We start from the raw sequence: 57,671 nt of genomic DNA on the forward strand, positions 1-57,671 counted from the left end.
CTTCAAGACCTTTATGGCTGTCTAATAAAATGGTGAAAGGATAGTTAGAGGACTGGGGATTCATTTCTTCATCAGCAAAGCTTTCTGATTCTTCACCCTCGCCTGCTCCCGCTGGAAGCTTGCCGATCGAGGTGACCTTTCCTTTCCACTCGCCCTCACCGCCTGTTTTCAGCGTGACCCTGACTTTGCTGCCTTTTTTGATCGTGTCCATTAACAGCTCATTGATTTGGCTTTTGACCAGATATTTGCCTGTCGAAACAATCTGGATATACGGGCCTGCTGCCTGGTCGCCTGTTGCACCGTCAGCGATATCCTGATTGACGCTTTGAACGATTCCGTCATGCTTGCTTGTAATGACATTGGAACCTTTGTTTTTCGTCAGGCCAGCCAGTTCTTTTTGATGCTGCTTCAGTTCAAGCTGGCTTGTTTTCAAATCGAAATTGGTTTGATCAAGTTCATCTTGAAGCTGGTTTTTCTCTTCTTTTCCTGCAACTTTCAGCTTTTTTTCCGTTTCCGTTATTGATTTTTGCAAACGGTTGATTTGCAGATTTGTCATTTCAATTTGCAAATTGGCTTGCTCCACTTCATCAGAATGATCCTCGCCCTCATACTCAAAAAGCTTATCGCCCTTTTTAACCTGATCGCCTTCTTTGACGTATGTTTTTTTAATGCTGCCTTTTTCTGAATCTATGTATACTTTCTGCTGTTTCTCAGGTTCAACCTTTCCAGAAAACGTTTGGCCTGATTCTGAATCTCCTCCCATGTATACCGCGACCGATTCAGCATAGGGCTCCGATGATACGGCAACTTGGTTCATGTGAGTAAAAAAGTAAAAACCGCCAGCGCCGATCCCAGCCAATACAAGCACACCGGCACATATCGCACCGCCAATAAGCCATTTTTTCTTCTTGGACACAACGATCTCCTCTTTCTGTAAACTATGTAATATTTTCGAAACATTCTAACCAATATTATCTATTAATTCAAAAAGACTTGCAATCCTTTTATTGAAATGACGGAATCAAATAGAAAAATTGTATTTTCAAAGCCGAATAAAAAAAATCCCGGCTTCAAACCGGGATTTTTTCATACAGTAACTAGCTCTTTTTCATTTTTAATCAAGTCATATGTCAAGCATACAGGTTTATTTGTACGGGGATCAGTCACGATTTCGGCATCAATCTGAAATACCTGCTTCAAAATGTCTGGTGTCATGACCTCCAGAGCAGTTCCTTCCTTGATGACCGTGCCTTTTTTGAGCGCGATCATATAATGAGAAAAACGAGCTGCATGGTTAAGATCATGAATGACCATTAAAATCGTCCGCCCTTGCTCTTTGTTGAGTCTGTCAAGCAGCTGCAGAATTTCAAGCTGATGTGCAAGATCAAGATACGTTGTAGGTTCATCCAGCAGAAGCAGTTCCGTCCCTTGCGCAAGCGCCATGGCAATCCACACACGTTGACGCTGTCCGCCTGACAATGCCTCAATCGGCCGTTCAGCATATTCAGCCATGCCTGTTTCTTCAAGCGCCCATTTGATAATCCGGCGGTCTTCGTCATTTAATCTGCCGAATCCTGATTGATGCGGAAACCTGCCGTACGACACCAATTCGTGCACTGTTAGGCCGCTCGGCGCTTCAGGTGTCTGTGGAAGAATCGCCATATCTTTTGCAATGTCCTTTGTAGACATTTTATGAATCGCTTTGCCGTTTAAATAGACGGCACCTGCATGTGAACGCATAATTCTGGACATTGTTTTTAAAATCGTTGATTTCCCGCAGCCGTTCGGGCCAATTAAGGTGGTAATTTTCCCTTTAGGAATCGATATATTTAAATCCTCTACAATCACCCTGTCGCCATAACCGATTCCAAGCTGTTCCGTTGATAATGAATTCATATTCGGCCCCCTCCTCTAATTCGCTTTCATCAATAAATAAATAAAGTAAGGCGCACCTAGCACGGAAATGACAAGTCCGACCGGAATTTCTGATGGTGCCAATACATTTCTCGCCAGCGTATCAGCAAGCAAAAACAGGAATGAGCCGATGAAGGCGGAGACCGGTATCAGCGTCTGGTGACGTGGACCGGTCAGCCTTCTAGCCACATGCGGCGCGATCAATCCGAGAAACGCAATGCCCCCCGCAGCTGCCACGCATGAAGCGGCAAGAGTGACCGCTGCCAGAAGAAGAATCCGTCTTTCCTTTTCAACAGCGGTGCCCAGCCCGGTCGCCAATTGGTCTCCGAGCTGCATAATGTTCAAATAGCGTGCCTTATATAAAGTAAACAGAAGCAAGATCACAATCCAAGGGAGAATCGCCCAGATCATATTCCAGTTCGCCCCCCATATTGAGCCGGATATCCAAACCGCGGCTTGCATAAAATCATGAGGGTCCATCTTGAGCTGAAAAATCAGCAACAGGGCGTTGAATCCGGCATTCACCCCTATGCCGACTAAAATCAGCCGAATCGGTGTCACGCCTTTTTTCCATGCCAGAATATAAATGAGAAACGCAGCGAGGATTGCTCCTGCCAAAGCACTGAACGGCAGCATAAATGTTCCGAAAAAGCTAAGATCTGAAGCTGACCCTTGAAAAAAGTATATAAAAAGCACTACAGCAAGTGAACCGCCGGCGTTAATTCCGAGAATACCAGGCTCGGCAAGTTCATTTTGAGACACGCTTTGCAAAATGGCTCCAGCTACGGAGATCCCTGCTCCAACAAGCAAAGAAAGGATGATCCGGGGCAGCCTGAACTCAAATAAGACAAGTTCATCACGCGCCGTTCCTTGGCCGAAAAAGACCTGAAGCGTTTTAAGCGGTGCAATTTTGATAACGCCCAAATTGAGACTGATAAAAAAGACCACCACGATAAGCAAAAAGGTCACAGCCATTACAATGAGCGGTTTGTTTGTTTTTGTTTTCATTACAGCCCTCTCCTTTCACGACGTGCCAAATAAAAGAAAAAGGGAACGCCGATAAGAGAAGTCAGCGCGCCGACAGGCGTTTCAAAGGGCGCATTTACGAGTCTGGCCGCTATGTCAGCAAAAACAAGCAAAACAGCACCGAGCACCGCCGAGCAAGGAATGATCCACCGATAATCCACACCGACCAAAAAACGGGTAATATGCGGAATGATCAGCCCGATAAATGCAATGGTGCCGGCAATGGAAACCGCAGCTCCGGTCAGAATTACTACAATAAGCATGCCAACCAGTTTCACCGCTGATGTATATTGTCCAAGCCCTTTTGCCAGATCGTCACCGAGACTTAACACTGTAACAGACCGGGCGATGAAAAACGCGAGCGTTAAACCGACAGCCCCTGCAATAAGCAAAAGCTGGACCCCCGACCATTTCACACCCGCTACCCCGCCTGCGTACCAAAAGCTGATATCCTGAGCGACATCAAAGCGGATTGCAATGGCAGTTGAAATGCCGGTAAAGAAATAAGTAACTGCCGTACCCGCCAGAGCAAGCTTTACAGGCGTAAGTCCGCCCCTTGAAAACATGCCTATGCCCATTACCGTCGATGCCCCCAGCCCCGCTCCCGCAAAGGACCATAGCACAAGCCCCATTGCAGAAAGTCCGGGAAAAAAGGCAAACGCAATCGAAACCGCAAACGCAGAGCCTGATGTCACACCCATAATCGAAGGCTCTGCCAAAGGGTTTCTCGTCATCCCCTGCATGATTGCTCCCGACACTGCCAACAATGCGCCTACAAGCGCGGCAGCCGCCGTTCTCGGAAGCCGAAGATCATGTATAATTTGGTGAGATGTCTTTGTCGGCTGATAATGAAAAATGGCCTCCCATACAGTGCGCAAATGAATATCCGCTGCACCTAGGGATATGGATAAAAATGCGCCAAGGCAAAGCAGGCATAGACCTGCGATAAGGACGATGACCGCGCCATATGTCCTTGACGTCCATTGGATTTCTTCTGATGCAGTCCGTATATTTTTATGTTGACTCAACTGCCGTACTTCCTTTCTGTTACTGATAATGATTATCAATTGCTGTTTCAGTATATCACTTTTTTCAGCTGATTTAATAGAGTGTTTTGAACAAAAATGAAAATGCATTTGCAAAAATATCGTGTCAACCGGCACTTGCAGTGGTATAATCACAGATGATAATGATTCTCTTTTTCATCTATCTTTTAGAAAGAAGGTATGAGATATGACCCATATATACAAGAAACTCGGAGCCGCGTTTTTTGCCCTGTTATTGATTGCAGCGCTGGCAGCCTGCGGGAATAACTCAGAAAGCAAAGGTTCTGCCTCTGATTCAAAAGGCGCAGAAACCTTTACATACAAGGCTGAAAACGGAAATGTAAAAATCCCGAAGCATCCTAAACGGGTGGTTGTCATGGCAGACGGCTATTACGGCTACTTCAAAACACTCGGCATCAACGTTGTAGGTGCGCCTGAGAATGTATTTAAAAACCCTTACTACAAAGGAAAAACCAACGGCGTCGAAAACATCGGAGACGGCACTTCGGTTGAAAAGGTCATTGATTTGAACCCTGACCTGATTATCGTCTGGACAACACAGGGCGCTGATATTAAAAAGCTTGAAAAAATTGCGCCGACTGTCGCAGTAAAATACGATAAGCTCGACAACATCGAACAGCTGAAAGAATTTGCAAAAATGACGGGAACTGAAGATAAAGCTGAAAAATGGCTGGCCAAGTGGGATAAAAAAGTTGCGGCCGCTAAAACAAAAATCAAAAAAGCGGTCGGTGACAAAACCATTTCCATTATGCAAACGAACGGAAAAGACATTTACGTATTTGGTAAAGACTTTGGAAGAGGCGGAAGCATCATTTACAAAGACCTCGGCCTGCAGGCTACAAAGCTGACAAAAGAAAAAGCCATTGACCAGGGGCCAGGTTATACAAGTATTTCATTAGAGAAGCTCCCTGACTTCGCCGGAGATTACATTTTCGCGGGCCCATGGCAATCAGGCGGTGATGATGGCGGCGTTTTTGAAAGCTCCATTTGGAAGAACCTGAATGCCGTTAAAAATGGCCATGTATACAAGATGGATCCGATCGGATTCTATTTCACAGACCCGATTTCATTAGAAGGACAACTGGAGTTTATTACGGAAAGCTTGACTAAATAAACAAAAGAGCCGCCTGCCCGCGGCTCTTTTGCTTATTTATAAGGAACGGCTCAATTTGAATCATATCGGATATTTTCTTTGAGCCATTCATATTAAGCTGCATCCTCATCACGATCAGTTTTTTTATGCTGGAGAGACTGAAAAACGTTTTTTGCATATTTAACGAACGGATTCCTAACAGGAGAAATTGTGATTTTATAAAAAAGACACCTGAGCAAATCAGGTGTCTTTTCATTATGCTTGTTTTTCTTTCTGGAACTTGTTACTCACAAATGGATAAACGATTAAGCCGACAAAGAATAAACCGATGCCGAGTATAAATGTCGTTAAATCTGCTGTGCCTGTTACGATAACAAACACGGAGTATGCACACGCCAGTATCGCGATCAATCCGTCTCTTACACGGGAGCCTTTCAGCTGGTCATACGTTTCACCTTTGATGACTACCTTCAAGCTGTAGATTGCAGATACCAGATACGGAATTAAATATGCGAGTGTAGCCGCTGTCGTTAAAAATGTAAATGCGTCACTTATTGTCCGGGAAATAACCGAGAAAATGAAGACCTGTGACATGACGTTTGTAATAATGAGTGCAATGACCGGACTTCCCTTTTTATTCGTTTTTGCAAAAAATGCCGGGAAATCTCCTGCTTTAGCGGCTTGGTATGGCACCTCAGAGCCAAGCAAAATCCAGCCGAGCATCGTTCCGAATAAACAAAGGATAGCCAAAAGCGCCATAATCACGCTTCCCGCGTTTCCAACAATCGCATAGAGTACATCAACAAATGGTTTTTCAGAGCCGACAAGCTTATCATGCGGCAGAACACCCATCGTAATTAAAGTCACAATAATATATATGCTCAAGGCAATCAGCAAGCCGGTAATTGTCGCACGTTTCACATCACGCTGAGAGCGCGCACGGCCGGACAGGATCACCGCGGATTCAATTCCGACAAACGCCCACAGTGTAGAAATCGCAGCGTTATGAACCTGGCCACCAATTCCAATGCTTGTGCCGTTTTCTCCTTGAACCGGGAAATAAAAATGACCGAATAATGACGTTTGAAACACAAACAAACCGGCAACGATAAAGAAGACAAAACCTAATACTTTAGAAAGCGTTGTGACAAAGTTTAATTTACTTGCGCCGTTAATGCTGGCAACAAGAATCGCGTGCGTTCCCCATAACAAGATCGTACATACGGCAAACGTCAGTAATTGGCCGAGTGTCACCTCTTGCCCGCCGATCGAAAACATCTCACGTTTATCAACCAAGATCGGGAAGAACGAAGTCAAGTAACCGGCGAGACTTGTGATGATCGCCACGTTACTGATCCAGCTCGCCACCCAGTAGCCCCACACCATTGTGAAACCGGCAGCGTTGCCTTTTTTCGGGTCAGAAAACAGCGCTCTTGCATAACTTTGCGGTCCCGCTGTCAGTTCAGGCTTGCGAATGGACAAGTGTCCGAACACAAGTGCAATCATCAGCACGCCGGCACCTGTCAAAAGCCAGGCGGACGTAGCTCCAAACGGACTCGCAATTGAAGCAAGCGAGCTCGGCAAGGAGAAAATTCCTGATCCAACCATATTTCCAACGACAAACGCCGTTAATAACCAAAAACCCCATTTTTTTGTCTGTTCCATTCCAGTACCTCCATGATTCTTTGTACGGACCAGACCCCGAGATCATATAAACGCAAAAAAAGCCTGAACAAAAGTCCATGCTTAAAGAAACACACACCCTTGATCTCCGGATAGCCCTCCGCGAAAAAGCACGCGGCAGTCCTGCACTTATTCAGATACAGTCCCAGCATAGAGAAGGATCGGCTTTCTCCACACTTCGGCGCTGATGCCTTTTACACATGTTTAACAGCCCCTGTCAGCCTAGCATGTGTGACTCATCATCCGCGCAACCTCTACCTCACTGAGAAAGAGTGAGGATTTAATTATTCAGTTACTCCCAGAAGGTTATCAAAGAAAGGATGATCTGTCAAAGGGAACAGATGGAAAATACGGATAGAGCCAAGCCCTATCCGCATGTGGTTATCGATTATTTTTCTTTTTTTGCACAGCTTCTTGAAGCGGATCATCTTTTAGAGCTGAACCAGCATCTTCAAGAGCTCCTTGGATTACGTTTTTTTCTTTTTCGGAACGTTTTCCTTTATCTTTATTAAAGAAACCCATTCGTATCACCTCTTTTAAAAAATAGGTACATGTTTAAGATGCCTTTTTCCTGAAAAATTATGCGGGATATTTTTTATCGTCCAAAGTCCTGTTGATCAAACATACATTCTCTTGATATATTTGTAATTCAGAGATTTTTTGCAAAAGATAAAAGGAGAAGCGGCAAATGACAGGAAAAACACACATCATGGGAGGCATCGCTTCTTGTACGGCAGCGGCTTATTATTATGGATTTGATCCAGTGCTTATGGCTGCGTCAGGCGCGGTTGGAGCATTAATACCCGATATCTGCCACACACAAAGCAAAATCGGGAGAAAATTTCCTATTTTATCGAAAGTGGTCAGCTCCGTTTTTGGCCATCGCACCTTTACACACAGCCTGCTGTTTATGCTCATCATGTTTTTTATCACTTCTACATACATTCCAGATAAAAACATATCAGCCGGCCTGATGATCGGAATGGCGAGCCACTTGATTCTTGACGCTTGGACGGTGAACGGAATCAAATTATTATTCCCTTCCACGATCCGCGTTCGGCTTCCATTATATATGAAGACAGGCAGTTTTTCTGAGCAGCTCGTGCTAGCCGGCCTGACCCTTGCTTCATGTTACTACTTTTATATGCTGTTTCATGGCCGCATGTTTTAAACATGAGTGCTGAGACTTGTCTGAACCGGCTGTTTTTAGTAGGTTTTACTTAAGAAGCATTTCATGCAGATGATCAAGAAAACGTGAGGAGTCATATTGATGAAAGGAACCTTTTTTCACAATCAGCGGTTTTTATGTTTTTCGATCTTATTTATGTGGATCAAAACGTATGTGATATATAAACTCGGCTTTGATTTGCAAATCGATACTCTGTTGGAGGAGCTAATGCTGCTGGTCAACCCGCTCAGCTTTATTCTTCCTTTATTCGGGATCGGCCTGTTTCTAAAAGAAAACAAGCAGCGGGCCTTTTTGCTGATTGCCAATTTGGTTCTGACTGTTATCTTGATCTCTAATACGATTTTTTACGGCTTTTATATCGATTTTATTACCATCCCGGTTTTATTTCAGGCCAGCAACATGAGCGATATGGGCAGCAGTGTAAAAGAACTGTTCCATCCTCTGTTTATCGCCCTGTTTGTGGATTTGGTTTTTCTGCTGTTGTTCGCCAGAAAAACCAAACACCCACAGACAAAAGCCGCTCCCCACACGATCAAACGGTACTATGCAGCTTCCTGCGGAATGCTTTTATGCACACTGGCACTTGCAGAAGTACAGCAGCCGAAGCTTTTGGCACATTCTTTTGACCGGGAAATGCTAGTCAAAAGCATCGGCCTGTTTCAGTTCCATATTTACGATACAATTTCTCAGACTGTTAATATCAGCGCGAAAGCTTTTGCCGATGAAGACAGTATAACTGCCATTAAAAACTACACAGAGGCTGATTACAGCAAGCCTGATCAAAGCAAATTCGGTCTTGCAAAGGGGCGCAATGTCATCTTTGTAACACTTGAGTCGACCCAAAGCTTTGTTCTGAATGAAAAAGTAAATGGAAAAGAAATTACCCCATTTATGAATGATCTCATAAAAAAAAGCTATTCCTTTGATCATTTCTATCAGCAAACAGAACAAGGCAAAACATCAGATTCAGAATTTATCGTCGCTAACTCACTGTATCCCTCCCTTAGCGGCGCCGTCTTTTTCACGAAAAGCGACCATCAATTTCATACGATGTATAAATCGCTGAAGCAGCACGATTATTATTCAGCCGTCTTTCACGCTAACCATAAAACATTTTGGAACAGAGATGTCATGTACGATACATTTGGCATTGACCGCTTTTTTGATGTTGATGATTTTCATGTCACTCCCGGGACATCGACAAGCTGGGGCTTAAAAGACAAAGAATTTTTAGAGCAGTCCGCCAAAAAGCTGAAAAGCCTACCGCAGCCGTTCTACAGCAGTTTTATCACGTTAACGAATCATTTTCCGTTTGAGATTGATGAAAAGGATCAGCTGATAGATGAATTCGATTCAAGCAGTGATCTGTTAAACCGCTATGTGACCACGGTTCGCTATGAGGATGAAGCATTGAAGCATTTTATCAAAAAACTGAAGGACGAAGGCTTATACGAAAATTCGATGATCGTATTTATGGGAGATCATTACGGCATTTCTGAAGCCCATAACGAGGCAATGGCTGAGTTTTTAGGGAAAGACGAAATCACACCGTATGACAACGTTCAGCTCCAGCGGGTGCCGTTTATCATACATATCCCGGGAATCACCGATCAACAGCCGGAAACCATCCCTGATGCCGGGGGACAGGTCGACGTCAGGCCGACGCTGATGCATTTGCTCGGCGTTGAGACAAAAGGCGATATCCAATTCGGCAATGATTTGCTGTCGGGCGACCGCACCCCATTCGCCGTTCTGCGAAACGGCAGCTTTATTACGAACGATTATGTATACACAAAGAACACGTGCTATAGCCAAAAAACAGGTGAAGTGCTGGAAGATCAGGATGCGTGCCTCCCTTACAAGGAGAAAGCAAACGAAGAACTGTCTCTCTCTGATAAAATTTTAAATGGTGACCTGCTCAGGTTTTCCGAATGAAAAAATCCCTCTATCAAGAGGGATTTTTTACGTTTCCAATATCACCTTGCCAGTCAGCTTCGTTTCATAGCCGTTTAAATGAGACAGATTCGCCTTGTAGTCCTCAGAATTCAAAATCTCCTTCACGGCTTTGAGCAACTGCTCATTTTTTTTCAAAACAACGATATCATATTGTTCGTCGATGAGCGGGATAAAATCAACACTGCCCATATGTGCCGCGTGCTGTGCCCCGATTCCCGCGTCAGCCTGTCCGCTTGAAACTTGTGAAGCGGCAGCGTAATGATCAGTCACGATATCGCCATATCCCACTACATCAGCCGGATTCACACCAAGCAAGCCAAGCTGTTCATCAAGGAGCACCCTTGCGCCAGAACCCTTTTCCCTGTTGATGATCCGGATATCGGCTCTTTTCAAGTCTTTCCAGCCTTGAATGTTTTTCGGATTCCCTTTTTGCACATACAGTCCTGCTTTGCGGAGAACGACATTGATGAGACAAAACGGTTCACCTGTCAAAATCCGTTTTACATAAGGCGCGTTATACTGGCCCGTTTCTGCATCGTACAAATGGAGGCTGACAATGTCACACTTGCCTTGATACATATCAATCAGGCTGTTTAAGCTTCCTTTGTATTTACGGAGCGGCGTCTCCTGAATGGCATTCTCCAAATGCTTGCTGAGGATATCCATCGAAATGTCCTGTCCGCTGATCATGACATTTGGTCTGCCGTCCGGCTCAGCCTCCTGCACCTGTTTCGGCGCTTCTTTTGCAGCGATGGGCTGAGACATTCTCATATTCGTTTTATATTGCTTTAAATCTTCTTCATCCACACGCATCTGCCTTCCGACACGGTAAGCAGGCAGCACGCCTTTTTTAATCAAGTCATAAACGGTCAGCTTTGATACCTTCAGCAGACCTGCAACTTCTTCTATCGTATAGGAAGAGGTTTCATTCATCATCATCACTCTCCTATTTTATTATACCTTTTCGCCGAATGTAAAAAAACCCACATAAACCAAACATAATCAGTTATAATTAGTTATATCTAATGATAAGGGGTGCAATCATGTTTAAGAAGTATTCTATTTTCATCGCAGCCTTAACTGCTTTTCTGCTTGTAGCAGGCTGTTCTTCAAACCAGTCTTCAACGGACAGCGAGAAAAAAGTAACGTTAACCATCTCAGCTGCCGCCAGCGCGCAGGATGCACTTGAGGAAATCCAAAAAAATTATGAAAAAGATCATCAACATATAACCATCCAAGATAACTATGGCTCATCCGGCGCCTTGCAAAAACAGATTTCTCAAGGAGCAGGAGCAGATCTGTTCTTCTCAGCTGCTGAGGATAAATTTAAAAAGCTGGTGGATGATGGAGATATCGCAAAAAAAGACAGCACTGAATTAGTCGGTAATGAAATTGTGCTGGTCGTACCGAAAAACGGAGATTCACCTGTGACAAGCTTCAGCAATCTGGCTGAATCAGAAAAAATCGCTCTTGGCACTCCGGAATCCGTACCGGCAGGAGCTTATGGGAAAGAATCACTGACAAAGCTGTCTTTATGGGACAAAGTGAAGGATAAAATTGTGTATGGAAAAGACGTTCGCCAAGTTCTTTCTTATGTTGAAACCGGCAATGTAGACGCAGGTGTTGTTTATAAAACAGATGCCCTAGTCTCGAAAAAGGTCAACATTGTTGACGAGGCAAAAGCAGATACACACAGCCCAATTGTCTATCCGTTAGGAATCGTAAAAGATACAAAACACCGTAAGGAAGCGAAGGAATTTTACGAATACCTGCAATCTGATGAAGCAATGAAAGTATTTGAGAAATATGGCTTTACTGCCGAGTAGCATAAGCGCTTCAGAATTTTTCACACCCGTTGTGCTTTCCTTTCAGGTGGCGGCAGTTGCCGGAATTGTTGTCATTATTCTCGGAACACTTGCTGGAGCATGGATGTCACGGGCATCATTTTTCGGAAAAACGGCACTCGAAACATGTTTTATGCTTCCGCTCGTTCTTCCGCCTACTGTTGTCGGTTTTATTCTGATCGTCATTTTCGGAAAGCACAGCTTCATCGGACAAGCCATCGAGTGGATTTTCCAGCAGCCTGTCATTTTCACCTGGTGGGCCGCTGTGATCGCCTCGGCTGTTGTAGCCTTTCCGCTTATGTATCAATCAGCCAAAACCGGATTTGCTGACATTGATCCCGATATACAAGGTGCGGCAATGGTAGACGGCGCTAGCAGATGGAAAGTGTTTATCCATATCTCCGTCCCGCTTGCCTATCCTTCGTTACTGACCGGAAGCATCCTTAGCCTTGCGCGGGCGCTCGGAGAATTTGGCGCAACACTCATGTTTGCAGGAAACATCCCCGGTGTTACGCAAACACTGCCGACGGCGATATATGTCGCATTGGATTCCGGCAACAATACCCTTGCTTGGGCGTGGGTCGTCTGTATTGTTGTCATTTCCTTTTTGATGCTGTTTTTCATTCAACAGAAAAAAACGCACTAAAAAAACTCCCCATAACGGGGAGTTTTTTGATTAAAACAGAAGCTCATCAGGATTTGGACCGACACGCTCATCTTTATTTAATGCGTCAATTTTGTCCATGTCTTCTTGAGACAATTCGAAATCAAAAATATCAGCGTTTTCGATGATACGGTGTTCTTTAATGGATTTTGGAATGGTTACAACTCCATGCTGCAGATCCCAGCGCAAAATCACTTGAGCCACAGATTTATTGTGTTTTTCAGCAATCTGTGTCAGTACTTCGTTATCCAAAAGCTGTCCCTGCATGAGCGGAGACCACGCTTCCAGCTGAATGCCTTGCCCTTTGCAGTAATCTCTTAATTCTTTTTGCGTCAAGCGAGGGTGAAATTCAACTTGGTTCACCATCGGTTTGATTTCAGCATCTTTCAACAGCTCTTCTAAATGATGAACTTGGAAATTGCTGACGCCGATCGCGCGAATTTTGCCGTCTTTGTACAGCTTTTCAAGCGCGCGCCATGTATCTTTATATTTATCTTTGCCAGGCCAATGGATCAAATATAAATCTAAGTAATCAAGCTGCAGTCTTTCTAGGCTTTTTTCAAAGGCAGCAAGCGTTGTTTCATAGCCTTGATCTTCATTCCACACTTTTGATGTGATGAAGAGCTCTTCTCTTGCCACACCGGATTCTTTAATCCCGATGCCAACGCCTTCTTCATTTTTGTAGATCGCTGCTGTATCAATACTGCGATAGCCATTTTTAATTGCCGCTTTCACTGATTCAGTCGCTTCATTACCATTTTCTACTTTAAAAACGCCCAGACCGAACCAAGGCATTTCAACTCCGTTATGTAACTTTACAGTATCTTTTAAACTTGTTGGCACTTGAACCTCCACCCTTTCACTGAAATGTAAGCGTCTATATTATCTCACATTCCTCTCAGCCGATACCAATAATACGCTTAAGACCCTCTTTTTGCTTCTTTTTTCACAGCACAGGCAAATCCAAACACTATTTTTTTCCTATTTTAACAATATTGAGATTACAAATACATTGAGCAGGGTATGCGTGTAGTGTAACCAAATGAAAACAAAGGAGGAAACAACTTGAAACGTATTCGTATCCCAATGACACTTGCTCTTGGTGCCGCTTTGACAATTGCCCCTTTGTCCTTTGCTTCCGCTGAAGAAAATCCTGCTCCGAAGATGTCGCAGACAACTACTGCTGGAACAACTGCCGCTGATGTAGGTTTAAACGTCAACCTGGATGTACTTGGAATTGCCAACCAGATCGCTGATGCCATCAAATCCGCACAGAATAGGGATGGCTTTGTGAAAAACCTCATGGAGTCTTCCTTCTACGCGTCCGGCCAAAAATATAACGTCATGGTCTTTAATTTAAGCCAGGAATATGAAGATCATTTGAACGGTGTGCAATTTTACGGCTCAGCCGTTTACGACGGCATTACGTATGGCATTTGGGTATTTGAAGATGGAACCTTTACAAACAAAGGCGATGGCGGCTGGATCAACTGGGCCTTCAGAGGCTGGTTCGACCGGGATGGCAGCACTGTCGCATTTCATCGCCCTTAATATAAAAAAAGCTGGCGCTCTAACGCCAGCTTTTTTTCTGCATTTATTCGCCGCCTTCAAGCATGGCGGCTTCGACATCATTAATGTATTGGCGAAGCTCATGGGAGATGTCCCGGGAAATTTCCCTCTCTTCGAAGAGCGTTTGAATTTCATTTCTGATCGCCTGCACAGCCTTCAGCTTCACTTCCAGCTTCTGATTTTCAAAATGGGCACTTGATTTTAACTCATGATGGCTGTGCTCCAGCCTGAAAATTAACTGCTTATAGAATGTAATGACAGATAAAAACACTTCTTTATGCTCATCCGTCTTATGTTTTTCCAGATATTCTATCGCTGCTTTTGCCGTTTTCACTCTTGTTGCCCGTATCAATCCCGCTTCATTTAAAATCGACATCTCCGGCTTTTTATGTTCACCGAAGAAAATCCAATACATCAGCCTCTTGAGCCTTGTTTTTGATAACCCGACTTTAAACGGGTTGGCATACAAAATTTCCAACTCGTTAAATCGTTCTTGCAGCACATTTGCTGTTTCTTCCGGGATGTCTCCCCGCTCCAGCATTTTCATCAGCGCCTCTTGCTCAGCCTTAACCCCCTGCGCACGGACTTTTCGCTCGTGCTTCTTAATGCGATTAGATGATGTATACTGCTGAAAACGAAGATTTTTCATTTTCTCATTGTATTCAGCTATCACCGCAAGAGAGGCCGTTTTGTTTGTCTCATTCATGTCCTCTTTAATCGTTTGAAGGGCTGTTTTGATCAACTTGCGTCTCGCCGTCAGCAGCTTCTTATTTCGTTCCTCGTCCTCTTCTTCTTTTTCAGTCAGAATTGGCAGCACAACGGTGGCAATGACAAGCGTGCATAAAATGACGCCGGCTGCTAAAAAGAGAATCAGATTTCTTTCCGGAAACGGCGTACCGTCCTCCAGGAAATACGGAATGGAAAAAGAACCTGCAAGCGTTACTGCTCCACGCACACCGGAAATCGAAATTAACAGCGTCGAACGAAGACCCGGTTTATAGATGTTCTGATCTTTATTAAAGAACCATTTGCCGTTCCAGAAGAACAGCACCCACAGGAATCTAAGGAGCATTAATGTAAATGTGATGACTAGGATATAGCCGATCACCTTCATGTTGCTGATGGCAGTGTCGTTAAAGATAACAGAAATAACATCAGGGATTTGCGTGCCGAGAATAACGAAGACCAGGCCGTTCAAAATAAATAAAATAATGTTCCACGTACTTGAGGAGACGATTTGCAGCTTGATCATCGTTGATTCCAGACGATCCTGTTCAACCGCATGGGTAATACCGCCAGCTACAACAGCTAAAATGCCCGAAACGCCGATTTCTTCAGCTGCCAAATAAATCACAAACGGCGTCAGAATTTGAATCAGCATATGCATCGTGACATCCTGCATGCCAAGGCGGCGCAGAAATAGGCGAAAACGAATAATCAAAAATGAAATGACAACCCCGCACAGCAAGCCTCCGAGAGAAATAAAGACAAAGCTGACAGCCGCTTGTGCTAATGAAAATGCACCAGTCACTGCCGCTGCAATCGCAAACTTAAAGGCCACCAGACCTGATGCATCATTCATCAGCCCCTCACCTTCCAGCAGGCGAAGAATCCCTTTTGGCATTTTCACTCTTCCTGATAATGCGCTGACAGCGACGACATCAGTCGGTGAAAGAATGGCCGCAAGTCCAAAGGCCGCTGCCAGCGGAATAGCAGGAATCATCCAGTGAATCGTGTAGCCGCCTACAATCACAGTCGCAAATACAAGGCCGAGTGCAAGCAATAAAATCGGAGCCCTTAAATTCCAAAGCTCTGCCCGCGGTGTCCTCTTTCCATCATTAAATAGCAGAGGCGCGATAAAAAGAACAAAAAACAATTCGGTGTTTAATTCAAAATGAAGTCCCTGTGGAAATGAGGCGGCAAGAATCCCAAGAGCCACTTGAATCAGCGGCACCGGAATAAACGGAATAAACCGGTTCACGATATTAGAAATCGCAATAATCGTTAATAATACGAGCACAACTAAAAATATGTCCAAATGCATGACCTCCTTCGTCTGTTGTGTGTCGGCATGATGAGCCAAAAAATCTGTTTGTCTAAAAGCCCTTGAGCTAGGGTGGCCTTGCATCCGCTATGTGGTTTCGCAGGAGTTCTCTCCACACTTGTCTTCTTTTATAGTACCCTTTTTAGGGTATTTTTTCTCATGATATGCTCACAGTGAACTTTTTTGCAGAAGAGCAAATTATAGAAAAAAGAGACAGGAAGCTACTCCCTGTCTCTCGTCTTTCTTTCTCAATCATGAAAATTCGTACCGTCAGTTGTTGCTTTAATAATGCCCGCGCGAATGACAAAGTCACCGAAATGCTCGCCTTCCTCGCGTTCTTTCGCATAGCGGGAAAGAAGGATGCGCAGCTCGCTTAAAATGTCTGCTTCACCGATGTTTTCACGGTACATTTTGCTTAAACGGCTTCCGTCAAACGCAGCGCCAAGATACATATTATATTTGCCCGGCGCCTTTCCGATAAATCCGATCTCACCGAGTGCATGACGTGCACAGCCGTTCGGGCATCCTGTCATGCGAATGGTGATTTCCTGATCACGAAGGCCGTTTTCGTCAATAATCTCTTCAATCTTATCTAACAGGGTCGGCAAATAACGTTCTGCTTCAGCCATTGCCAATCCGCAGGTCGGAAGAGCGACGCACGCCATCGAGCTGCGGCGAAGCGCTGAATAGTGCTTGCCGTCAGTTAGTCCGTACTGTTCAATTAAAGCACTGATTTCTTCTTTTTTATCGCTTGAAACGTTCGCAATCATTAAGTTCTGATTGGCTGTCAGCCGGAACTCACCTGTATGAACTTTGGCGATTTCCCGCAAGCCAGTCATCAGCTTATAATCATCGTAATCCGTTATACGGCCGCCTTCGACAAACAGCGTGAAATGCCATTTATCCTCGATGCCTTCCACCCAGCCATAGCGGTCGCCGTTATGATCGAAATGATACGGCTTCGCTTCTTCCAGGCTCCAGCCGAGACGGTTTTCCAATTCTTCTTTTACGTTTTCTAAACCGAGGCGGTCAACTGTGTATTTGAACCGCGCATTTTTACGGACAGAACGGTTGCCGTAATCACGCTGAATCGTAATCGTTTTTTCAGCAACGTCATACATTTGCTCAGGCCGGCAGAAACCGATCACCTTGGCTAATTGCGGATATGTCGCAGTATCGCCATGCGTCATTCCCATACCGCCGCCGATTGCCACGTTAAAACCGATCAGCTTGCCATCCTCGACAATCGCAATGAATCCGAGATCTTGTGAAAAGACGTCAATATCATTAGACGGCGGAACGGCAATACCGATTTTAAACTTCCGCGGCAGATAGAGCGGTCCGTACATTGGCTCGACTTCTTCCTCCGGCGTGCCGGCAACTCTTTCCTCATCAAGCCAAATTTCATGATATGCTCTCGTCCGCGGCAGCAGATCATCACTTAATTTTTTAGACCACTCGTATACCTCTGAGTGGATTTCAGATTGATAAGGGTTTGATGCACACATGACGTTACGGTTTACGTCTCCGCAGGCTGCGATCGTATCCAAAAGTGCTGAGTGGATCGTCTGAATGGTTTTCTTCATGTTCCATTTCAGAATTCCGTGCATTTGGAATGTTTCACGTGTCGTCAATTTTAATGTGCCGTTCCCGTATTTCTGGGACAGGTCATCCATGACAAGCCATTGTTCAGGCGTCGAGACGCCCCCTGGCATACGCACGCGCAGCATGAACTGATATGCGGGCTCAAGCTTCTGCTTTTGGCGTTCATTTCGGAGGTCGCGGTCATCCTGCAAATAACTGCCGTGGTGTTTCATCAGGCGGTTATCATCATCCGGAATTCCCGCACTGATTCGATCGAGCATCACTTCTTTCAGCGTGCCGCGCAAATAATCACTTTCTTTTTTAATGCGTTCAACATCACTTGGAGAGCCGTCCGGTGCTTTTAGAATTTTGGTCACCATGTTGAAAAACTCCTTTCAAGTCAAATCAATATACATCACGCTGATAGCGTTTTTGCTGCTGCATATCGGCAAGATAAGCCTCCGCCTCTTCGCGGCTCATATTGCCTTCTTTTTCGATAATTTCAAGCAATGTGTTATGGACGTCATGCGCCATGTGCTTTTCATCTCCGCAAATGTAAACAGCCGCTCCTTCTTGAAGCCATTCAAACAATTCTGCGCTATGTTCAAGCATGCGGTGCTGCACATATACTTTTTCTTCCGTATCACGTGAGAACGCCACATCCATTTTTGTCAGCACACCGTCTTTGAGCCAATTCTGCCACTCTGTCTGGTAAAGGAAATCCGTGACAAAGTGCTGATCGCCAAAGAACATCCATGCCTTTCCTTCCGCTCCCGTCTCCTCACGCTCCTGCATAAACGAACGGAAAGGTGCGACGCCTGTCCCAGGGCCCACCATGATAATCGGTGTTTCAGGGTCTTTCGGAAGCTTAAAGTTTTGATTGTGCTGTACATAAACCGGCAGTGTGTCTCCCGGCTGCAGTCGTTCCGCGCACAAAATCGAGCAGACGCCTTTTCGTTCACGGCCGTGCGCATCGTAGCGGACTGCGCCGATTGTTAAGTGCACTTCATCCGGATTTGCGGATAAACTGCTTGCAATCGAATAAAGGCGGGCAGGCATTTTTCGCAAAATCGAGACAAACTCCTGCGCAGATACACTAAATGGGCCATAGTCACGGACGAGATCAAGCAAATCGCGCCCTTCAATATAGGCTTTTACATTCTCCTCATTTCCCGGGGCTAAAAGCTCTCTAAGCTCATCGTTCCCTGTCAGCTGGGCTGCCTGTTCAAGAAGCGGTTTTGTGAGAACGGTAATCTCATAGTGAGAAATCAGCGCTTCTTTCAGCGGTCGGACATCACCTTGCTTATTAAGCGTCACAATTTCTTCCGGGTCCCAATTCATTTCCTTAAGGAGCAGCTCGACAAGTTCCGGATCGTTTTCCGGATAGACGCCGAGGCTGTCACCAGGCTCGTAAGTCAGGCCAGATCCTTCAAGAGACAGCTCCACATGGCGTGTTTCTTTATTTGATCCTCTGCCGTTTAAATTTAAATTTTCTAACACTTCAGCCCGAAACGGGTTTGTTCTGGAATACGAAGACTCACCGGTTTGTGACGCAGCCGCCGGCGCAGGCGCGGCGCTTCCGCCCCCAGCTTCATTTAATCCTTTCAATACACCCTCAAGCCATTCGGCTGCCGGTTCATCATAGTCAAGATCGCAATCAACGCGCGGAGAAATCCGTTTTCCGCCGAGTTCTTCTAAGCGTTGATCAAATTCTTTCCCTGTCTGGCAGAAAAATTCGTACGAACTGTCACCAAGCGCCAAAACGGAAAAGCGCAGGTCTTCAAGCTTAGGCGCCCGTCTTCCGTGCAGAAATTCATGAAACGACAGCGCGTTATCAGGCGGCTCGCCTTCTCCATGCGTACTGACGACGATTAAAAGATTGGTTACCTTCTTCAGCTGATTCGGCTTAAAATCGCTCATGGATGAGACGGTCACTTGAAAACCGCTCTGTTCAAGCTGCTTGCCGGCATTTTCTGCAAGCCCCTGTGCGTTTCCCGTCTGTGAACCATAAAGAACGGTCACTTCTTTTGAAACGGCCGGTGCCGGTGCTTCCGCTGACACAGCTGCCGCCGGCGTACCCGCAGCTTCTTGGGCGGAAACAGATTGAGCGGATAAATATCCGCTCAGCCAGATTTTCTGGGATTCGGTCAAGGTCGGCAGAAGGCGGTTAAGGAGCTCTGCCTGCTCCTGATTAAACGGACTGTTCATTACCTGAAGTTGCAACGTATCCACCTCACAAAGTTATAAACTGATCGAAAATTGCATCTAATTGAACTTTACCGGAATACTAGGCTTAAGTAAAATATATTTACATGATGATAACTATTAAGAATCCTAATGATAAAACGGCTATGCTTCATGTAAATAGAAAAAAGAGAAGGACTCCCTTCTCTTCATTCAGCAATCTGATATAAGTGAGGCGGCACAGCGGTTACAAACGGACTGGCTTCACCTGTATAAAATACCGCCAGCATGTGCATCGCACGGGTGCACGCAGTATATAAAAGCCTGCGGTCGTGCTCTGTATGATAGTGTTCTTCAGATGCATCATAGACAAGCACTGCGTCAAATTCAATTCCCTTCGCTAAATACACCGGAATCACGCAAACACCCTTTTGAAATGGTTGATTTTCTTTATGAATCAGGCGAACATCTGTATATTCACTCATGTGGGCGTGCGCCTGTATGCATTGATGCGCAGTCTTGCAGATGACGGCTATTGTTTCGTGCCCTTTTTTCTTGAGCCGGCCAATTTCTTGCGCGAGCTTTTGGCAAAGGCTCTCATGTCCTTCAGTTTTGACAACGAGCGGCATTTCCCCGCTTCTATTAAACGGCTCAATATCCGCTCCATCTTGAAGCATCGCTTTGGTAAACTCGACAATCTGCCTTGTTGATCTGTATGTTCTCTTTAAACGAACATACTCAGCAGGCTCATCCTCAAAGCACGCATCCATACGCTGATCCCCGTTTATGGTATGCGCGTAGATGGACTGATTGATATCACCGAGCACTGTCATGCTGGCAGCCGGAAAAATGCTTCTCATGTAAGCCATCTGAAACGGTGAATAGTCCTGGGCTTCGTCAATAAATAGATGTTTGATTTTCGTATTTTTCTTTCTGCCCTCAATCAGATCCTGCATATAAAGAAACGGTGCCGCGTCCTCATAGAGCAATTTATTATCCGTAAATGCCGAACGGGTCAGCTCACCTATCGCATCCATCTTCTCATGTTGAAATTTTCCTCCCCAGCCAGAAAACAATTGCAAATAAAGTTGTGTAACATCAAGAAATGCAAGGAGCCTGACTGCCTGTTTGAGCGGTTTGAAAGCTTTTTTCACAATGATGGCGGCAAGCAGCTGCTGCTCTCTTTGATAATCGTTAAACGTACTCTCGCTGAACCGTTTCCTTTCCTGCAGTTTTTTGTACACGTCCAAGTAGTCCTCTTTGTCAAGCAGCTCAGCTTCATGAACAACCCAATCCTTTCGCCGTTCCTTTTTCTCAAGCTTGTTAAGCTCACTCAGCAGCCACTTCGCGGTTTGCTCCATCCGATTCGGAATGGAGTGATTTTGATCCAATGAGTAAAAATAGGATTGAATTTGCTCCTTTGTGATCAGCTTTTGTCCGCGGAATATAATATTTTTAAAAATCATCCCTTCAGAGGAAAGCCGTGTGACGTATTCATTAATGAATTGCTGAAAGGATAAACCCGCCTTCCATGTGATTCCTGCAAGCCTTGTTGGAAAATCGCCTCCCTTTGTTTCGGTCAGGCAATATTCGAGCTGATCAAAGGGGCTTTCACATTTGAACTTGCGGCCAAGACGATGCTCGATATATTCCTGAAACGTCGCCTGCTCCATATTCTCTTCTCCTAACTCCGGCAAAACAGAGGAGACATAGCTGTTAAATAAGAAGTTGGGTGAAAACAAAACGATTTGTCCGGCATCAATGACACCGCGGTGCCTGTATAACAAATAAGCGACACGCTGAAGCGCAGCCGATGTTTTCCCGCTGCCAGCCGCTCCCTGCACGATCAGGATCTTGCTTTTTTCATTACGGATAATCTGATTTTGTTCTTTCTGAATCGTAGACACGATGTTTTTCATTTGGGTATCAGAGTGATGGCTTAATACCTCTTGCAGCATTTCATCGCCAATCGTCATATCGGTATTAAACATCGCCTTGAGAGTGCCGTTTTTGATCATAAACTGGCGTTTCAGCACCATTTCCCCTTCTATCGTTTCACCGGGCACCTCGTACTCCGCTTTTCCTGGGGAATAATTGTAGTACAAACTTGATATCGGCGCCCTCCAGTCATAGATCAGAAAGTGTTCCTCCTTCTCATCCAAACAGGAAGCTAAACCGATATAAATTCGCTCTGCCTGCTCCTCGCCGTTTTCAATAAAATCAATCCGGCCGAAATAAGGCGATTTTTTCAATTGATGAATTCGTTTGAGCTGCTGATCCATGCGCCGATGATTGTGTTCCCGATCAGACAGCAGCTCTGCCTGCTGCTTAATGCTAGCCATCGTTTCAATCGCTTCATGGGCATCATCAAAATTAACCTTAACATCCTCCCAAAAGCTTTTTCTTAATCCGATGATATCATGCTTCAACCCGCCCGCAGACGTTTCCAGAAACCGCTCTTTTTTTTCGAGCTCCTTCAGCACCTCATCTATTCTCGACTGCTCTTCCTTCCATTCCTTATCCTGCTGATTCATGAACGGCACCTCCAGAAAATAGTTGACAAACATAGATGAAATACTGTAAAATATAATTGGATACATATATTAAATATATGATGCAAACTGGCAAATACAATTTATAATAGCACATTCACCCAATACCAATCAAGGTTTGGGTTATTTATATTATGCAGAAAAAAACCGATTTCACTTCGAAATCGGTTTTTTTGCTATTAATTATCTAAGCGAAAAGAACGGTTTGGCAGCTTCCAATTAAACATATAGGAACAAACCCGGCAAACAACGAGCACGAAAAACAGAACGTATAAGCCGAACGAGTTCCCCAGCCAGCCCAAGCCGACGATTAAACCGCCGAGCGCCGCCCATACCGCATAGATTTCCGCTTTCAGCACAAGCGGTTTGCGCCCGGCAAGAAGGTCGCGGATGATCCCGCCCCCGCTTCCCGTCAGCACCGCAGCCACGATCACGGCACTAAGCGGATGGCCCATTTTGACGGCATACAGTGCGCCTTGGATAGCAAAGGCAGCGAGGCCGATCGCATCTGATAAATTGCCCCACTTATTCCAATGCTTCAGCAGCAGCTTCGGAAACAGAAACACAATTGTAATAGATAAAAGCGCGATTTGAAAGTACGCTCCCTGCTCCCATAGCGCTGACACCGGAACACCGATCAGCAAATTGCGGATCGCTCCTCCTCCAAAAGCTGTGACAATCCCTAATATATAAACTCCTAAAATATCATATTCCTCTTCCATCGCAACAATTGCGCCGCTGACTGCAAACGCAATGATGCCAATCACACTAAGCAGCTCCCAAGCCATTCTGATGACTCCCTTTTATGTTTGTTAAATTTTCTGACGACCTCTAGATTTTATAATCGCTCCAGCGTAAAATCAATAACATTTTCATGAGAAAAAAAGATAAATTTAGAGGGAATACGGCTATTGCTGATGGACATGAGTTTGCGAAATTAAAAAAGCGCCCGGCATACGCGGGCGCTTTTTTTGTTATTCAGATTTTTCGCCTTTCAGCAGGCACATAAAAATGATAATCAGGATAAAAGCAATCAGGGCCAGGAATGGAATCGTAATAAAACCAAACCAGTTAATATATTGGCCCGAGCACGGCACGCCGCTGACACATGGCTTAATGCCGCTAAAGCCGGGCACTTTTTGCTCTAAGTAATGCATGATCGAAATGAATGCCCCAATAATCGCCATCGGGAGCACATATTTTTTCACTCGTGTGTCCCCTTGAAAGGTGGCGATGCCTAAAATCAGGACGAGCGGATACATGAGGATACGCTGGTACCAGCACAGTTCACATGGAATAAACTTTCTGATTTCACTGAAATACAGGCTGCCCAGCATAGCGATAAGAGCCACAACCCAGGAAGCATATAAAAATACGATTCTATTTTTCATATTGTTACTTCCCTTTCAGCTCTTTTTCTATTGTCTCTTTGATTTCATCATAATCCGCAAAATTTTTGATCACTTTATCATTGACGTAAATCGTCGGTGTTGCCTGTATGTTCATTTTTTGATTAAGGTCAGAATCCTTTTCCACTTGAGAAGCGAATGTTTCCTTATCAAGATTTTCCTTGAGCGTCTCAGGTTTTATCTTTGTGGTGCTTTTTGCAAGATCACCAAGGAGGCCTGGGGTTACCCATTCCTGTTCCGTATCCGGCTGTTTTTCGAACAGCTTTTCATGGAAATCCCAGAAAGAGTCAGGGTCTTCCTTCCATACTTCTTCAGATGCAAGAGCCGCTAACCTTGAACCTTTTCCATGGAACATGACGTTCACGAAAGAAAATTTCACATCGCCCTTATCAATAAAGTCTTTTTGTATTTTTGGAAAGATGTCACTGTTAAACACCTTGCAAGACGGACATTTGTAATCTCCGAATTCTACTACAGTTACCGGTGCATCGTCCTTGCCAAGCACAGGCTGCCCTTTGATAGACGGCTGTCCGGACACCGCATCATTGCCTTGTTCCGTTTTGTTATTAATGATGACAATGGCTGCTAGCAATACAACAACCACAACCGTAAGGATGACCGCGAATTTCGCAGAAGACTGCTGTTTCTTTTTCACTCCGACACCTCATCGTTTTAAAATTAAAAAAGAAGCGGATCGCAATTGACCCACTTCTTTATTTTAACAAGACAAGCGCTGATAAGAAAACCCCGAAAAAATGAATTCTCTCCGACAATTTATTTGTTTTTGAGACGCATGACGCGCATGGCGTTCGCCACAGCAAGCAGTGTAACGCCGACATCTGAGAAAACCGCTTCCCACATGGTCGCAATTCCAAATGCACCAAGAATGAGAAAGATCGCTTTCACACCTAAAGCAAAGCCGATGTTTTGCCACACGATTCGCCGTGTCCGTTTCGCAATCCGAATCGCTTCTGCTATTTTTGACGGCTGATCTGTCATCAGCACGATGTCTGCGGCTTCTACCGCGGCGTCTGAGCCAAGGCCTCCCATCGCAACCCCTATATCTGCGCGTGCAAGCACCGGCGTATCATTGATGCCGTCACCGACAAAAATGAGTTTTTCACTAGGCAAAAGCTTAGCTTCTAATGCTTCGACCTGCGCGACTTTATCTTGCGGCAGCAGCTCTGCATATACCTCACCAATCCCAAGCTGTTTTCCGACGGCTTCTCCCGTTTGTTTCGAATCACCCGTCAGCATAGCTGTCTGTTTGATCCCAAGCGACTTCAGATCAGCAACCGCCTGTGCTGCGTCTTCCTTTATCTCATCCGCTATGATGATTGCTCCGGCATAGCGTTGATCTACAGCAACGTGTACGATTGTTCCAGCATTTTCATCCGGGACATCCTCAATTTGTTCTCTTTCCATGAGCTTTTTATTCCCAGCAAGGATCTCAGTTCCATTTACCTTTGCAAAAATGCCGTGACCGGAGATTTCTTCGTATGACTCAATCTCATCGGAGGAAAGCATTTTCCCGTAAGCTTTACGCACAGATTCAGCAATCGGATGCTGTGAATGAAGCTCAGCGTATGCCGCCGCTTCAAGTAATCTATCCTTTGTAAAACCTTCCGCGGGTTTGATTTCTGTCACTTCAAAGCTGCCTTTTGTTAGTGTTCCCGTTTTATCAAACACCGCGTATTTGACTTGATTCAAAGCTTCTAAATAATTGCTTCCCTTTACAAGCACTCCGGCCTTTGAGGCCGCTCCGATTCCACCGAAGAAACCGAGCGGAATAGAGACAACAAGCGCACAAGGACAAGAAATCACTAAAAAGATAAGCGCGCGGTACACCCAATCGGAAAGCGCGGCGCCAGAAAGAACAAGCGGCGGAACAAAGGCCAGCAATACCGCAATGATCACCACAGCAGGTGTATAATACTTGGCAAACTTCGTGATAAAGTTTTCTGTCCGGGCTTTACGGCTGCTCGCATTCTGAACCAAGTCTAATATTTTTGATACTGCTGATTCCTGATAGCCCTTTGTGACTTCAATATGCAGAACGCCGTTTTGATTGATAAAGCCTGACATTACATCTTGTCCTTCCGCAGCTTTTCTCGGAACGGACTCACCTGTTAAAGCAGATGTATCAACCATCGCTGACCCTTGCACGACCTTACCGTCCAGGGGTATGCTTTCTCCCGGATTAACCACAATGATGTCTCCTGTCTGAACGTCCTCCGACGAAACCTGTTCGATGCCGTTCTTTGTTTTGAGATTGGCGTAATCAGGCCGTATGTCCATTAACGCACTAATTGATTTTCTGGAACGGCTGACCGCGGCTCCTTGAAAAAGCTCACCGATTTGATAAAACAGCATAACGGCGACCCCCTCAGGGTATTGCTGAATCAGAAAAGCGCCGATTGTGGCAAGAGCCATTAAGAAATGCTCATCAAACACCTGACCGCGGATGATGTTTTTGACTGCGCGGATTATAATGTCACCGCCGATAATCAAATAAGCACCGAGGAAAAGGAAAAATTCAATGGTTCCCGACTGAACCAAATATGCCGCTGCGCCGAGAATGACAGCCGCCGCCATTCTGATCAGCATATTGACCATTCGATTACGATAGCCATCATCAGCTGATTTCTTTATATGCTTTTGGCGAACCGTTACATGCGGATCAATTGATTTCACTTTTTTCTCTACTTTATTCGTGACCCATTGCTCTTCTTTCCCATCGGCTGAGACAGTTAAGGTGCTTGCCGCAAAATTTACCGCGCATCCGTTAATGCCTTTTATGCCTTTGACTCCATTTTCGATTTTTCGGGCACAATTGCTGCAATCCAAACCGTCCAGAACATATTCCTGTTTCACTAGTCTCACCTTACCTTCCGATTTAGGGTTCCCTCTTCAAAGCGTATCAATGAGTATTGTATTTATTTTATATATATGAGCATATACTCATATATAAGTTACACCTATTATATGTTGTTTTCCAAGAAAGTGTCAATGAAAAACAAAAACCGGCATATAGCCGGTTTTTCATTTTACTTTTTGCAGACGAAGAGCATTCAGAACAACGGAAACGGAGCTGAATGCCATTGCTGCTCCTGCTATCCACGGTGCTAAAAATCCAAGTGCTGCGATTGGGATGCCGAGGCTGTTATAGCCAAGCGCCCAGAATAAGTTTTGTTTAATGTTTTTCATTGTCAATCTGCTCATGCGGATTGCGTCGGCAATGCTGTTCAGATCGCCGCGAATAAGTGTAATGTCTGCTGTTTCCATGGCAATGTCCGTGCCAGTTCCAATCGCCATGCCGATGTCAGCTGTGGCAAGCGCCGGCGCATCGTTAATTCCGTCGCCTACCATTGCTGTCTGGCGGCCTTCTTTTTGCAAGCGGGCGATTTCCGCCGCCTTTTGTTCAGGAAGAACTTCCGCAATGATATTCGCAATTCCCGCTTCCTTCGCGATGGCTTCTGCGGTTCTGCGATTGTCTCCTGTCATCATGATGACATCAAGACCCAACTCTTTCAGACGGGCAACAGCCTTCCGCGACGTATCCTTAATCGTATCTGCAACTGCTACTAGCCCCGCTGCTTCTCCATCAATGGATACAAGCATAACTGTTTTCCCTTCGGCCTCTAGCTCTTCCATTTGGGCGAGAAGAGCCCCATGCTCAACCTGTTCGCTCTCCATTAATTTTCTTGTGCCGACGAGAATGCTTTTTCCTCCGGCTTCAGCCAAAATGCCTGCGCCGACTTTTGCTTCAAAGCGGGTAAGTTTCGGTATCTCAAGCCCTTTATCTTTCACGCCAGCAATAATCGCTTCGCCAAGCGGATGCTCTGATCCCGTTTCCGCTGCCGCTGCAAATTGAAGCAAATCTTTTTCTTCAAAACGGCCGAATGGAATGGCATCCGTCAGACGCGGCTTCCCGTTTGTCACGGTTCCGGTTTTATCAAGAACAATTGTATCGAGACGATGTGTTTTTTCTAAATGCTCGCCGCCTTTAAATAAAATCCCGAATTCAGCAGCGCGTCCAGATCCAGCCATTATGCTCGTCGGAGTGGCAAGACCGAGGGCGCAAGGACAGGCAATGACAAGAACCGCAATGAACTTGCTGATCGCTTCGGCAAAATCGCCAGGAGCCGCCCAAAGATACCAAATGAGAAAAGTGAGAACCGCAATCCCCAATACAATGGGTACAAAAATGCCTGAAATCTGGTCAGCGAGACGCTGGATCGGCGCTTTTGACCCTTGTGCTTCCTCAACAATTTTGATGATATGAGAAAGCGCAGTATCCTTTCCGACGTTGACAGCTTTAATTTTCAGAAAGCCGTTTGCGTTAACGGTTGAACCTGTCACGCTGTCACCAGGATTTTTGTCAACAGGAAGACTTTCTCCTGTAATCATCGATTCGTCAACCGCTGAACGGCCTTCAACCACTTCTCCGTCGACAGGAATTCGTTCGCCAGGTTTGACGTAAACAATGTCATTAACAAGCACTTCGTCGATCGGGATGATTTGCTCCTGTCCGTCTCTTACAACAGTAGCTGTTTTCGCTTGAAGCTTCATCAGCTTTTTAATCGCATCCGAGGAACGGCCTTTTGCTTTTGTTTCAAACAACTTGCCTAATAAAATCAGCGTCAGCAAAATCGCGCTTGTTTCATAATAAAGGCCGTCTGTATGCCCGTGAGAGCCAATGCTTTGAAAAGTTAGATAAAGACTATAAGCGTAAGCAGCCGTCGTACCGAGGGCGACCAATACATCCATATTGGCGCTTTTATTTCTAAGCGCCTTATACGCACCCACATAAAACGGCCAGCCGATCAGAAACTGGACTGGTGTCGCCAGCGCAAACTGCATCCACGGATTGAGAAATATATCCGGTACCCAAATGAATGATGTAAATGTAAAATGGCTCACCATCGCCCAAAGCAATGGAAATGACAGGACAGCTGAAAAAATCAGTCTCGCCGTTTGCTTCCGTTCTTCTTTCTTTTTAGCAGCAGCCTCACTGTCCTGTTCACCCTTCAACTTTAGCTTATATCCAAGCTTATCTACCGCTTCTTTCAAATCGCTGACAGACGCTTCTTTTGGATTGTATTCGACCGTAACTGTTTCTAAAGCGAAGTTTACTGGTGCATTTGCGACGCCTTCTATTTTGTTAAGCCGTTTTTCAATCCGATTGGCGCAAGCCGCACAGGTCATGCCCTCAATATCGAATTCAGCTTTTTCTGTAACGACGTGATAGCCCAGCTTCTCTATTTTTTCCTGAATCGCTGCAGTCCCTGTTTCAGCAGGATCGTAGATTACATTTGATGTTTCCGTTGCCAGATTAACATTTGCATCCGTGACACCGGGCATCCGCTTCAGGCCTTTTTCAATTCTGGCAGCACATGCCGCACAGGTCATACCAGAGACCTGCATCGCGATTTCCTTTTGTTCACTCAACATACTCACTCCTTTATATACACCTGGGGGGTATATAAAAATGAAAGAAATATCGCGCCTCCCTAAAGGCGCGATACCTTGAATCACTTGGCTACGTCATAGCCCTGATCTTCTATCGCATCCGCAATATCTTTGACTGATACTTTGTCAGCATCAAACGAAACATCGACTTTACCCGCTTCCAGATTGACATGAACGGCACTGACGCCGTCCAGTTCTCCTACGCTTGTTTCTACTGCTTTGACGCAGTGCTGACAAGACATTCCTTCAACTTGCAATGTTTTTTGTTCCATATCAATTCCTCCTGTTTATTCTTTCTATTTTCATCCTACCATACCCCCGTAGGGTATTACAATAAAAAACGCTTTATGATTTTGTGAACTTTTTAAATACGTCCAAAAGCTCAGAAATGGCCTGTTCCCCGTCTCCGCTTTTGATGGCATCTGCTACACAATGATGGGCATGATCCTCAAGCAAATGAAGCGCCACATTTTTCATTGCCGCCTGAACAGCTGAAATTTGCACAAGAATATCTACACAATATCTGTCGTTTTCCACCATGTTTTGAATGCCTCTGACCTGGCCCTCAATCCGCTTAAGCCGGTTTGTAATCTGATCCTTTTCTTTCGAGCTTTTATGGTTTAATGTTTTATGTTCGTTATGCTTTTCCATGCGTACACCTCTGTTTAATGATATTAATTCCCATTATACTGATTGTCCAAACGGTTGTCTAAGCATGCCGACGCAAAAAATGAATCAGTTAGGTTTTACCATTTGATCAGGAGGGTATATACTTCTGTTGATAACGCTTTTAAAGGGGAGAAGAAAAGTGGATACGATCAAGGTTGGAATATTAGGATACGGATTGTCCGGTTCTGTTTTTCACGGGCCGCTGCTGGATGTTCTGGATGAATATCAAATCAGCAAAATCATGACATCACGGACAGAAGAAGTGAAACGGGATTTTCCAGATGCTGAGGTTGTACATGAGCTTGAAGAAATCACAAATGACCCTGCCATTGAGCTTGTCATTGTCACCACCCCGAGCGGCCTTCATTACGAGCATACTATGGCATGCATACAGGCCGGAAAACATGTTGTGATGGAAAAACCAATGACAGCAACGGCCGAAGAGGGGGAAACATTAAAAAGGGCTGCCGATGAAAAAGGCGTATTATTAAGCGTATATCATAACCGACGCTGGGATAACGATTTTTTAACGATTAAAAAGCTGATCTCTGAGGGATCCCTTGAAGATATCAATACATATCAAGTTTCCTATAACCGCTACAGACCTGAAGTTCAAGCGCGGTGGCGGGAAAAAGAAGGCACTGCCACTGGTACGCTGTATGATCTCGGCTCCCACATCATAGACCAAACCCTGCATTTGTTTGGGATGCCTAAAGCCGTGACTGCAAACGTGATGGCCCAGCGGGAAAATGCCGAAACGGTTGACTATTTTCATTTAACCCTGGATTATGGCAAGCTTCAAGCCATTCTATACGGAGGATCAATCGTTCCGGCAAACGGACCTCGTTATCAAATCCATGGAAAAGATTCTAGCTTTATCAAATATGGAATTGACGGACAGGAAGACGCACTCAGAGCGGGAAGAAAACCAGAGGATGACAGCTGGGGTGCGGATGTTCCGGAGTTTTACGGAAAGCTTACAACCATTCGTGGCTCCGACAAAAAAACAGAAACGATTCCATCAGTAAATGGCTCCTACCTTACTTATTACCGTAAAATAGCGGAAAGCATACGAGAAGGTGCTGCGCTGCCAGTCACTGCTGAGGAAGGTATTAATGTCATCCGCATCATTGAAGCCGCGATGGAAAGCAGTAAAGAGAAACGAACCATTATGCTGGAGCACTAAAACAAAAGCCTCCCCAAATAAGGGGAGGCTTTTTCATTAGAATGTTTTTCCTGCTTCTTTCGCACGCGCAATCGCGTCTTCTTTGATTTGCTGTGCTTTATCAGGCTCCGCATTATGTCCCTCTACGAAAATGCCATCGAATGATGGTACGCCGAAGAAGTTCATCATGATGCCGATGTAGCGGTGCCCCATTTCCATCTCAGCCGCAGGGCCTTCTGAATAGTAGCCGCCGCGCGCTTGGATATGAATTGCTTTTTTATCAGTTAACAAGCCGACAGGACCTTGTTCTGTGTATTTGAATGATTTTCCTGCAACAGCAACAGAATCGAGATACGCTTTCATCACTGGCGGGAATGAGAAGTTCCATAAAGGAGTAACAAATACGTACTTATCAGCTGATGCAAATTGATCGCTAAGCTCTCCCAAACGGCCTACTTTCGCTTTTTCGCTTTCAGAAAGCTCTTCAAAGCCTGTACCTGACTGAAGCTTTCCCCATCCGCTAAATACATCTGCGTCAATGTGCGGAATGTTTTCTTTGTACAAATCGATATGTACAACTTCATCATTTGGATTCGCTTCTTTGTAAGATTCGATAAATGCTTTACCTGTTGCCATACTGTACGAAGTTGCTTCGTCATGTGGATGAGCAGTGATATATAATACTTTTGCCATTTTTACCAGCCCTTTCGTTTTTAAAAATCACACATCAATTATTATCATACAGATGCATAATGATTATTCTGTCTCTCTTAGACTTTATTATAGAGACAAAGAAATTTACTTTCAAGTAAAACATCTCGAATTAAAGATTATTTAACTTTCCCAAACAGCTTACTTTTCAAAAGCTGTTCTCAAGCCGGAATACAGCGCGGACAATTCTTTACTGATCCGAGGATAATGAGGGACATGCGGCACTTGAATATCCGCAGGCATCCTTTTCATGATAAAGGATTGCTCAGCCTGTTCAAAAAACGCCCGCAGCTGGTTGATCTCTTCATCAGAAAACGGAGCAGACGGACGGCGGTGAGCTTGCGCCGAGAGCAAATAGTACCCTAAGTGCTGAGCACCGGAAATGGCAGGCCAGAGCGCATCCGCATTCGCGTGAGGAAACTCGCCAAGCGCCTTGTCATACGCATCCCGAAGCCTGACAAGACTCACCCTTAACTTGTGTTCGTCGGCAATTTGCCCGGTTAACAGTTTCTCCATAAACTGCCCTTCCAGCCGGATGACATTCCGCACAAGTTCTGGCAGCCGCTTGGTTGAAAACCGCCGCCACAAAAGCATTGTTCCCAACAGCCCGATCACGCTGCCGACAGCTACATCAGTCAGCCTCGCTATCATAAAATAACCGGCGCCCGCCCCGCCATGCATACTTTCTGTGATAACAAGCGCATTTGCGGTTAAAAAGGGAACAGCCAGCGCATAATTGCGGACGATCAGCATCTCAAGAAGACATTGCAGCGCTGCAATACAAAACGCAATATAAACACCGCCCGGCTTAAAAAACAGGATTGCGCCTGCCAGTATAACACCGATCACCGTTCCGGCCGAACGCTGAATAGCCCTGTGAAGCGTAAAAACAACAGTAGTGCCAAGCATGACCGCTGCTGCCGAAAGCGGAATCCAATAGGAGCGTGCAAAGCCGAATGCGAGGGCAAACATATCGGCGGCAAACAGAACAATTCCGTACTTTAACGCTCTAATCAAAACTGGAGACTTCCAGTCAAAGGCATTTCTCAAAAAGTAAAAAGAGGATGGCAGGCGGCTTGGTTCCCCGTCAAGCTGCTTATCAAAACGTCCTGAAGCGATATACAAAACCTCATTGATTTCTTCAAACAGCTTCCGCCTAGGCTCAGATTCATTTTCATTAATCTGAAACGTATTGAAAACCCGTGCATTCGCAAGCATATCTCCGGTTTGGCGAAGTGCCTTTTCAATCTGCGCGGTCTCTCTGTCCGGCGTTTCAGCTGAAAAATGAATAATGGCAATAAATATGTCGTCAGCTTTCTCAAGGAGGCGAAAAAATCGTTCATCATGCCGCGATTTTTTCCGTCTGTTCCCTTTCCCAAGAACCGTTTGGCGGGCTGTTCTAAGCATGAGCACCGTCTGATGCTGTGCGTTATGAAAACCTGGCGTTCCGACGGCTGAAAGACATGCAGCCAGCTGATGATATGTTTTTTGCAGCACCGCTCCCTCCGGTCCATGTTTGTTCCATAACCAGCCGATTAAAGCGATACCCATGGCGAAAATGCCGCCGAGAAACGTCAGTCCCGCTCTGAACAGCGCTTGTGAAGGATCGGCCGGCAGCCCGGAACTGACTAAAAAGGCAAGGACAAAAAACATCGGCGCAGGGCCTTGAATGCCGAGCGCGCTAAAAATAAACATCGCCGCTGCACCGATCAGCCCCAAAACAGCCGCCATCATCCAAAGCATCCCGGACAAAAGCGTCCCTAAACCAAATGAGAGGGCGATCCCAATAGAAACCAAGAGCAGCTTCAAGGCGCGCTTTTTGTACGATTCACCGCCCGCATATAAATAAACAAAGCCTCCGATACTTGCAATTAATCCGTAATCCGTGTGACCTGCCAATGCACCGACCAGCACAGGAAACCCTGAAGCGAAACCTGATCCGATAGCCTTTTTCCAAGGAAATGGATTTGCATGAATGCGAAAGGCATCCTTCACGATAGGCATGATTCTTTGATTGTTCGCAGCAGTTTTGTTCATTTGACAAAATCCTTTTCAATGAATGTGTAGAACTTTTCCAGTTTCTTCGCTTTAGTATGCCCAAAAACGCGGTTAGCTTCTCAATTGGTGCGCACGATAAAAAAACAGAGACTTATACCGTCTCTGCTTCATTACATCAGTTTATTATAAAAGCGGCACCTGTCAGGACTGTTTTGTCCTTCTGCCTTCCTTCAAGAGCAGGTGAATAAAAAATAAAGGATAAATCAATAGATACCCATTAAACAGCCACCACACAAGATCAAAGTCACTGCTGAATGTCCAGAATGATAGCGCCTGCAGACCTGAACAACAGGTCAGCACAAGAGAAATCAGCGCCATCAGCTTCCAGTCAGCACGATTCACCCGCTGTAGGTACAAGCTGTACAACCCTGTGACAGAAATCAGGATATCCAGCGGAAAAAAAGACCAGTTCCAAGCGATCATAAACGGATGGTCATGATGTTTAAAAGCCCAGCTTTCCGGTATGAGCGAAAATCCGGCTGACAGCCAGTACAAGATAAAACCGATATCAGTCACGAGAAAAAACAGCTTCATATATCTCATTTGTACTGCCCGCTTTTATGTACCGGCTCAGACACCGCAACATGCTCGATCAGGTTTAAAGACACAACACCGGCAATAATCAATCCAATTGAAATGACTTTCATGACACTCACATGTTCTTGAAAAAACAAAAAACCAACGACTGTAATCAAGACAATTCCCATCCCTGACCATACAGCATAAGCAACTGATACATCAATGGATTTAAGCGTAAGCGTCAGAAAGAAAAGACTCCCTCCATAAAAGAAAATCAACAGCAAACTGGGAATAAGCTTTGTAAAACCAGACGATAGCTTCATGCTGACAGTTCCCGCAACCTCAAACAAAATCGCCAAGCATAGAAACACCCAATTCATGTGGCATCAGCCTCCTCATCAGCTGTTATACCGTTAAACAAAACATCTACAATTGATTCAAGTACCTCTCCTGTCGTGAACTGATGTTTCAGCGGATATTCAGGGTCATACACTTGATTGATGCTCCCTATATACATGTGAACAAACAGGTCCGGATTGATGTTTCTGATTCTCTTTTGCTGTTTGCACTCATTTAATAATGCTAGGACAATCGCCCATTCTTCCTTAATAAACGCGTCTAATGTAAGCCACGCATCGTAATGGTATTTCTTTAGTTCATTTAATAATCCCATGTTCAGCAGTTCCATCCCCTGCGGAAGGCTGATCAGCATTTGTTTCACCTTTTCGAGCACATTTAAACTTTCATTTTCATAGATGTCTCTTTCTATTTGCTTCATTTCAGCTATAAATTGTTCGACAACCGCCTCAACAAGCTGATCTTTAGATGAATAATATGCATAGAGCGTCCGCTTGCTCGTTCCCAGCGCTGCCGCCAAATCATTCATCGTAAATGAAAATCCTTTCTGCTTGATCAGCCGGAAGGTTTCCGCCAGAATTCTTTTATCCATATTAATCCCCCGCTTTCGGTACCAAGAAAACTATTTCGGTACCAATATTATACGGCAGAAATTTATGGAAATCAACAATATATAAAAAAACCTCTCCTATTGGGAGAGGTTTAAAAGACACTGCGGACCAAACCGCCGTCCGCCCGAAGTGCCGCGCCATTGATCGCAGAGGAAAGCGGACTGCTTAAAAATGTAACGAAGTGGGCGATTTCTTCCGGACGGATCAGTCTTTGAATAATAGATGTCGGCCGGTTTTCTTTCATAAAACGTGCCTCAGCTTCTTGAACAGTCAGGTTTTCACCAGGATACAGCGAGTTCAGCATGGTTTCCACACCCTCTGTTAAGGTAGAGCCCGGCATGACGGTGTTGACTGTGACATTCGTGCCGGTTGCCAGCTCCGCCAAACTGCGGGAAATGGACAGCTGCATCGTTTTTGTCGCACTGTAATGGGCCATTTCCTGTGACGGCATAATCGCCGCTTCACTGGCAATGAAAATCACACGCCCTTCTTTTTTCTCTATCATGTTATGCAAATACCTGCGTGTCAGCCTTACACCGCTCATAATATTCACTTCAAAAAAACGAAACCATTCATCGTCGGGAATATCAAAGTACTCCGCCGGTTCAAAAATCCCTAAATTGTTGACCAAAATATCAACCTCTGGATATGCCTGAAACAGCTCATTGCAGCCTTCTTCTGTTCCCAAATCAAATGCAGCCGGATAAAGAACCGCTTCAGCATGTTGTGTTTTCAGTTCATCTATCGTTTGATTCACTTTCTCTTCCCGGCGTCCGTTAATGATCACTGCCGCACCTTCTTCAGCTAACGAAGAGGCAATAGCTTTTCCGATCCCTGATGTCGAACCGGTCACCAGTGCGGTTTTTCCTTGTAAATTCAGCTTCATTATTCATCCCTCCGTTTTTGATTCCTCTTATTTATTGACAGAAATCTGATTGGTGAAACATCTGCTCTGCAATCAGTATGAAACAGCTGGGATTGAAATGGAAGTACGCACTTTTTGGTGCCTGTGGTTTGGAGAAAAAATAAAGCAGAACCTCTTAAGAGGTTCTGCTTTATTGTCAGTATGTATGGAGACGGTGGGAGTCGAACCCACGTCCAGAAACATCGATTACTTAAGCGTCTACGAGCGTAGCCTGCATATTTATGGTTTCACTCATCTTCTTGCCTGCGGGCGGGCCTTCCGAGAGCTAGTCTGTTCATCTCTTCTTACGTTCTCAGACGGGAACGCAAGCGTAGCCTACTTGGATGTGCTCTTCACAGACACATAGGCAATGTCAGGAAGAGCTCGCTGCGCTTATTAGGCAGCTAATGCTACGTTTTGGTTAAAACTGTTAGTTTTGCCAGTTATATTTAAGTGCGTGTTTACGAGATCGCCTCTCGGCTCGCAGCTCAAGCTCGATCCATCCCTGTCGAATCCGTAACGTCCCCTTGGTATAAGGGAAATACGGGAGAAAATATCAAGCTCTCACTCAAACTGGCTATAGTCTTATTATAACATGATCACGGCTCTTTTCAATTGTCAAATCCTTCAAATGAATGGCGTCGTGATCTGATCGTGAACACAGTATAGCACAGGCCTGATTTTCGAATCAAGCACTATGCCTTTAGAAGCCTTTTTGACTGTCTCTGAACGCTCTTTCGATTTCCCGCTTCGCGTCCTTGCGCTTCAGATCTTCCCGTTTGTCATAGTTCTTCTTCCCTTTTCCAAGGCCGAGAAGCACTTTGGCAAAGCCGTTTTTTAAATACAGCTTCAGCGGAACGAGAGAATAGCCTTTTTCCTTTGTTAACCCGATCAGCTTATTAATCTCCTTGCGGTGCATTAACAGCTTTCTTGTCCGGAGCGGATCGTGGTTATAGCGGTTTCCCTGCTCATATGGGCTGACGTGCATATTGTGGAGAAACACTTCTCCCCGTTCGATTTTGGCGAAGGAATCCTTAAGGTTTACGCGGCCGGCGCGAATCGATTTGATTTCGGTTCCTTGCAGAACGATGCCTGTTTCATAGGTTTCTTCTATAAAATAATCGTGGTTGGCTTTCTTATTTTGAGATAATACTTTTCCTGACCCTTTTGGCATGCCAGAACCTCCTCTCTCTAAGGAAAAACTGTCCACCTTTTGCGATACGCTCTATTTTACCAAATGTCACGTACCGCTACAATGAAAAGCTGTTTCCGAAAGAAAGCAAATAGAGCGCTGCGGCCCTATTTGCTGGTTGAGCTGCTATTTCTTCTTTTTCCGTTTCTGTTTCGGAGCATTCTGGAAGCCGCGTTTTTTCTTTTTCTTCTTCGGCTTAGTGAACCACTCCCCTTTTTCCTCAGACGGAGCTGGAGAAACAGGTGTATTGGTGCTTTGAACACGTTTTCTGGCAGGCTTTCCGCGTTTTCTGCTCCGGCTGCTGTCCAATTCTCTCGGACGCCGCGGAGTGCCTTTCATGCCGACAATTTCAAAGTCGATATTGCGCTCATCTTTATTGACATCGACAACCTTGACTGTGATTTCATCCCCGATGCGGAAGACGTTGCCTGTCCGCTCGCCAATCATTGCGAAATGCTGTTCGTCAAAGCGGTAGTAGTCATCTGTCATAAAGCTGACATGGACGAGTCCTTCAATTGTATTCGGCAGCTCGACGAACATTCCGAAGTTTGTCACAGAGCTGATCATGCCGTCAAACTCTTCACCGATTTTATCAAGCATGTATTCCGCTTTTTTCAGATCATCCGTCTCACGCTCGGCGTCAACTGCACGGCGCTCCATAGATGATGTATGTTCGGCGATATCCGGCAGGCGTTCAGCCCACTTTTCCTGTGTCGCTTCATCGACCTTGCCGTTGATCAAATACGTTCGGATCAGACGGTGAACGATTAAGTCCGGGTAACGGCGGATCGGTGATGTGAAATGCGTATAGAATTCCGTTGACAGACCGAAGTGCCCCAAGCTTTGCGGGTCGTATTTCGCCTGTTTCATCGAACGGAGCATAACAGTAGATATAACCGTTTCCTCTGGTCTGTCACGCACAGCGTCCAGAATGCTTTGCAGCGCGCGCGGATGAATATTCCCCGCCGTTCCTTTCACCACATAGCCAAATGTCGTCACAAATTCTAAAAACTTTTGCAGCTTTTCAGCATTCGGCTCTTCGTGAATCCGGTATATAAACGGGACATTCATCCAATGGAAATGCTCCGCAACTGTTTCGTTTGCTACAAGCATAAATTCTTCAATCAGCTTCTCGGCGACAGAGCGTTCTCTGATCACAACGTCTTTAACCGCTCCTTCGTCATCAACAAGCACCTTTGCTTCTTTGAAATCAAAGTCAACGGCGCCGCGGTCCATCCGCTTATCGCGCAGAATTTGAGCCAGACGCTCCATGTCTTTGAACATCGGAACAAGAGGCTCGTATTTTTGTTTCAGCTCTTCATCATCATCAACAAGAATTTTATTCACATCTGAATATGTCATTCTTTCCGTTGTTTTGATGACACTTTGGAAGATCTCGTGCTCTGTCACCTGTCCCTGACTGTTAATTGTCATTTCACAAGAAAGCGTCAGGCGGTCAACCTTTGGATTTAAGGAGCAGATGCCGTTTGACAATCTGTGCGGAATCATCGGGATGACACGGTCAACCAGATACACACTTGTCCCTCTTTCAAGCGCTTCTTTGTCAATCGGCGAGTTTTCGGTTACGTAATGGCTGACATCAGCTATGTGAACGCCAAGCTTGTAGCTTCCATCATCAAGCTTCGTCACGGTAACTGCATCATCCAAATCCTTCGCATCCGCACCATCAATGGTGACAATCACCTGGTCACGGAGATCACGGCGGTCTTTCAGATCTTTTTCATCAATCGTGTCAGGCGTACTTGATGCCTGTTCCATCGCGTCAGCTGGAAATTCTCCCGGCAGGCCGTGCTTATGAATGACCGATAAAATATCAATGCCCGGGTCGTTTTTGTGGCCGAGAATGGTTTCAACCTCACCCTCTGCGTTCATGCGGCCTTCAGGATAGCTCGTCAGCTTGACAACAACCTTATGCCCTTCCGCAGCTCCATTTTTCCCATTTTTCGGAATGAAGATGTCACTCGTGATTTTTTTGTCGTCCGGAATGACAAAGCCGAAGTTTCTCGTTTCTGTATACGTGCCGACAACCCGCTGAATCGCTCTTTCTAAAATCCGTATGACGGTTCCTTCCTGCCTGGAGCCGCTTGATTGTGAGTTCAGACGCACCATGACGATATCGCCGTTCATTGCCGTATTTAGCTCATTAGGCGGAATAAACACATCACTTAACGACGTATCCTCAGGCAGCAAAAAGGCGAATCCTTTCGCATGGGCTGAAATCTTTCCTTTTATTAAATTCATCTTCTCCGGAATGCCGTAGCGGTCGCTTCTCGTCCGTACGATAAGCCCTTTTTCTTCCAAGGCGACTAACGCTTTGACGAGCTCTTTAAACTCCTCGGCTTCCGTAATATTTAACATCTCCTCAAGTTCCTGAACGGTCAGAGGTTTGTACGCCTCTTCCTTCATAAACGAGAGAAGCTTTTCCATAAATGCTTCTTTTTCCATTATCCGACCTCCTGTTGATTACCAATCGAGCTTCTCTAAAAATTCATACACATCCTGATGGACGAGGTCACGTTCTTTGTCGAGTGTAATGACATGCCCTGATTCCTCGTACCATTTCAGCTGTTTATCATCAGTTTCCACTTCGTTGTAAATAATATTGGCGCTTTCGGTATTAATCATGTGGTCATGACGGGCCTGCACCACAAATGTCGGTGAATAAATCATATCGACATTATTCCGCACATCAGCAATTAAGTCTTGCAGCGCCTTGAGGGTATTCATCGGCGTTTTTTCGAATTCTTTCATTTCCTCTTCAATTTGCTCCGGGCTTTTCCCCTCAAACTTTTTGTAATTGCGAGCGTATGAAAGAACGCCTTGATACATGACCTCTTCACTCTTAATATGCATCGGTGCGCACATTGGGACAATTCCCTTTATGGGTACAGTGTAACCCAATTTCAGCGAAAAAACCCCGCCAAGCGACAGTCCGCAGGCAGCAATGCTCTCATAACCTTCAGATTTTAAATATTCATAGCCATCCATTACGTTTTTCCACCAGTCTTCGGGCCCCGTATGTACAAGTTCTTCAGGCGGGACGCCATGTCCTTCATATTGAGGCGCGTGGCACGTATAGCCGCGTTCATTCAAATATCGTCCCAGCATCCTTACATCCGCTGTATTTCCTGTAAAGCCATGCAGCAAAAGCACCGCTTTGTCTCCGCCTTTAAATGTAAATGGTTTTGGTGTCACAACTTTCATGCTCATGTCTCCCTTTCTATCTGCACGATCATTTTAGTTTTCCACAGTTTAATCAGAAAAAAACGTTTTGAATATCATCCAGAAACGTGAAAAAGGCCTGACTTCACATCAGACCTTATACAAACATTGCCCTATAGGATATAAGCAAGCGCAATCGTTAACACGAAAAACAAGACTGCCAGCACTACCGTAATGCGGTGCAAAATTAAATCAAGACCTCTTGCTTTTTGTTTCCCGAAGAGCTGCTCCGCTCCGCCTGAAATCGCACCAGATAATCCGGCACTTTTACTGGATTGAAGCAAAACGACAATAATAAGTGCAATGCTGACGATAACCAATAAGGTAATCAAAACTGCGTGCATCCCATACACCTCCAGACTCACTGGCTACATTACTTCTATTTTACATGAAAAGGGTTGGCATGTCACGCTGTATCAGACGCCAAAAGGCCGGATAAGACGTTTTATCTTGGTTACCCTATTCATATGAAAAGGTCAAAGGAGAAAAGCGATGCCGCTTATCAGCATAGACAGCAGGAAACATCTTTTTTATGAAGAATATGGACAGGGAATCCCTATCATTTTTATCCACCCGCCGGGCATGGGACGAAAGGTTTTTTATTATCAGCGCCTTCTATCCAAGCATTTCAGGGTGATTTTTCCGGATTTAAGTGGCCACGGTGATAGTGATCACATCGATCAGCCAGCGTCTATTTCCTATTACGCAAACGAGATCGCGCAATTCATGGACGCTTTGCACATTGATAAAGCTGTGTTATTCGGGTATTCTGCCGGAGGCTTAATCGCGCAGCATATCGGCTTCACCCGCCCGGACAAAGTGTCACACCTTATTCTGTCCGGCGCCTACCCCGCTGTTCATAACGTAATCGGCCAGAAGCTGCACAAACTGGGAATGTATCTGCTTGAAAAAAACCCCGGTTTGCTCATGAAAATCCTCGCTGGCAGCCACACAAAAGACAGACAGCTTCGCAGCATATTAACAGACCATATGAAAAAAGCAGACCAGGCCCATTGGCATCAGTATTATCTGGATTCGCTTGGCTACAACTGCATTGAACAGCTGCCCCGCCTAGAAATGCCAATGCTGTTTATGTATGGCGGCCTGCGGGACTGGACCTTTACAAACGCAGGCTATTACCGAAGATCGTGCAGACATGCCGAATTTTTCAGATTGGAATATCAGGGACATCAATTGCCGACAAAACAATGGAAAACGTGCAATGAGCTGGTGACAGGGTTTGTGCTGACACATCATTCATAGGAATAGAAAACGCTTGGCTTCCTTGCGTTTTTTGTTACTTTATTGACTTTTGTCAACGAAATCATAGTAAAAAAGATCCTCAAATTTCAAATTAAAATAGTGAAGCATTTTACCAATCACAAGCTGCCCCGGCCTTCTTTCTCCATTCAGCACGCGGCTCAGTGTGGCGGGTGAGACTCCGATTTCCAGCGCAAGCTGATTAAGGGAATAATCGTTATTAACCATATACTGCAAGACATAATCACGTCTAATCTGTATCTTTTCTACTGGCACTTTCCTCACCTTCCATTCCTGAAAAACTTTTTTCTATACTTTTACATTACGGCTTATGTTAACTTTTGTCAATACATTTCCAGTCTACCTATTCCCTTTAGTCAATAAACATACTAAAATATGAGTAACAGTGAGGGACGGGGTGAGATATATGGAAAGCTTTGGCGAACAATTACGGGCATTGCGTGAAGAGAGAAAGTTAACAGTCAACCAGCTGGCGACTTATTCAGGCGTAAGCGCGGCCGGCATCTCCAGAATCGAAAACGGAAAACGGGGCGTTCCCAAACCTGCCACCATCAAAAAACTGGCAGAGGCCTTAAAAATTCCTTATGAGGGGCTTATGTACAAGGCTGGTTACATCGAAGAAGTGCATGAAGCCAGGGCCCCTTATGAAACGAAGTGCAAGCTGCTTGAAAAAGCGGAGGCCTATGACCTGAAAAACCTTGCGCTTCTTGAGAACGAAAAGTGGCAATATCTCAATAAAGAAGATTTGCTCATGCTGGATCATTATTTTTCGTTTATTTCAGATGAAGCGAAAAAACGGTCTGCTGATGACTGACTCTTGATAGAAATGTGAGGCGATAGACCATGTCACCGTTCGGACAGCAATTACGGGAGCTGCGCCGCGCCCGCAAACTGACAGTGAATCAGCTTGCGGTGTACTCAGGCATCAGCTCGGCCACCATTTCAAAAATTGAAAACGGCAAACGCGGGACGCCAAAACCCGCCACGATTAAAAAACTGGCAGCCGTCCTGAAAGTGCCGTACGAAAACCTAATGGCCGCCGCAGGCCATATTCAGGCCTTTCCTGAAGAAATCCGCGAAGCATCTGAAGGCTATCAATCCGTTTATGAAATTTACCAGACGGCTGTCACACGCGGAGCGGAGCACCTCCCGATTTTCAATAGTCAAAAATGGGAACATCTCTCAAAGCAGGATATTGAAAATCTCAGCAAATACTTCGATTTTTTGTCTTCAGAAGCAAAAAAACGCGCCTCTTCCTCATAATCCCCTGTTTCTCTTTCTATATTTTATCAATCACGCTTGCATGCCCTCCCTCGTTATTTGCGTTATAATAGTGACAGACGAGGTGAAAAGTATGAACCAATCAGAAATGTGTCCTAGATTTGAAAAAGCAGTCGACATCTTAAGTAAACGCTGGGTCGCTTTAATCGTATTTCAGCTCTTGAACGGGTCGCAGCGATTTAGCGAAATTGAAGCAGCACTTCCAAATCTAAGCGGCAGAGTTCTGTCAGAACGGCTGAAAGAACTTGAGCTTGAAGGAGTAGTGAAGCGGGATGTCATCCCTGAAACTCCGGTTCGCATCGAATATTCATTGACTGATAAAGGAAAGGCACTAGCACCCATATTAGGTGAGATTTCTAAATGGGCGACTGAATGGATTGACCCTTCCTTTCTTGACTAATTGCTAAAATGGTTCTGATCTCAAAGACGAGAAAAGAACCGTTTTTTATTTTCCAGGTGAAAAAAAGATATCTCAGCCGATATATAGTACATCCACACATTACGTTTTTAAAGGAGACCACTATATGCGACTGACGATTTCCCGCAAATTCAGCCTGGTATTTTTGACACTGATCCTGATCAATTTACTTGTAGGCGGAATAGGCGTTCTTAATATGCAGCATATCATTCAAAAAACAGATGAAATCAACACAAAATGGATTGACGGCATCAAAGGAATCACTTCAATTAATTATGTAACCGAGCACCTGTCTTCTAAAGAAAAGGACTTTCTGATTTATACAGACAAAAGTAAAATGGATACACTTGATCAAGAAATGAATCAAATCATGGAAGACATTAACCAAAAGCTCGATAACTACGAAAAAACGATCTCCACTGATAAAGAGCAGAAACTGTTCGAGCAGCTTCAAACTAAAGTGAATACCTATATGGATATTCATGCGCAAATTATCGAAAGCGGCCGCACGAATGACATGGACAAAGCAAGAGGTTTATTGGTTCAGACTGAGGCCAGCTTTGAGGATATGAAAAAAACAATCACTCAGCTTGTTGACTTAAATCAAGAAGGCAGCAACACAGCGGTAAAAGAAACGAAGGCCGTCTATCATAAAGGGCTCATTTACACTGCTTTGCTTGTGGCAGCATCAATCCTCATCAGCATTTTCATCTGGCTTTATATCACGCGAAACATTGTAAAGCCTATCATTCGCATGAAGGAATCTGCCAATCATATTGCCGAAGGCGATTTGTCGAACGATATGGAGGCCCTCAACTCAAAAGACGAGCTGGGTGATCTGAATGAAGCGCTGCAAAAAATGGTAGGGAATCTGAGAGATATTGTCGGATATTCTAAAGACATATCAAGCCGGGTTCTTTCTTCTTCACAGGTGCTTGCAACCGCAACGAATGAAACAAGATCCGGCAGCAAACATATTACCGAGACGATGAACGAAATGGCTGAGGGCTCTGAACAGCAGGCCCAAGACGCGGTGACGATTGCCGAATCGATGAATGAGTTTACCGAAAGCATTGATAAAGCCTATAATCACGGCATCACAATCAGCGATACGTCTCAAAACGTTCTCGAACTCGCGGTAAGCGGGAACGAAAATATGGCTACGTCATTACAGCAAATGAAAACCATCCATCATATTGTTGAAGAAGCCGTGCATAAAGTGAGATCACTGGAACAGCATTCTCAGGATATTAACAAGCTCGTTCAGGTCATCAACGGGATTGCCGAGCAGACGAATTTGCTGTCCCTTAACGCCGCGATTGAAGCTGCCCGCGCTGGAGAAAGCGGCAAAGGCTTCGCCGTTGTGGCAGAGGAGGTCAGAAAGCTGGCTGACGGCGTTTCTGATTCCGTGCAGGACATTACCCGGATTGTAAACGGGACACAGCAGGAGATCCACACTGTCATTACGTACTTGGAAAGCAGCTTTACAGAAGTCGAAAAAGGAACGGAAAACCTGACAGACACCGGACAGGCTATGCAGCATATCAAACAATCCGTCACCCATGTTGCAGACAGCATTAAGGAAGTAACGGATGGCTTGAAGCAGTTAACAAACCAATCGATTACCATCAATCAATCGATTGAAAATATCGCTTCTGTATCCGAAGAGTCTGCCGCCGGCATTGAAGAAACATTTTCAATTACCGAGCAATCCGCCCATTCGATGGATCAAGTGCTTCTAAATGCTGAAGAGCTTGAGCAGCTGGCCAATGAGCTTAATGAGAAGATGGGTCAGTTTACGATTTAAAGAGAAAAAAGAGGCTGGACTCCAGCCTCTTTTTCTATTCTATGCAGCTGATTGAACATGTTTCGCCCCGGTTCTTTTTTTCTTCACCGGACTTAATGCCCGCTCCAGCCAAGCCATGAGCAAATCCGCCCCTACCGCCATCACCGCAGTTGGTATCGCTCCGGCTAGAATAATCGCAGTTCCGTTTGTTGCGTTTGAGCCGCGTACGATCATGTCCCCAAGGCCTCCGGCACCGACAAATGTGCCGATCGCTGTAATTCCGATGGCAATGACGAGAGCCGTGCGAAGGCCCGCCATAATGACAGAAAGTGCGAGCGGGAGCTCAACCATTCTGAGCACTTGGAATTTCGTCATGCCCATTGCTTTTCCAGATTCTAAGTAGGCATGTTCAATACTGATAATGCCTGTGTACGTGTTTCGAATAATCGGCAGCAGGGAATACAGAAATAATGATAGAATCACGGTATTTGCGCCGAGCCCCATAACAAGCATTAAGACGGCCAGCATAGCGAGCGCCGGGATTGTTTGAATAACGTTTGTTACGGCAAACACCCAGGCTGACAAACGGCGAAAATGCGCGATGAGGATTCCGGCCGGAACCCCGACGACAGCGGCAAATAAAACGCCGTAAGCCGACATGAGAAAGTGGCGGCCGAATTCATCCATGACGTAACTGCCATTCTGCGCGTAATACGTCATTAACTGTTCAAGCACGTTCATTGACCTCTTCCCCCTTTCACGATTCGAAATAGCGATGTTTTTCTAAATATTCCTTGGCAACGACAGACGGTTCTTTGAGATTGCCGTCGACTTCATAGTTAAGCTCCTGCATCGTGGCTGTGTCGATTTTTCCGAGCATTTTCTTGATGATGCCTTCAAGTTCAGGATGTTCTTTGAGCACCTTTTCCGGAACAACCGGAGAGCAGTCGTACGGCGGGAAAAATTGTTTATCATCCTTTAGCATTTTGAGACCATAGGACTTGATTCTTCCATCGGTTGAATACGCAAGCACAATGTCCATTTTTCCGCTTTTCACCGCGTCGTACACAAGGCCGATCTGCATCGGATACGTGCCGCCGAATGTCATGCCGTAGGTTTTCGTAAAATCCTGATAGCCGTTTCCTTTGAGCTTCATCCAATAGTTATCAACGCCCAGCTTTAATTGCGGCGCCCATTTTTTAACGTCTGATACGGTCTCTAAATGGTATTGGTCGGCCAGCTCCTTGCTGACTGTAAAGGCATATGTATTATCAAACCCGTAGGAGTCATACCACTTTAAATCATATCTTTTTTTAAACTCCCGCTGAGTAAGCGCCAGCGCTTTGTCCGGATCTTTTTCAGGTTCCATTCTCAACGTGCCTGTCAGCGCGTCTCCCGTATATCTTGTGGCCGCAATGTCGATTTCCCCGTTCATTAAAGCCTGCTGCTGCACCGCGTTGGAGCCAAGATTTTTAATCGTTGTTGTTTTGAGATCAGTATGGTGTTCGATCAACTGGCCAAGCATGCTGGCGATGATTTCTGATTCGCTCATGCTTTGCGCGCCGATTTTAATGGTCTGGTCTGCAGCAGCGCTGAGACCAGGAAGCGAACAGCCGCTCAGCGTCAGCGTTGCCGCAAGTGCTAAACCTATCATTAATTTGAGATATTTTCTTTTCATGAGCCGCCTCCTTATGACAATTCCTTCAATCTCTGCATGCCGGCAGGTGTCAGTTTTCGTTCAGCAACTGCCAGCACATAATCAATCACAATTGCCAATATCGTGACAGGTACCGCGCCCCCGATGATATATTCCGGCTGATATAAATTCAGTCCGATAAAAATGTAATCACCCAATCCGCCGCCTCCGATAAAGGAAGCAAGCGTGGCCCAGCCGATTAAGTAAATCGTCGATGTTCTGATTCCCGCCATGATCACTGGTGCGGCAAGCGGCAGCTCCACCAAGCGGACTTGTTCAGCCGGCGTCATTCCTATTCCTTTACCAGACTCGAGCAGATTTTTGTTGACGCCGCGAATGCCGGTATACGTGTTGCGAAGAATCGGCAATACGGAATAGAAAAACAAAGCCACAATGGCCGGAACCTTCCCTACACCAAGGAGCGGGATAAAAAAAGCGAGGATGGCCAGACTCGGCAGCGTCTGAATGATATTGACAATGCCGATAATGGTGCCGGCTCCTTTTTTCATTCTGGTAAGCACAACCCCGAGGGGGACGGCAACCAGCACACCTAAGATCACAGCAATGAGCGATATCGTAATATGCTCGTATGTTTTATAAAGAAGCTCTCCCCCATTGGTTTGCAAAAATTGAACAATATGATGCATGACTTATCGCCCCTCCCTATGACAATGCTGCGAGCTGCTTTTCTTCTCCCCAGAGGGAGTCATACACGATGTCGACCAGACTTGCCCTCGTCACAATTCCGATCAGGCGTCGGTCTTCATCCACAACGGGAACATATTTGACACCCCGTTTTAAAATTTTGCGGACCGTGTCGCGCAGCAGTGTGCCGCCCAGTACTGTGTATATATCTTCATGTAAAACTTCACTGACGAGATTGGCCTTTTTCCGGCATTGATCAATGATTTCAACATCGACATAGCCTTGCAGAACGCGCTCGTCATTGACGACCAGCAATGAATCGACCCGTTCCTGCCTCATCAGCTGAATGGCCTCAGAAAGCGTTTTATCCGCGGTGATCGTTACAGGCTGTGTGTTCATAATCTGGTCAACCCGTTCAACATCCGGGCTGGATGACTGAATCAGCCGCTCCTTGCCGATAAATTCCTCAACAAATTCGTCTGCCGGATTTCTTAAAATGTCATCGGGCGTTCCAACTTGAACGATTTCTCCCGCTTTTAAAATCACAATCCGGTCTGCCAGCTTAATCGCTTCATCCATATCGTGGGTAACAAATACGATGGTTTTATGTAAGGTTTTTTGCAGTTTTTTAAATTCTTCCTGGAGGGAATCCCTCGTAATCGGGTCGAGTGCCCCAAACGGTTCATCCATTAAGATAAGCGGCGGCTCCGCGGCAAGTGCCCGTAATACACCAATTCGCTGCTGCTGCCCCCCGCTTAATTCATGAGGGTAACGGTCTACATATTCTGGCCCCATATCGACCAATTTTAAAAGCTCACGCGCCCGCTCTTTCCGCTGCTGCTCCGGCCATTTCAGCAGTTTTGGGACGAGTGAGATATTCTGCTGAATGGTCATATGGGGAAACAGGCCGATCTGCTGAATCACATAGCCAATTTTGCGCCTGAGCTCTACAGGATCCTGGTCCATGATGTTTTCGCCGTCAATGAAAATCTTCCCGGCGGAAGGCTCAATTAATCGGTTAATCATTTTCATTGTTGTCGTTTTTCCGCAGCCGCTCGGCCCGATAAAGCAGATAAATTCGCCTTTTGCAATCTTAAGATTTACGTTGTTCACGGCTTTTTTGCCGCCCTTGTATGTTTTCGAGACATTTTCTAATGTCAGCAAACATCGCACCTCCAAAATTAAGTTTATTCAATTTGTTCAGTTTAAATTTAATTTTTCAGACAATTGAATGCTTCCCATTATAGAATAAAGTTTATAAAATAAAAAGTTTACAATTTGTTCATATTATTTATAAAGTATGTGTAAACGCTGATTTACCCGCATTGACGTGTGTTGATCTCCTTATTGCTCCAATTTCCTGCCAAATTCTCTTTTGACAGCATTTTCGCCGTATCAAAAATGTGGTATATTGACATCGGAATTGTTAGCTGAAAGGATGAAACCGTTGGAGAAAGATCCGTTAACGATCATTGAACAAGCCGAGGACCATTTTATAGAAAGAATCGCGGAAAACATGCATGCATTTGGAATGCCCTCTACCGTCGGACGAGTGCTGGGCATTATTTATATGAATCGAAAACCGATGACGCTTACGGAATTATCTGAGGCCACCGGCATGAGTAAAACACGTATGAGCCAGGTAGTGCGGGAAATGCTTGATGCCAACATTGCCGAGAAGGTATTCGAAAAAGGCGTGCGAAAAGATTTATATGAGGTTGAGCAGGACTACTATCAAACATTTATCACGCTGTTTTCAGCCACCTGGAGCAAAGTCGTCAGCAAAAACAAAATGATGCATAAAAAACTCAATCGGGAGCTGCTTAGCGTGTTGGATGAAGAGCTTACTCCTGAAGCGGAAGAAAAAGTGAATGAGCTGCTGAAGGAATTAAAGGAATGGCTCGATTATTATAATTGGCTCAGCCGTTTGATTGAGTTTTTTGAGAGCGAAGACATTTTTAAATATGTGCCGAAGCCGTAAAAAGTTCCCAAATTCAATTCTGGGAACTTTTTTAAGTCCAATCCAAATGGTTGAATATCAAACTTCAAGAAAACAAACAAAATAATGCATAATTTACATTAATTTATTAATTATCCATTTTTTGTTGATTATTCTGACTAGCTATTATATAATCTTTTTGAAATGATTATATTAGCTTAGAGGAGGTAATCTACATCAAAAAAAAGGGAATTATTACTGTAATGACTATATGTTTCCTATTATTTTCTTCTTATTACTTTAGCAATATTTCACCTCAGAATCCACTGTTCAAAAAAAATTTTTTGCAACAATTGTCTCCCCAAGGCTTTGGCTTTTATAGTAAAAGCCCTACAGAAGAAAACATTTCATTTCACACAAAAGAAAATTTAAAGTTACCTAATGCACTTCCCAATAATTTTTTTGGGATAAAAAGAGAAGGAAGAGTTCAGGCAATAGAATTAGGCAAAATTGTAGAGAATATCGATCCAAAGAATTGGAAAACTTGTGAAAACAACAACTCCTGCACAAATTTAGAGAAACAAATAAAGCCTATTAAGGTTATAAAAAATGAAGATTATATACATCTTAGCAAAGGAGAATACCTAATATATCGCCAAAAACCACTCTCATGGTATTGGATAGACTTTAAGCAAACTACCTCTTTTGAAAGAAAGGTGCTAAAAATAAAAATAGTATGAAGATATTAAATAGTTTAGAAGGTTATATTGACACCTATAATCCATGGAAAAATACATATGCACTTTTTAGAAGTTTACTTGGTTTCTCAACATTACTAGTACTATTATTCAATAGTACTGATATTTTATTTAGTTATAGTGCAAATAATGTCACATGTGAAAATGTCTATATCCCTACCGCTTTTTGTTTTGCTAAAGAATATAGTATCAATTTTGAGATTATAAGATACTTAATGATTTTTATATTAACCTTAGTGGTTATAGGGTGGAGACCTAGATTTACCGGTTTATTTCACTGGTATATTTGCTATAGTATTCAAACTTCAGCTTTAACTATCGATGGTGGAGAGCAAATTGCAACTGTTCTTTCTTTTCTTATATTACCTGTTACATTATTAGATTCAAGGCGAAATCATTGGAATATAAAGAAAAACAATAATGAATCTTTCACAAAGAAGACAGTATTGTTTTATATAATGACAATAATTAAAATTCAAGTTTTTATCATTTATTTAAACGCAGCTTTAGAGCGATTGAAAAATAAAGAGTGGGCAGAAGGAACAGCAATTTACTATTTCTTTTCTGATCCGGTGTTTGGATTACCTGAATATCAACTTAACTTAATGAATCCACTACTTGAAAGCAATTTTATTGTTGTCATCACTTGGTTAGTAACTATTTTTGAGTTGTTCTTAGCAGCAAGCATAATTTCAAATATCAGAATAAAGAGAATTGCCCTTGTTTTGGGAATATTATTTCATATTGGGATAATATTCAGCATTGGTATTGTAAGTTTTGGCTTGATCATGATATCAGCATTAATTATATATCTGCATCCTGTACAACAAAATATCACTATGAATTGGTGTTCTCCTTTATTTAAATATATATATGTAAAAGGAAAGAGAAATTTCAAAAGAATAGGAGGTGAATCAGTCAAGTTTCTTACAAAATTGTTTCATAGCTAACATTTAGATAATGGAGAAATAACTTAATGGAGGTATAATAATTTGAAAAGTAAATTACTTAGGCTATTGATTGTTTCCATGGTAACGATATTGGTTTTTTCATTAGTAGGACTCTCTAAGGAGTCAAGTACATCTGCTAAAGAAAACCATACATTTTCTGGAGAAGATTACTTTAGAGGACTTTTATTTGGACAAGGGGAAGTTGGTAAATTAATTTCAAACGATTTGGACCCTAAACTCGTAAAAGAGGCAAATAGTACAGAAGGTAAAAAGTTAGTAAATGATGTAGTCAAATTTATAAAAAAAGATCAACCACAATATATGGATGAATTGAAACAATCGATTGACAGCAAAGACCCTAAAAAACTCATTGAAAATATGACCAAAGCAGACCAACTTATCCAAAAATATGCTAAGAAAAATGAAAACGTAAAATACTCTTCTAATAAAGTTACTCCATCTTGTGGGCTTTATGCCGTCTGTGTAGCAGCTGGATATTTATATGTTGTGGGCGTTAACGCAGTTGCATTACAAACGGCTGCCGCAGTAACAACTGCAGTGTGGAAATACGTTGCCAAATATTCCTCTTCAGCTTCTAATAATTCTGATTTAGAAGCGGCTGCTGCAAAAACCCTAAAATTGATTCATCAATAATCCATTATAATTGAGTGTCTTGCGGATTGCTCCGCAAGACACTTTTTCAACGTGAACCGTTTAATTTTTTGTAATAATGATATGAAGCTAGTGTTGAAATAACTAATGCTAGAAGAACTAGCACAATCATAATAAGAATTATATATTCTCCTGTAAAAAATGAAAGAACAGCTATTATAAAACCACACACTACAAGTACTTTAGAGGCAAAGCGATTTCCCAGTTTCCAAACAGTCTCATCTTTTAATGTCCAAGGTGTCCTCAATCCAATAAGATGGTTTTGTTCTGCTAGCTGCATAGAATTTCCACCAATAATTAAAAAGATACCAACACCAAGCCCTATTATTAAATCAATATTCACTTCGTATCCTAAACTTATCAATAGAGTTGAGAGTTGTAAAATATATAAAAGGATTAACATATTATTAGAAGCTAGGAAAAGCAATGCTTTATTTTTTTGTGTAGACTTAATAGTTAACATATAAAAAGTAAGATAATAAATAAGCATAACAACAGGTATAATAAATATTGTTAAAGGTTTAGATACAATTGCAGCCGGTTTATTTCCTGACCATTGTATCGGTATTTCTTCTGGAAGGTATTGATATAATATAATTGAAGTCAAGAAACTCAAACATACAATAATTATGGAAATTATATTTTTCTTCATAAATCGTTATCCCCTTTATTTATAAAGTTAAGCATCCAATTTATTGAGTCTTGAAGTACTGTTGTATTTAGAGAGTAATAAATAAATTGTCCTTTGCGATGGTCACTTATGACTTCCGCTTGCTTTAAAATATTCAAGTGGTGCGAAATACTCGGTTTGCTGATATTAAAATGCTCAGCAATATCTCCCGCAGTCATATCCCCTCCTTTTAACAAATCCAAAATTTTTCTCCTTGTTGGATCTGATATAGCTTTGAAAACATTATTCATAGCGTTTTCTCCTTTACAAAAAAACATTTAGACATTTAGATATTTGTATAAATGTATTATTTTCATTATAACTTGAATTTTTTTAAAAACAACCCTCAAATTGGTTATAATATCTGATTTTTGTATTTTTTCAAATACTCGGATAATCCCAACGCTGGAAAATATGTTTAACAGATACTAACACATGTTGTTTATTTAAAAAAACCACCTCTGTTGTATTTAAATAGAGGTGGTTTTTCTATCAGCTATAATAAAATTTCCTTTTTTCTTTTTAATCGGGCTTAATGCTCGTTCAAGCCAGCCCATGACCAAATCGGCAATCACCGCCATCAGAGCTGTGGGGATCGCTCCCGCTAATATAATCGCGGTTCCGTTTGTGGCGTTTGATCCTCTGACGATGATGTCCCCGAGACCGCCAGCACCGACAAATGTCCCGATGGCCGTAATGCCGATCGCAATGACAAGCGCGGTGCGCAGGCCGGCCATTATGACAGAAAGCGCAAGCGGAAGCTCGACCATCCGCAGCACTTGAAATTTTGTCATCCCCATTGCTTTTCCCGATTCAAGATAGGCGTGCTCAATACTGATAATCCCTGTATACGTATTTCTGATAATCGGCAGAAGAGAATACAGAAATAATGACAATATCACCGTATTAGCGCCCAGCCCCATGACAAGCATCAGCACGGCGAGCATGGCGAGAGCCGGGATGGTCTGAATGACATTCGTGACCGCAAAAACCCATCCGCTTAATCTTCTGTATCTGGCTATCAGGATGCCGAGCGGAATTCCAACAATGGCGGCAAATAAAACGCCATACACCGACATCAGAAAATGGCGGTAAAATTCCTGCAGCACGTAACCGCCGTTTTGCGAATAGTATGTGCCAAGCTGCTGTAGTACTTCCATATGATCCACCTCTTTTCTTAGTCAAAATAATGATGTTTCTCTAAAAATTCCTTTGCTACGACAGACGGCTCCTTCAGCTTGCCATCCACCTCATAATTAAGTTCCTGCATCGTTTCCGTGTCGATTTGCCCAATCAGCTTATTGATCACACCTTCAAGTTCCGGATGCTCCTTAAGCACCTTTTCCGGAATCACCGGTGAACAGTCATACGGCGGAAAGAAACGCTTATCGTCTTTTAAGATTTTCAGATCATATGCTTTAATCCGTCCATCCGTTGAATAAGCCAAAACCGCATCCATTTTCCCGTTTTTGACTGCGTCATAGACTAGCCCGATCTGCATTGGATAAGTTGTGCCGAACTCAAAGCCATATGTGCTGACAAAGCCTTTATACCCGTCGCCTTTTCGTTTCAGCCAAGCATTGTCGACGCCTAATTTATATTGGGAAGCATTTTTCTTCAGGTCAGACACGGTGTTAATATGCTCCTTTTCCGCAAACTTTTTTGTTACGGTGAAGGCATATGTGTTATCAAAGCCGTAGGAATCAAACCATTTATAAGAAAAGCGCTTTTGAAACTCGTTCTGCACAATGTTCAGCGCTTTTTTCGGATCTTTCTCCGCTTCCTTGCCGAGGGTGCTTGTTAAATCTGTTCCGGAATAGCGCGTGGCTGAAATATCAATGTCACCGCCCAGCATCGCTTGGTGCTGAACATAGTTTGAGCCGAGGTTTTTCACTAAAGCAGTATTCAAATCTGTATCATGTTCAATAAGCTGCGCGATCATATTCGCTACAATTTCTGATTCTGTCATGCTCTGCGCCCCGATTTTGATCGTATCGTCAGAAGCGCCGCCTAGACCCGGCAGAGAGCAGCCGCCTAGCAGCATGACAAAGACGAGAGCAAACGCGCCAAGCCATTTGATTTTTGTCATTTTCAACAGTGCCAACTCCTTACGATACTTCCTTCATCCCTTGCAAGCCTTTCGGCGTCACCTTTCGTTCTGTCACAGCCAGAACATAATCAATAATAATTGCCAGAATTGTGACAGGCACGGCACCGCCAATGATATATTCAGGCTGGTATAGGTTCAGTCCGATAAAAATATAGTCCCCGAGGCCGCCTCCCCCGATAAACGACGCAAGTGTCGCCCAGCCAATTAGGTAGATCGTTGATGTGCGGATCCCCGCCATGATGATGGGAATCGCCAGCGGGATTTCAACGAGCCGAATCTGCTCCCAGCCGGTCATGCCAATTCCTTTCCCCGATTCCAGGAGGTTTTTATTTACACCTTTAATGCCGGTATACGTATTGCGCAGGATCGGCAGTACCGAATAGAAAAATAAAGCGACAATCGCAGGCACTTTTCCTACGCCGAGAAGCGGAATAAAAAAGGCTAAAATCGCCAGACTCGGCAGGGTTTGCACAATGTTTACGAAACCGATAACCGCACCTGCGCCTTTTTTCATTCTGGTAAGAGCAACGCCGAGCGGCACTGCAACGATAATGCCCAATACAACGGCTATGAGTGAAATATATAAATGCTCTCCTGTTTTATACAGCAGCTCTCCGCCGTTCGTTTGCAAAAAAGTCATCATTTGATTCATCTTAAAAGAGCTCCTCCCCTGGTCAGATCGTCATGAGCTGGTTTTCCTCGTCGCCCCAAATGGAATCGTATACGATATCAACGAGGCTCGCTCTTGTCACAATCCCTGCTAAATGGTTCTGTTCATCGACCACCGGAACATACTTGATCCCCTGCTTCAAAATTTTTCGGACTGTATCGCGAAGAAGCGCCCCTTTTTGAACGGTATATATATCTGAACGGTATACATCGCCAACGATGCTCGCTTTTTTGCGGTTTTGATCAATCATTTCCACATCAACATAGCCCTTCAGCACGTTTTGCCGGTCCACAACGAGCAGCGAGTCAACACGTTTTTCTCTCATCAGCTGAATCGCCTGAGAAAGCGTTTTGTCCGCAGATACCGTCACCGGCGTTCTGTTCATCATTTGCTCTACCCGCTCGATATCCGGTCTTGACTGAATCAGGCGCTCTTTCCCGATAAATTCTTCAACAAACTCATTTGCCGGGTTTCGAAGAATCTCATCAGGTGTGCCGACTTGAACGATTTCTCCCGCTTTTAATATCACAATCCTGTCAGCAAGCTTAATCGCTTCATCCATATCGTGGGTTACAAACACAATCGTTTTGTTTAAGGTTCTCTGCAGTTTTTTGAATTCTTCCTGAAGGGAATCACGCGTAATCGGATCAAGCGCTCCGAACGGTTCATCCATTAAAATGAGAGGGGGTTCCGCTGCCAGGGCGCGCAGCACGCCGATTCTCTGCTGCTGTCCGCCGCTGAGCTCATGCGGATAACGGTCTAAATACTCTGGGCCCATATCCACAAGCTTTAACAGCTCGCGCGCCCGTTCTTTCCGTTTTTCCTCAGGCCATTTCAGCAGCTTTGGTACGAGTGAGATGTTCTGCTGGATGGTCATATGGGGGAACAAACCAATCTGCTGTATCACATAGCCGATTTTTCTCCTCAGCTCAACCGGGTCCTGTTCCATAATATTTTCTCCGTCGATAAAGATCCTTCCAGACGATGGTTCTATCAGTCTGTTGATCATCTTCATCGTCGTCGTTTTTCCGCAGCCGCTCGGGCCGATAAAACAGATAAATTCACCTTTTGCAATATCTAAATCAATGCTGTTCACAGCTTTTTTGCCGCCTTTATATACTTTTGACACTTGTTCCAATTTCAGCAATCCGTGCACCTCCGCAGGTTTCCTTTAAATTTTCTGAAAAGTATAATCCTTATTATAGTTTGAACTTTGTAAAATAAAAAGTTTACAATGTGTTGAAATTATATGTTATTTATAGATTATTTATTGTTATGACCGAGACGGAAAGGGTGTTCTTACAATTACTCCGGATACCTCCCACTTCCTCTGCATTCAGCTATTTTCAACACCAGGAAGAAATATGATATATTGACACCATCAATTGCCATTTGAAGGGATGATCAGCTGTGAAAAAAACCGCTCTCGACATCATTGAACATGCTGAAGAGCATCTCATTGAGAAGATTGCCGAAAATATGCATACGTTTGGAATGCCTTCAACTGTCGGACGTGTGCTCGGAATTATTTATATGAATCGAAAACCAATGACCTTAAGCGAGCTCTCTGAGGCAACGGGCATGAGCAAAACACGGATGAGCCAGGTTGTCCGGGAAATGATCGATGCCAATATCGCCGAAAAGGTGTTTGAAAAAGGCGTACGAAAAGACCTTTATGACGTCGAGCAGGATTATTATCAAACCTTCATTTCTTTATTTGCGGCGAATTGGACAAAGGTCGTGAGCAAAAACAAAGTGCTGTATAAAAAATTAAACCGGGAGCTGAGTGATCTTTTACAAAGGGACGGGCTTACCCCGGAAGCGGAAGAGAAAGTCAATCAGCTGCTGAATGAATTAAAAGAATGGCTTCATTACTATGATTGGCTGAGCAGGTTGATTGAATTTTTTGAGAGTGAGGAAGTCTTTCGGTATGTGCCGAAAACAAAAGAATGCAGCTCTCTAAAATAAGAGAGCTGCTTTTTGCATCATGAAGTTAAGACCGGAAACATGCCTTTCAGCCCGGCACCAATCATCCCGACCGCAACCACGGCTAAGATTAATCCCATCAGTCTGGTAATCACATTCATCTCGGTTTTTCCGAGTTTGCTGCTGATAA

General features: G+C 44.3%; 58 protein-coding genes, 1 other RNA gene and 1 riboswitch (2 of these 60 cut by a window edge). Of the genes, 17 read left to right on the forward strand and 42 right to left on the reverse strand.

The annotated features are described in order from the left end of the window. The 4 genes from NST22_RS17430 to NST22_RS17445 all read right to left on the reverse strand — a co-directional run. Positions 1-916 carry the 5' portion of an efflux RND transporter periplasmic adaptor subunit gene (locus NST22_RS17430; RefSeq protein ID WP_003243035.1) on the reverse strand. 278 nt of this gene lie to the left of the window's left edge, so 916 of the gene's 1,194 nt are visible here — the first part of the coding sequence; it begins with the start codon at positions 914-916; its stop codon lies off the left edge, out of view. A 170-nt stretch (positions 917-1,086) separates the two neighbouring features. Next, a complete protein-coding gene (locus NST22_RS17435; protein ID WP_003243882.1) occupies positions 1,087-1,896 on the reverse strand; it encodes an ABC transporter ATP-binding protein in 810 nt (269 codons plus the stop codon). Between the two features lie 15 nt (positions 1,897-1,911). Continuing rightward, the gene (locus NST22_RS17440; RefSeq protein WP_003244298.1) at positions 1,912-2,922 is read right to left on the reverse strand and encodes an iron chelate uptake ABC transporter family permease subunit; all 1,011 of its coding nucleotides are present in this window, start codon (positions 2,920-2,922) and stop codon (positions 1,912-1,914) included. Then, complete coding sequence (locus tag NST22_RS17445) at positions 2,922-3,968, reverse strand: iron ABC transporter permease (protein ID WP_003244595.1); 1,047 nt, start codon at positions 3,966-3,968, stop codon at positions 2,922-2,924. The genes NST22_RS17440 and NST22_RS17445 overlap by 1 nt, the downstream gene beginning before the upstream one ends. 205 nt (positions 3,969-4,173) lie before the next feature. Between NST22_RS17445 and NST22_RS17450 the strand changes: the two genes are divergently transcribed. Then, a complete protein-coding gene (locus NST22_RS17450; RefSeq protein WP_003243220.1) occupies positions 4,174-5,121 on the forward strand; it encodes an iron-hydroxamate ABC transporter substrate-binding protein in 948 nt (315 codons plus the stop codon). 234 nt (positions 5,122-5,355) lie between these two features. Here NST22_RS17450 and NST22_RS17455 read toward each other — a convergent pair whose 3' ends face one another. Further along, on the reverse strand, positions 5,356-6,765 hold the full coding sequence (locus NST22_RS17455; RefSeq protein WP_003244227.1) for an amino acid permease: 1,410 nt from the start codon (positions 6,763-6,765) through the stop codon (positions 5,356-5,358). A 103-nt stretch (positions 6,766-6,868) separates the two neighbouring features. Continuing rightward, positions 6,869-7,048, reverse strand: a riboswitch (Lysine riboswitch). Between the two features lie 116 nt (positions 7,049-7,164). Further along, positions 7,165-7,305, reverse strand: coding sequence for a small acid-soluble spore protein SspJ (gene sspJ / locus NST22_RS17460; RefSeq protein WP_003221612.1), 141 nt, complete (start codon positions 7,303-7,305; stop codon positions 7,165-7,167). Between the two features lie 166 nt (positions 7,306-7,471). Here sspJ and NST22_RS17465 point away from each other — a divergent pair, with 166 nt between their 5' ends. Further along, complete coding sequence (locus NST22_RS17465) at positions 7,472-7,954, forward strand: metal-dependent hydrolase (RefSeq protein ID WP_003228444.1); 483 nt, start codon at positions 7,472-7,474, stop codon at positions 7,952-7,954. Between the two features lie 99 nt (positions 7,955-8,053). Further along, complete coding sequence (locus NST22_RS17470; protein ID WP_003243932.1) at positions 8,054-9,907, forward strand: LTA synthase family protein; 1,854 nt, start codon at positions 8,054-8,056, stop codon at positions 9,905-9,907. Between the two features lie 27 nt (positions 9,908-9,934). Here the strand turns inward: NST22_RS17470 and NST22_RS17475 are convergent, their stop codons facing one another. Further along, positions 9,935-10,861: a substrate-binding domain-containing protein gene (locus NST22_RS17475; protein ID WP_003243439.1), complete on the reverse strand. Its 927-nt coding sequence runs from the start codon at positions 10,859-10,861 to the stop codon at positions 9,935-9,937. A gap of 110 nt (positions 10,862-10,971) precedes the next feature. On the opposite strand from NST22_RS17475, the gene modA reads away from it, so the two are divergent. Together modA and modB are read left to right on the forward strand one after the other, a co-directional pair. Beyond that, positions 10,972-11,754 carry a molybdate ABC transporter substrate-binding protein gene (gene modA, locus NST22_RS17480; RefSeq protein WP_003243706.1) on the forward strand — a complete coding sequence of 261 codons (783 nt, stop codon included), beginning with the start codon at positions 10,972-10,974 and terminating at the stop codon, positions 11,752-11,754. Continuing rightward, the gene (gene modB, locus NST22_RS17485; RefSeq protein ID WP_014906541.1) at positions 11,726-12,418 is read left to right on the forward strand and encodes a molybdate ABC transporter permease subunit; all 693 of its coding nucleotides are present in this window, start codon (positions 11,726-11,728) and stop codon (positions 12,416-12,418) included. Before modA ends, modB begins: the two co-directional genes overlap by 29 nt. A 30-nt stretch (positions 12,419-12,448) precedes the next feature. Here the strand turns inward: modB and pgoN are convergent, their stop codons facing one another. Next, the gene (pgoN, locus tag NST22_RS17490) at positions 12,449-13,279 is read right to left on the reverse strand and encodes a glyoxal/methylglyoxal reductase (RefSeq protein WP_003243374.1); all 831 of its coding nucleotides are present in this window, start codon (positions 13,277-13,279) and stop codon (positions 12,449-12,451) included. Between the two features lie 222 nt (positions 13,280-13,501). Between pgoN and yvgO the strand changes: the two genes are divergently transcribed. After that, positions 13,502-13,987 (forward strand): stress response protein YvgO, encoded by a 486-nt coding sequence (yvgO, locus tag NST22_RS17495; protein WP_003243913.1) that lies wholly within the window; start codon positions 13,502-13,504, stop codon positions 13,985-13,987. A 43-nt stretch (positions 13,988-14,030) separates the two neighbouring features. Here the strand turns inward: yvgO and NST22_RS17500 are convergent, their stop codons facing one another. From NST22_RS17500 to csoR, 11 genes are all read right to left on the reverse strand, one after another. Then, positions 14,031-16,043, reverse strand: coding sequence for a Na+/H+ antiporter (locus NST22_RS17500; protein WP_003243269.1), 2,013 nt, complete (start codon positions 16,041-16,043; stop codon positions 14,031-14,033). A 254-nt stretch (positions 16,044-16,297) separates the two neighbouring features. Then, a complete protein-coding gene (gene cysI, locus NST22_RS17505) occupies positions 16,298-18,013 on the reverse strand; it encodes an assimilatory sulfite reductase (NADPH) hemoprotein subunit (protein ID WP_003243849.1) in 1,716 nt (571 codons plus the stop codon). 25 nt (positions 18,014-18,038) lie between these two features. Next, positions 18,039-19,856 (reverse strand): assimilatory sulfite reductase (NADPH) flavoprotein subunit, encoded by a 1,818-nt coding sequence (locus tag NST22_RS17510; RefSeq protein ID WP_003243259.1) that lies wholly within the window; start codon positions 19,854-19,856, stop codon positions 18,039-18,041. Between the two features lie 170 nt (positions 19,857-20,026). Beyond that, the gene (gene helD, locus NST22_RS17515; protein WP_003244180.1) at positions 20,027-22,351 is read right to left on the reverse strand and encodes a DNA helicase IV; all 2,325 of its coding nucleotides are present in this window, start codon (positions 22,349-22,351) and stop codon (positions 20,027-20,029) included. Positions 22,352-22,548: 197 nt separating this feature from the next. Beyond that, the gene (locus NST22_RS17520) at positions 22,549-23,157 is read right to left on the reverse strand and encodes a trimeric intracellular cation channel family protein (protein ID WP_003219999.1); all 609 of its coding nucleotides are present in this window, start codon (positions 23,155-23,157) and stop codon (positions 22,549-22,551) included. A gap of 186 nt (positions 23,158-23,343) precedes the next feature. Next, on the reverse strand, positions 23,344-23,760 hold the full coding sequence (locus NST22_RS17525) for a disulfide oxidoreductase (RefSeq protein ID WP_003228417.1): 417 nt from the start codon (positions 23,758-23,760) through the stop codon (positions 23,344-23,346). A gap of 4 nt (positions 23,761-23,764) precedes the next feature. Beyond that, positions 23,765-24,433, reverse strand: coding sequence for a disulfide bond formation protein BdbD (gene bdbD / locus NST22_RS17530; RefSeq protein WP_003228414.1), 669 nt, complete (start codon positions 24,431-24,433; stop codon positions 23,765-23,767). 119 nt (positions 24,434-24,552) lie between these two features. Next, positions 24,553-26,661 carry a heavy metal translocating P-type ATPase gene (locus tag NST22_RS17535; RefSeq protein WP_014906546.1) on the reverse strand — a complete coding sequence of 703 codons (2,109 nt, stop codon included), beginning with the start codon at positions 26,659-26,661 and terminating at the stop codon, positions 24,553-24,555. A gap of 159 nt (positions 26,662-26,820) precedes the next feature. Further along, positions 26,821-29,229 carry a copper-exporting P-type ATPase CopA gene (gene copA, locus NST22_RS17540; RefSeq protein ID WP_003242925.1) on the reverse strand — a complete coding sequence of 803 codons (2,409 nt, stop codon included), beginning with the start codon at positions 29,227-29,229 and terminating at the stop codon, positions 26,821-26,823. 83 nt (positions 29,230-29,312) lie between these two features. Further along, a complete protein-coding gene (gene copZ, locus NST22_RS17545; RefSeq protein ID WP_003244260.1) occupies positions 29,313-29,522 on the reverse strand; it encodes a copper chaperone CopZ in 210 nt (69 codons plus the stop codon). A gap of 73 nt (positions 29,523-29,595) precedes the next feature. Beyond that, entirely contained in the window at positions 29,596-29,901 is a 306-nt protein-coding gene (gene csoR, locus NST22_RS17550; protein ID WP_003228404.1) for a copper-sensing transcriptional repressor CsoR, read from the reverse strand. 127 nt (positions 29,902-30,028) lie between these two features. Here csoR and iolW point away from each other — a divergent pair, with 127 nt between their 5' ends. After that, complete coding sequence (gene iolW / locus NST22_RS17555) at positions 30,029-31,105, forward strand: scyllo-inositol 2-dehydrogenase (RefSeq protein ID WP_009968169.1); 1,077 nt, start codon at positions 30,029-30,031, stop codon at positions 31,103-31,105. Between the two features lie 36 nt (positions 31,106-31,141). Here iolW and azoRB read toward each other — a convergent pair whose 3' ends face one another. The 11 genes from azoRB to secG form a co-directional block, all read right to left on the reverse strand. After that, positions 31,142-31,777: an FMN-dependent NADH-azoreductase AzoRB gene (azoRB, locus tag NST22_RS17560; protein ID WP_003243587.1), complete on the reverse strand. Its 636-nt coding sequence runs from the start codon at positions 31,775-31,777 to the stop codon at positions 31,142-31,144. Positions 31,778-31,936: 159 nt separating this feature from the next. Continuing rightward, positions 31,937-33,832 (reverse strand): FUSC family protein, encoded by a 1,896-nt coding sequence (locus NST22_RS17565; protein ID WP_003243180.1) that lies wholly within the window; start codon positions 33,830-33,832, stop codon positions 31,937-31,939. 162 nt (positions 33,833-33,994) lie between these two features. Beyond that, positions 33,995-34,396, reverse strand: coding sequence for a YvaD family protein (locus tag NST22_RS17570; protein ID WP_003242541.1), 402 nt, complete (start codon positions 34,394-34,396; stop codon positions 33,995-33,997). After that, positions 34,393-34,752, reverse strand: coding sequence for a multidrug efflux SMR transporter (locus NST22_RS17575; protein WP_003243874.1), 360 nt, complete (start codon positions 34,750-34,752; stop codon positions 34,393-34,395). Before NST22_RS17575 ends, NST22_RS17570 begins: the two co-directional genes overlap by 4 nt. After that, complete coding sequence (locus tag NST22_RS17580; protein ID WP_003243160.1) at positions 34,749-35,321, reverse strand: TetR/AcrR family transcriptional regulator; 573 nt, start codon at positions 35,319-35,321, stop codon at positions 34,749-34,751. The genes NST22_RS17575 and NST22_RS17580 overlap by 4 nt, the downstream gene beginning before the upstream one ends. A gap of 110 nt (positions 35,322-35,431) precedes the next feature. After that, positions 35,432-36,226, reverse strand: coding sequence for an SDR family oxidoreductase (locus tag NST22_RS17585; protein WP_003228388.1), 795 nt, complete (start codon positions 36,224-36,226; stop codon positions 35,432-35,434). 182 nt (positions 36,227-36,408) lie between these two features. After that, positions 36,409-36,771: a transfer-messenger RNA gene (ssrA, locus tag NST22_RS17590) on the reverse strand. Between the two features lie 176 nt (positions 36,772-36,947). Continuing rightward, positions 36,948-37,418: an SsrA-binding protein gene (gene smpB / locus NST22_RS17595; RefSeq protein WP_003220025.1), complete on the reverse strand. Its 471-nt coding sequence runs from the start codon at positions 37,416-37,418 to the stop codon at positions 36,948-36,950. Positions 37,419-37,562: 144 nt separating this feature from the next. Then, on the reverse strand, positions 37,563-39,902 hold the full coding sequence (rnr, locus tag NST22_RS17600) for a ribonuclease R (protein ID WP_003228386.1): 2,340 nt from the start codon (positions 39,900-39,902) through the stop codon (positions 37,563-37,565). An 18-nt stretch (positions 39,903-39,920) separates the two neighbouring features. Next, positions 39,921-40,661 carry a carboxylesterase gene (locus tag NST22_RS17605; RefSeq protein WP_003242610.1) on the reverse strand — a complete coding sequence of 247 codons (741 nt, stop codon included), beginning with the start codon at positions 40,659-40,661 and terminating at the stop codon, positions 39,921-39,923. 131 nt (positions 40,662-40,792) lie between these two features. Further along, positions 40,793-41,023 (reverse strand): preprotein translocase subunit SecG, encoded by a 231-nt coding sequence (gene secG, locus NST22_RS17610; RefSeq protein ID WP_003220028.1) that lies wholly within the window; start codon positions 41,021-41,023, stop codon positions 40,793-40,795. 148 nt (positions 41,024-41,171) lie between these two features. Between secG and NST22_RS17615 the strand changes: the two genes are divergently transcribed. Further along, entirely contained in the window at positions 41,172-41,942 is a 771-nt protein-coding gene (locus tag NST22_RS17615) for an alpha/beta hydrolase (RefSeq protein ID WP_003228381.1), read from the forward strand. 39 nt (positions 41,943-41,981) lie between these two features. Here the strand turns inward: NST22_RS17615 and NST22_RS17620 are convergent, their stop codons facing one another. Beyond that, positions 41,982-42,215, reverse strand: a complete 234-nt coding sequence (locus tag NST22_RS17620; RefSeq protein WP_009968172.1) for a helix-turn-helix transcriptional regulator — start codon at positions 42,213-42,215, stop codon at positions 41,982-41,984. Between the two features lie 151 nt (positions 42,216-42,366). On the opposite strand from NST22_RS17620, the gene rghR reads away from it, so the two are divergent. The 4 genes from rghR to NST22_RS17640 all read left to right on the forward strand — a co-directional run bounded on the left by rghR (position 42,367) and on the right by NST22_RS17640 (position 45,466). After that, positions 42,367-42,774 (forward strand): transcriptional repressor RghR, encoded by a 408-nt coding sequence (gene rghR / locus NST22_RS17625; RefSeq protein WP_003220034.1) that lies wholly within the window; start codon positions 42,367-42,369, stop codon positions 42,772-42,774. Between the two features lie 29 nt (positions 42,775-42,803). Continuing rightward, positions 42,804-43,223, forward strand: a complete 420-nt coding sequence (locus NST22_RS17630; RefSeq protein WP_003228377.1) for a helix-turn-helix transcriptional regulator — start codon at positions 42,804-42,806, stop codon at positions 43,221-43,223. A gap of 91 nt (positions 43,224-43,314) precedes the next feature. Beyond that, on the forward strand, positions 43,315-43,641 hold the full coding sequence (catR, locus tag NST22_RS17635; RefSeq protein ID WP_003242888.1) for a catDE operon transcriptional regulator CatR: 327 nt from the start codon (positions 43,315-43,317) through the stop codon (positions 43,639-43,641). 124 nt (positions 43,642-43,765) lie between these two features. Next, positions 43,766-45,466 (forward strand): methyl-accepting chemotaxis protein, encoded by a 1,701-nt coding sequence (locus NST22_RS17640; RefSeq protein ID WP_003228375.1) that lies wholly within the window; start codon positions 43,766-43,768, stop codon positions 45,464-45,466. A 39-nt stretch (positions 45,467-45,505) separates the two neighbouring features. Here the strand turns inward: NST22_RS17640 and opuBD are convergent, their stop codons facing one another. The 4 genes from opuBD to opuBA are packed head-to-tail and all read right to left on the reverse strand — an operon-like array spanning position 45,506 to position 48,950. Further along, positions 45,506-46,186, reverse strand: a complete 681-nt coding sequence (gene opuBD, locus NST22_RS17645; RefSeq protein WP_003228374.1) for a choline ABC transporter permease OpuBD — start codon at positions 46,184-46,186, stop codon at positions 45,506-45,508. A 16-nt stretch (positions 46,187-46,202) separates the two neighbouring features. Continuing rightward, positions 46,203-47,123, reverse strand: coding sequence for a choline ABC transporter substrate-binding lipoprotein OpuBC (gene opuBC, locus NST22_RS17650; protein WP_003228372.1), 921 nt, complete (start codon positions 47,121-47,123; stop codon positions 46,203-46,205). An 11-nt stretch (positions 47,124-47,134) separates the two neighbouring features. Next, complete coding sequence (gene opuBB / locus NST22_RS17655) at positions 47,135-47,788, reverse strand: choline ABC transporter permease OpuBB (protein WP_003228370.1); 654 nt, start codon at positions 47,786-47,788, stop codon at positions 47,135-47,137. Positions 47,789-47,804: 16 nt separating this feature from the next. Next, positions 47,805-48,950 (reverse strand): choline ABC transporter ATP-binding protein OpuBA, encoded by a 1,146-nt coding sequence (gene opuBA / locus NST22_RS17660; protein ID WP_003242811.1) that lies wholly within the window; start codon positions 48,948-48,950, stop codon positions 47,805-47,807. Positions 48,951-49,233: 283 nt separating this feature from the next. Between opuBA and NST22_RS17665 the strand changes: the two genes are divergently transcribed. From NST22_RS17665 to sdpC, 4 genes are all read left to right on the forward strand, one after another. Beyond that, positions 49,234-49,767, forward strand: coding sequence for a GbsR/MarR family transcriptional regulator (locus NST22_RS17665; protein WP_003243347.1), 534 nt, complete (start codon positions 49,234-49,236; stop codon positions 49,765-49,767). A gap of 221 nt (positions 49,768-49,988) precedes the next feature. Then, a complete protein-coding gene (sdpA, locus tag NST22_RS17670) occupies positions 49,989-50,465 on the forward strand; it encodes a sporulation-delaying system protein SdpA (RefSeq protein WP_009968174.1) in 477 nt (158 codons plus the stop codon). Then, on the forward strand, positions 50,462-51,433 hold the full coding sequence (gene sdpB, locus NST22_RS17675; protein ID WP_003228363.1) for a sporulation-delaying protein SdpB: 972 nt from the start codon (positions 50,462-50,464) through the stop codon (positions 51,431-51,433). Before sdpA ends, sdpB begins: the two co-directional genes overlap by 4 nt. A gap of 42 nt (positions 51,434-51,475) precedes the next feature. Then, positions 51,476-52,087, forward strand: a complete 612-nt coding sequence (gene sdpC, locus NST22_RS17680) for a sporulation delaying protein SdpC (protein ID WP_003243360.1) — start codon at positions 51,476-51,478, stop codon at positions 52,085-52,087. A gap of 46 nt (positions 52,088-52,133) precedes the next feature. Here sdpC and sdpI read toward each other — a convergent pair whose 3' ends face one another. From sdpI to opuCA, 6 genes are all read right to left on the reverse strand, one after another. After that, positions 52,134-52,757 (reverse strand): immunity protein SdpI, encoded by a 624-nt coding sequence (sdpI, locus tag NST22_RS17685; RefSeq protein ID WP_003228357.1) that lies wholly within the window; start codon positions 52,755-52,757, stop codon positions 52,134-52,136. Continuing rightward, positions 52,754-53,026, reverse strand: coding sequence for a sporulation delaying system autorepressor SdpR (gene sdpR / locus NST22_RS17690; protein WP_003243541.1), 273 nt, complete (start codon positions 53,024-53,026; stop codon positions 52,754-52,756). Before sdpR ends, sdpI begins: the two co-directional genes overlap by 4 nt. 219 nt (positions 53,027-53,245) lie before the next feature. Then, a complete protein-coding gene (gene opuCD / locus NST22_RS17695; RefSeq protein WP_003244403.1) occupies positions 53,246-53,935 on the reverse strand; it encodes a glycine betaine/carnitine/choline/choline sulfate ABC transporter permease OpuCD in 690 nt (229 codons plus the stop codon). A 17-nt stretch (positions 53,936-53,952) separates the two neighbouring features. Further along, positions 53,953-54,864 carry an osmoprotectant ABC transporter substrate-binding lipoprotein OpuCC gene (gene opuCC / locus NST22_RS17700; protein ID WP_003228350.1) on the reverse strand — a complete coding sequence of 304 codons (912 nt, stop codon included), beginning with the start codon at positions 54,862-54,864 and terminating at the stop codon, positions 53,953-53,955. 19 nt (positions 54,865-54,883) lie between these two features. After that, entirely contained in the window at positions 54,884-55,537 is a 654-nt protein-coding gene (gene opuCB / locus NST22_RS17705) for a glycine betaine/carnitine/choline/choline sulfate ABC transporter permease OpuCB (RefSeq protein ID WP_003228349.1), read from the reverse strand. Positions 55,538-55,559: 22 nt separating this feature from the next. Beyond that, positions 55,560-56,702, reverse strand: a complete 1,143-nt coding sequence (gene opuCA / locus NST22_RS17710) for an osmoprotectant ABC transporter ATP-binding protein OpuCA (RefSeq protein ID WP_003243370.1) — start codon at positions 56,700-56,702, stop codon at positions 55,560-55,562. A 263-nt stretch (positions 56,703-56,965) separates the two neighbouring features. Between opuCA and opcR the strand changes: the two genes are divergently transcribed. Continuing rightward, positions 56,966-57,523 (forward strand): opuC operon transcriptional regulator OpcR, encoded by a 558-nt coding sequence (gene opcR, locus NST22_RS17715; protein ID WP_003244093.1) that lies wholly within the window; start codon positions 56,966-56,968, stop codon positions 57,521-57,523. Between the two features lie 17 nt (positions 57,524-57,540). Here opcR and NST22_RS17720 read toward each other — a convergent pair whose 3' ends face one another. Beyond that, positions 57,541-57,671, reverse strand: the end of a protein-coding gene (locus NST22_RS17720) for an NAAT family transporter (protein ID WP_010886614.1). 505 nt of this gene lie beyond the right edge of the window; the window shows 131 of its 636 coding nt (coding positions 506-636); its start codon lies beyond the right edge, outside the window; it ends in the stop codon at positions 57,541-57,543.

The sequence above is a fragment of the Bacillus sp. PS237 genome, assembly GCF_037963345.1.
Taxonomy (GTDB): Bacteria; Bacillota; Bacilli; order Bacillales; family Bacillaceae; genus Bacillus; species Bacillus subtilis.

Excerpts from the sequence above, each read along its gene's own strand:
- NST22_RS17435 (WP_003243882.1), bottom strand. The coding sequence starts at position 1,896 with ATGAATTCATTATCAACGGAACAGCTTGGAATCGGTTATGGCGACAGG.
- NST22_RS17440 (WP_003244298.1), bottom strand. The coding sequence starts at position 2,922 with ATGAAAACAAAAACAAACAAACCGCTCATTGTAATGGCTGTGACCTTT.
- NST22_RS17450 (WP_003243220.1), top strand. The coding sequence starts at position 4,174 with ATGACCCATATATACAAGAAACTCGGAGCCGCGTTTTTTGCCCTGTTA.
- NST22_RS17455 (WP_003244227.1), bottom strand. The coding sequence starts at position 6,765 with ATGGAACAGACAAAAAAATGGGGTTTTTGGTTATTAACGGCGTTTGTC.
- sspJ (WP_003221612.1), bottom strand. The coding sequence starts at position 7,305 with ATGGGTTTCTTTAATAAAGATAAAGGAAAACGTTCCGAAAAAGAAAAA.
- NST22_RS17465 (WP_003228444.1), top strand. The coding sequence starts at position 7,472 with ATGACAGGAAAAACACACATCATGGGAGGCATCGCTTCTTGTACGGCA.
- NST22_RS17470 (WP_003243932.1), top strand. The coding sequence starts at position 8,054 with ATGAAAGGAACCTTTTTTCACAATCAGCGGTTTTTATGTTTTTCGATC.
- NST22_RS17475 (WP_003243439.1), bottom strand. The coding sequence starts at position 10,861 with ATGAATGAAACCTCTTCCTATACGATAGAAGAAGTTGCAGGTCTGCTG.
- modA (WP_003243706.1), top strand. The coding sequence starts at position 10,972 with ATGTTTAAGAAGTATTCTATTTTCATCGCAGCCTTAACTGCTTTTCTG.
- cysI (WP_003243849.1), bottom strand. The coding sequence starts at position 18,013 with ATGGTGACCAAAATTCTAAAAGCACCGGACGGCTCTCCAAGTGATGTT.
- helD (WP_003244180.1), bottom strand. The coding sequence starts at position 22,351 with ATGAATCAGCAGGATAAGGAATGGAAGGAAGAGCAGTCGAGAATAGAT.
- NST22_RS17520 (WP_003219999.1), bottom strand. The coding sequence starts at position 23,157 with ATGGCTTGGGAGCTGCTTAGTGTGATTGGCATCATTGCGTTTGCAGTC.
- NST22_RS17525 (WP_003228417.1), bottom strand. The coding sequence starts at position 23,760 with ATGAAAAATAGAATCGTATTTTTATATGCTTCCTGGGTTGTGGCTCTT.
- copZ (WP_003244260.1), bottom strand. The coding sequence starts at position 29,522 with ATGGAACAAAAAACATTGCAAGTTGAAGGAATGTCTTGTCAGCACTGC.
- csoR (WP_003228404.1), bottom strand. The coding sequence starts at position 29,901 with ATGGAAAAGCATAACGAACATAAAACATTAAACCATAAAAGCTCGAAA.
- azoRB (WP_003243587.1), bottom strand. The coding sequence starts at position 31,777 with ATGGCAAAAGTATTATATATCACTGCTCATCCACATGACGAAGCAACT.
- NST22_RS17565 (WP_003243180.1), bottom strand. The coding sequence starts at position 33,832 with ATGAACAAAACTGCTGCGAACAATCAAAGAATCATGCCTATCGTGAAG.
- NST22_RS17570 (WP_003242541.1), bottom strand. The coding sequence starts at position 34,396 with ATGAGATATATGAAGCTGTTTTTTCTCGTGACTGATATCGGTTTTATC.
- NST22_RS17575 (WP_003243874.1), bottom strand. The coding sequence starts at position 34,752 with ATGAATTGGGTGTTTCTATGCTTGGCGATTTTGTTTGAGGTTGCGGGA.
- NST22_RS17580 (WP_003243160.1), bottom strand. The coding sequence starts at position 35,321 with ATGGATAAAAGAATTCTGGCGGAAACCTTCCGGCTGATCAAGCAGAAA.
- NST22_RS17585 (WP_003228388.1), bottom strand. The coding sequence starts at position 36,226 with ATGAAGCTGAATTTACAAGGAAAAACCGCACTGGTGACCGGTTCGACA.
- smpB (WP_003220025.1), bottom strand. The coding sequence starts at position 37,418 with ATGCCAAAAGGGTCAGGAAAAGTATTATCTCAAAATAAGAAAGCCAAC.
- rnr (WP_003228386.1), bottom strand. The coding sequence starts at position 39,902 with ATGGAAAAAGAAGCATTTATGGAAAAGCTTCTCTCGTTTATGAAGGAA.
- NST22_RS17605 (WP_003242610.1), bottom strand. The coding sequence starts at position 40,661 with ATGAAAGTTGTGACACCAAAACCATTTACATTTAAAGGCGGAGACAAA.
- secG (WP_003220028.1), bottom strand. The coding sequence starts at position 41,023 with ATGCACGCAGTTTTGATTACCTTATTGGTTATCGTCAGCATTGCACTT.
- NST22_RS17615 (WP_003228381.1), top strand. The coding sequence starts at position 41,172 with ATGCCGCTTATCAGCATAGACAGCAGGAAACATCTTTTTTATGAAGAA.
- rghR (WP_003220034.1), top strand. The coding sequence starts at position 42,367 with ATGGAAAGCTTTGGCGAACAATTACGGGCATTGCGTGAAGAGAGAAAG.
- NST22_RS17630 (WP_003228377.1), top strand. The coding sequence starts at position 42,804 with ATGTCACCGTTCGGACAGCAATTACGGGAGCTGCGCCGCGCCCGCAAA.
- catR (WP_003242888.1), top strand. The coding sequence starts at position 43,315 with ATGAACCAATCAGAAATGTGTCCTAGATTTGAAAAAGCAGTCGACATC.
- NST22_RS17640 (WP_003228375.1), top strand. The coding sequence starts at position 43,766 with ATGCGACTGACGATTTCCCGCAAATTCAGCCTGGTATTTTTGACACTG.
- opuBD (WP_003228374.1), bottom strand. The coding sequence starts at position 46,186 with ATGAACGTGCTTGAACAGTTAATGACGTATTACGCGCAGAATGGCAGT.
- opuBC (WP_003228372.1), bottom strand. The coding sequence starts at position 47,123 with ATGAAAAGAAAATATCTCAAATTAATGATAGGTTTAGCACTTGCGGCA.
- opuBB (WP_003228370.1), bottom strand. The coding sequence starts at position 47,788 with ATGCATCATATTGTTCAATTTTTGCAAACCAATGGGGGAGAGCTTCTT.
- sdpA (WP_009968174.1), top strand. The coding sequence starts at position 49,989 with ATGACTATATGTTTCCTATTATTTTCTTCTTATTACTTTAGCAATATT.
- sdpB (WP_003228363.1), top strand. The coding sequence starts at position 50,462 with ATGAAGATATTAAATAGTTTAGAAGGTTATATTGACACCTATAATCCA.
- sdpI (WP_003228357.1), bottom strand. The coding sequence starts at position 52,757 with ATGAAGAAAAATATAATTTCCATAATTATTGTATGTTTGAGTTTCTTG.
- sdpR (WP_003243541.1), bottom strand. The coding sequence starts at position 53,026 with ATGAATAATGTTTTCAAAGCTATATCAGATCCAACAAGGAGAAAAATT.
- opuCD (WP_003244403.1), bottom strand. The coding sequence starts at position 53,935 with ATGGAAGTACTACAGCAGCTTGGCACATACTATTCGCAAAACGGCGGT.
- opuCC (WP_003228350.1), bottom strand. The coding sequence starts at position 54,864 with ATGACAAAAATCAAATGGCTTGGCGCGTTTGCTCTCGTCTTTGTCATG.
- opuCB (WP_003228349.1), bottom strand. The coding sequence starts at position 55,537 with ATGAATCAAATGATGACTTTTTTGCAAACGAACGGCGGAGAGCTGCTG.